The organism is Amycolatopsis sp. NPDC051373 (assembly GCF_040689465.1).
Classification (GTDB): domain Bacteria; phylum Actinomycetota; class Actinomycetes; order Mycobacteriales; family Pseudonocardiaceae; genus Amycolatopsis.
The window spans coordinates 113,940-169,008 of record NZ_JBFBAE010000006.1 but is presented as its reverse complement, the minus strand read 5'-3'; the positions used below and the strand labels follow the sequence as shown (position 1 = coordinate 169,008).

General features: G+C 68.4%; 55 protein-coding genes and 4 pseudogenes (2 of these 59 only partly in view). 37 read left to right on the top strand and 22 right to left on the bottom strand.

Annotation, left to right across the window (positions count from 1 at the left end):
• The 5 genes from AB0383_RS13240 to sdhC form a co-directional block, all read right to left on the bottom strand.
• Positions 1-357: the 5' end (the start) of a hypothetical protein gene (locus tag AB0383_RS13240; RefSeq protein WP_364181693.1), read on the bottom strand. The gene continues 525 nt to the left of window position 1, outside the view; the window shows 357 of its 882 coding nt (coding positions 1-357); it begins with the start codon at positions 355-357; its stop codon lies beyond the left edge, outside the window.
• Positions 358-574: 217 nt separating this feature from the next.
• Positions 575-1,345: a succinate dehydrogenase iron-sulfur subunit gene (locus tag AB0383_RS13235; RefSeq protein WP_364181691.1), complete on the bottom strand. Its 771-nt coding sequence runs from the start codon at positions 1,343-1,345 to the stop codon at positions 575-577.
• A complete protein-coding gene (gene sdhA / locus AB0383_RS13230) occupies positions 1,345-3,099 on the bottom strand; it encodes a succinate dehydrogenase flavoprotein subunit (RefSeq protein WP_364181688.1) in 1,755 nt (584 codons plus the stop codon). The genes AB0383_RS13235 and sdhA overlap by 1 nt, the downstream gene beginning before the upstream one ends.
• A 50-nt stretch (positions 3,100-3,149) precedes the next feature.
• Positions 3,150-3,566 carry a succinate dehydrogenase hydrophobic membrane anchor subunit gene (locus AB0383_RS13225; RefSeq protein WP_220246220.1) on the bottom strand — a complete coding sequence of 139 codons (417 nt, stop codon included), beginning with the start codon at positions 3,564-3,566 and terminating at the stop codon, positions 3,150-3,152.
• A gap of 2 nt (positions 3,567-3,568) precedes the next feature.
• Complete coding sequence (gene sdhC, locus AB0383_RS13220; RefSeq protein WP_364181685.1) at positions 3,569-4,012, bottom strand: succinate dehydrogenase, cytochrome b556 subunit; 444 nt, start codon at positions 4,010-4,012, stop codon at positions 3,569-3,571.
• Between the two features lie 879 nt (positions 4,013-4,891).
• Between sdhC and AB0383_RS13215 the strand changes: the two genes are divergently transcribed.
• The 8 genes and pseudogenes from AB0383_RS13215 (at position 4,892) to AB0383_RS13180 (ending at position 12,482) form a co-directional block, all read left to right on the top strand.
• Positions 4,892-6,037: a BMP family ABC transporter substrate-binding protein gene (locus AB0383_RS13215; RefSeq protein WP_366187147.1), complete on the top strand. Its 1,146-nt coding sequence runs from the start codon at positions 4,892-4,894 to the stop codon at positions 6,035-6,037.
• 78 nt (positions 6,038-6,115) lie between these two features.
• A complete protein-coding gene (locus AB0383_RS13210) occupies positions 6,116-7,681 on the top strand; it encodes an ABC transporter ATP-binding protein (RefSeq protein ID WP_364181682.1) in 1,566 nt (521 codons plus the stop codon).
• Complete coding sequence (locus AB0383_RS13205; protein ID WP_364181679.1) at positions 7,681-8,778, top strand: ABC transporter permease; 1,098 nt, start codon at positions 7,681-7,683, stop codon at positions 8,776-8,778. Before AB0383_RS13210 ends, AB0383_RS13205 begins: the two co-directional genes overlap by 1 nt.
• Positions 8,779-8,798: 20 nt before the next feature.
• The gene (locus tag AB0383_RS13200) at positions 8,799-10,058 is read left to right on the top strand and encodes an ABC transporter permease (protein ID WP_366187375.1); all 1,260 of its coding nucleotides are present in this window, start codon (positions 8,799-8,801) and stop codon (positions 10,056-10,058) included.
• Positions 10,058-10,447 (top strand): cytidine deaminase, encoded by a 390-nt coding sequence (locus AB0383_RS13195; RefSeq protein ID WP_366187144.1) that lies wholly within the window; start codon positions 10,058-10,060, stop codon positions 10,445-10,447. The genes AB0383_RS13200 and AB0383_RS13195 overlap by 1 nt, the downstream gene beginning before the upstream one ends.
• Positions 10,444-11,721, top strand: coding sequence for a thymidine phosphorylase (locus AB0383_RS13190; protein WP_366187142.1), 1,278 nt, complete (start codon positions 10,444-10,446; stop codon positions 11,719-11,721). The genes AB0383_RS13195 and AB0383_RS13190 overlap by 4 nt, the downstream gene beginning before the upstream one ends.
• A gap of 199 nt (positions 11,722-11,920) precedes the next feature.
• Positions 11,921-12,096 (top strand): annotated as a pseudogene (locus AB0383_RS13185) (IS256 family transposase); the annotation flags it as partial.
• Positions 12,093-12,482, top strand: coding sequence for a hypothetical protein (locus AB0383_RS13180; RefSeq protein WP_366187140.1), 390 nt, complete (start codon positions 12,093-12,095; stop codon positions 12,480-12,482). The pseudogene AB0383_RS13185 and the gene AB0383_RS13180, both read left to right, overlap by 4 nt.
• A 73-nt stretch (positions 12,483-12,555) precedes the next feature.
• Here the strand turns inward: AB0383_RS13180 and AB0383_RS13175 are convergent, their stop codons facing one another.
• On the bottom strand, positions 12,556-13,650 hold the full coding sequence (locus tag AB0383_RS13175) for a PA containing protein (protein ID WP_366187138.1): 1,095 nt from the start codon (positions 13,648-13,650) through the stop codon (positions 12,556-12,558).
• 211 nt (positions 13,651-13,861) lie between these two features.
• Between AB0383_RS13175 and AB0383_RS13170 the strand changes: the two genes are divergently transcribed.
• Complete coding sequence (locus AB0383_RS13170) at positions 13,862-14,953, top strand: adenosine deaminase (RefSeq protein ID WP_364181666.1); 1,092 nt, start codon at positions 13,862-13,864, stop codon at positions 14,951-14,953.
• 111 nt (positions 14,954-15,064) lie between these two features.
• A complete protein-coding gene (locus AB0383_RS13165; protein WP_364181663.1) occupies positions 15,065-16,279 on the top strand; it encodes an MFS transporter in 1,215 nt (404 codons plus the stop codon).
• 323 nt (positions 16,280-16,602) lie between these two features.
• Here the strand turns inward: AB0383_RS13165 and AB0383_RS13160 are convergent, their stop codons facing one another.
• The gene (locus AB0383_RS13160) at positions 16,603-17,850 is read right to left on the bottom strand and encodes a primosomal protein (protein WP_364181661.1); all 1,248 of its coding nucleotides are present in this window, start codon (positions 17,848-17,850) and stop codon (positions 16,603-16,605) included.
• Between the two features lie 154 nt (positions 17,851-18,004).
• Here AB0383_RS13160 and AB0383_RS13155 point away from each other — a divergent pair, with 154 nt between their 5' ends.
• Together AB0383_RS13155 and AB0383_RS13150 are read left to right on the top strand one after the other, a co-directional pair.
• Positions 18,005-20,509 (top strand): DUF3516 domain-containing protein, encoded by a 2,505-nt coding sequence (locus AB0383_RS13155; protein ID WP_366187135.1) that lies wholly within the window; start codon positions 18,005-18,007, stop codon positions 20,507-20,509.
• Positions 20,510-20,603: 94 nt separating this feature from the next.
• Positions 20,604-20,735, top strand: a complete 132-nt coding sequence (locus AB0383_RS13150; protein WP_366187133.1) for a hypothetical protein — start codon at positions 20,604-20,606, stop codon at positions 20,733-20,735.
• Positions 20,736-20,748: 13 nt separating this feature from the next.
• On the opposite strand, the gene AB0383_RS13145 is transcribed toward AB0383_RS13150, so the two are convergent.
• Positions 20,749-21,375: a hypothetical protein gene (locus AB0383_RS13145; RefSeq protein ID WP_366187131.1), complete on the bottom strand. Its 627-nt coding sequence runs from the start codon at positions 21,373-21,375 to the stop codon at positions 20,749-20,751.
• Positions 21,376-21,564: 189 nt separating this feature from the next.
• Between AB0383_RS13145 and AB0383_RS13140 the strand changes: the two genes are divergently transcribed.
• A complete protein-coding gene (locus AB0383_RS13140) occupies positions 21,565-22,179 on the top strand; it encodes a LysE family translocator (protein ID WP_364181650.1) in 615 nt (204 codons plus the stop codon).
• Positions 22,180-22,396: 217 nt separating this feature from the next.
• Here AB0383_RS13140 and AB0383_RS13135 read toward each other — a convergent pair whose 3' ends face one another.
• Entirely contained in the window at positions 22,397-23,380 is a 984-nt protein-coding gene (locus tag AB0383_RS13135; protein WP_366187128.1) for a sugar-binding domain-containing protein, read from the bottom strand.
• Positions 23,381-23,511: 131 nt separating this feature from the next.
• On the opposite strand from AB0383_RS13135, the gene AB0383_RS13130 reads away from it, so the two are divergent.
• The 5 genes from AB0383_RS13130 (at position 23,512) to AB0383_RS13110 (ending at position 28,815) form a co-directional block, all read left to right on the top strand.
• A complete protein-coding gene (locus AB0383_RS13130) occupies positions 23,512-24,516 on the top strand; it encodes a zinc-dependent alcohol dehydrogenase family protein (RefSeq protein WP_364181644.1) in 1,005 nt (334 codons plus the stop codon).
• Positions 24,509-25,849 carry a sugar ABC transporter substrate-binding protein gene (locus AB0383_RS13125; RefSeq protein ID WP_366187126.1) on the top strand — a complete coding sequence of 447 codons (1,341 nt, stop codon included), beginning with the start codon at positions 24,509-24,511 and terminating at the stop codon, positions 25,847-25,849. The genes AB0383_RS13130 and AB0383_RS13125 overlap by 8 nt, the downstream gene beginning before the upstream one ends.
• A complete protein-coding gene (locus AB0383_RS13120; protein ID WP_364181639.1) occupies positions 25,846-26,781 on the top strand; it encodes a sugar ABC transporter permease in 936 nt (311 codons plus the stop codon). Before AB0383_RS13125 ends, AB0383_RS13120 begins: the two co-directional genes overlap by 4 nt.
• Entirely contained in the window at positions 26,778-27,632 is an 855-nt protein-coding gene (locus AB0383_RS13115) for a carbohydrate ABC transporter permease (RefSeq protein ID WP_366187123.1), read from the top strand. Before AB0383_RS13120 ends, AB0383_RS13115 begins: the two co-directional genes overlap by 4 nt.
• Before the next feature lie 412 nt (positions 27,633-28,044).
• Positions 28,045-28,815, top strand: a complete 771-nt coding sequence (locus tag AB0383_RS13110) for a class I SAM-dependent methyltransferase (RefSeq protein ID WP_366187121.1) — start codon at positions 28,045-28,047, stop codon at positions 28,813-28,815.
• A gap of 1 nt (position 28,816) precedes the next feature.
• On the opposite strand, the gene AB0383_RS13105 is transcribed toward AB0383_RS13110, so the two are convergent.
• Genes AB0383_RS13105 through AB0383_RS13090 form a run of 4 tightly spaced genes read right to left on the bottom strand, consistent with a single transcriptional unit; the run spans position 28,817 to position 32,686 of the window.
• Positions 28,817-29,011: a ferredoxin gene (locus AB0383_RS13105; protein WP_326568260.1), complete on the bottom strand. Its 195-nt coding sequence runs from the start codon at positions 29,009-29,011 to the stop codon at positions 28,817-28,819.
• A 40-nt stretch (positions 29,012-29,051) separates the two neighbouring features.
• Positions 29,052-30,257, bottom strand: coding sequence for a cytochrome P450 (locus AB0383_RS13100; protein WP_366187119.1), 1,206 nt, complete (start codon positions 30,255-30,257; stop codon positions 29,052-29,054).
• A gap of 10 nt (positions 30,258-30,267) precedes the next feature.
• Positions 30,268-31,464 (bottom strand): cytochrome P450, encoded by a 1,197-nt coding sequence (locus AB0383_RS13095; protein ID WP_366187117.1) that lies wholly within the window; start codon positions 31,462-31,464, stop codon positions 30,268-30,270.
• A 10-nt stretch (positions 31,465-31,474) separates the two neighbouring features.
• Positions 31,475-32,686: a cytochrome P450 gene (locus AB0383_RS13090; protein WP_366187115.1), complete on the bottom strand. Its 1,212-nt coding sequence runs from the start codon at positions 32,684-32,686 to the stop codon at positions 31,475-31,477.
• A gap of 200 nt (positions 32,687-32,886) precedes the next feature.
• On the opposite strand from AB0383_RS13090, the gene AB0383_RS13085 reads away from it, so the two are divergent.
• Both AB0383_RS13085 and AB0383_RS13080 read left to right on the top strand, forming a co-directional pair.
• Positions 32,887-33,519 carry a helix-turn-helix domain-containing protein gene (locus AB0383_RS13085; RefSeq protein WP_364181621.1) on the top strand — a complete coding sequence of 211 codons (633 nt, stop codon included), beginning with the start codon at positions 32,887-32,889 and terminating at the stop codon, positions 33,517-33,519.
• 239 nt (positions 33,520-33,758) lie between these two features.
• Positions 33,759-34,319, top strand: a complete 561-nt coding sequence (locus AB0383_RS13080; protein ID WP_364181619.1) for a DUF4232 domain-containing protein — start codon at positions 33,759-33,761, stop codon at positions 34,317-34,319.
• A 72-nt stretch (positions 34,320-34,391) separates the two neighbouring features.
• Here AB0383_RS13080 and AB0383_RS13075 read toward each other — a convergent pair whose 3' ends face one another.
• The 6 genes and pseudogenes from AB0383_RS13075 to AB0383_RS13050 form a co-directional block, all read right to left on the bottom strand.
• A complete protein-coding gene (locus tag AB0383_RS13075) occupies positions 34,392-35,276 on the bottom strand; it encodes an aldehyde dehydrogenase family protein (RefSeq protein ID WP_366187112.1) in 885 nt (294 codons plus the stop codon).
• Positions 35,269-36,702, bottom strand: a complete 1,434-nt coding sequence (locus AB0383_RS13070) for an aldehyde dehydrogenase family protein (RefSeq protein WP_220246249.1) — start codon at positions 36,700-36,702, stop codon at positions 35,269-35,271. Before AB0383_RS13070 ends, AB0383_RS13075 begins: the two co-directional genes overlap by 8 nt.
• 2 nt (positions 36,703-36,704) lie before the next feature.
• Entirely contained in the window at positions 36,705-37,679 is a 975-nt protein-coding gene (gene deoC, locus AB0383_RS13065; RefSeq protein ID WP_360597305.1) for a deoxyribose-phosphate aldolase, read from the bottom strand.
• Between the two features lie 57 nt (positions 37,680-37,736).
• Positions 37,737-38,156, bottom strand: coding sequence for an Imm1 family immunity protein (locus tag AB0383_RS13060; protein WP_366187109.1), 420 nt, complete (start codon positions 38,154-38,156; stop codon positions 37,737-37,739).
• Positions 38,144-38,709 (bottom strand): annotated as a pseudogene (locus tag AB0383_RS13055) (DddA-like double-stranded DNA deaminase toxin). Before AB0383_RS13055 ends, AB0383_RS13060 begins: the two are co-directional and overlap by 13 nt.
• 185 nt (positions 38,710-38,894) lie before the next feature.
• On the bottom strand, positions 38,895-39,530 hold the full coding sequence (locus AB0383_RS13050; protein WP_364181854.1) for a DUF1707 domain-containing protein: 636 nt from the start codon (positions 39,528-39,530) through the stop codon (positions 38,895-38,897).
• A 106-nt stretch (positions 39,531-39,636) separates the two neighbouring features.
• Between AB0383_RS13050 and AB0383_RS13045 the strand changes: the two genes are divergently transcribed.
• Positions 39,637-40,083 (top strand): protein tyrosine phosphatase, encoded by a 447-nt coding sequence (locus tag AB0383_RS13045; RefSeq protein WP_366187107.1) that lies wholly within the window; start codon positions 39,637-39,639, stop codon positions 40,081-40,083.
• Here the strand turns inward: AB0383_RS13045 and AB0383_RS13040 are convergent.
• On the bottom strand, positions 40,067-40,306 hold the full coding sequence (locus AB0383_RS13040) for a DUF397 domain-containing protein (RefSeq protein ID WP_366187102.1): 240 nt from the start codon (positions 40,304-40,306) through the stop codon (positions 40,067-40,069). The genes AB0383_RS13045 and AB0383_RS13040 overlap by 17 nt on opposite strands.
• Positions 40,303-41,172 carry a helix-turn-helix transcriptional regulator gene (locus AB0383_RS13035; RefSeq protein ID WP_364181606.1) on the bottom strand — a complete coding sequence of 290 codons (870 nt, stop codon included), beginning with the start codon at positions 41,170-41,172 and terminating at the stop codon, positions 40,303-40,305. The genes AB0383_RS13040 and AB0383_RS13035 overlap by 4 nt, the downstream gene beginning before the upstream one ends.
• Positions 41,173-41,290: 118 nt before the next feature.
• Between AB0383_RS13035 and AB0383_RS13030 the strand changes: the two genes are divergently transcribed.
• The 5 genes and pseudogenes from AB0383_RS13030 to AB0383_RS13010 all read left to right on the top strand — a co-directional run bounded on the left by AB0383_RS13030 (position 41,291) and on the right by AB0383_RS13010 (position 44,040).
• The gene (locus AB0383_RS13030; protein WP_220246255.1) at positions 41,291-41,491 is read left to right on the top strand and encodes a hypothetical protein; all 201 of its coding nucleotides are present in this window, start codon (positions 41,291-41,293) and stop codon (positions 41,489-41,491) included.
• A 17-nt stretch (positions 41,492-41,508) separates the two neighbouring features.
• Positions 41,509-42,132 carry a uracil phosphoribosyltransferase gene (gene upp, locus AB0383_RS13025; RefSeq protein ID WP_220246256.1) on the top strand — a complete coding sequence of 208 codons (624 nt, stop codon included), beginning with the start codon at positions 41,509-41,511 and terminating at the stop codon, positions 42,130-42,132.
• Between the two features lie 100 nt (positions 42,133-42,232).
• Positions 42,233-42,788, top strand: a pseudogene (locus AB0383_RS13020) (RNA polymerase sigma factor).
• On the top strand, positions 42,785-43,861 hold the full coding sequence (locus tag AB0383_RS13015; protein WP_366187099.1) for a hypothetical protein: 1,077 nt from the start codon (positions 42,785-42,787) through the stop codon (positions 43,859-43,861). Before AB0383_RS13020 ends, AB0383_RS13015 begins: the two are co-directional and overlap by 4 nt.
• Positions 43,858-44,040, top strand: a complete 183-nt coding sequence (locus AB0383_RS13010; protein ID WP_366187097.1) for a hypothetical protein — start codon at positions 43,858-43,860, stop codon at positions 44,038-44,040. Before AB0383_RS13015 ends, AB0383_RS13010 begins: the two co-directional genes overlap by 4 nt.
• Positions 44,041-44,071: 31 nt before the next feature.
• Here AB0383_RS13010 and AB0383_RS13005 read toward each other — a convergent pair whose 3' ends face one another.
• Positions 44,072-44,677 (bottom strand): TetR/AcrR family transcriptional regulator, encoded by a 606-nt coding sequence (locus AB0383_RS13005; protein WP_364181598.1) that lies wholly within the window; start codon positions 44,675-44,677, stop codon positions 44,072-44,074.
• 203 nt (positions 44,678-44,880) lie between these two features.
• On the opposite strand from AB0383_RS13005, the gene AB0383_RS13000 reads away from it, so the two are divergent.
• From AB0383_RS13000 to AB0383_RS12950, 11 genes and pseudogenes are all read left to right on the top strand, one after another.
• Positions 44,881-45,282, top strand: a complete 402-nt coding sequence (locus AB0383_RS13000; protein WP_220246259.1) for a MerR family transcriptional regulator — start codon at positions 44,881-44,883, stop codon at positions 45,280-45,282.
• Positions 45,279-46,259, top strand: coding sequence for an aldo/keto reductase (locus AB0383_RS12995; protein ID WP_366187094.1), 981 nt, complete (start codon positions 45,279-45,281; stop codon positions 46,257-46,259). Before AB0383_RS13000 ends, AB0383_RS12995 begins: the two co-directional genes overlap by 4 nt.
• A 66-nt stretch (positions 46,260-46,325) precedes the next feature.
• Entirely contained in the window at positions 46,326-47,327 is a 1,002-nt protein-coding gene (locus AB0383_RS12990) for an aldo/keto reductase (protein ID WP_366187092.1), read from the top strand.
• A 163-nt stretch (positions 47,328-47,490) separates the two neighbouring features.
• Positions 47,491-49,044 carry an NAD(P)-binding domain-containing protein gene (locus AB0383_RS12985; RefSeq protein ID WP_364181591.1) on the top strand — a complete coding sequence of 518 codons (1,554 nt, stop codon included), beginning with the start codon at positions 47,491-47,493 and terminating at the stop codon, positions 49,042-49,044.
• Between the two features lie 3 nt (positions 49,045-49,047).
• Positions 49,048-50,091 carry an alpha-hydroxy acid oxidase gene (locus AB0383_RS12980; RefSeq protein WP_366187089.1) on the top strand — a complete coding sequence of 348 codons (1,044 nt, stop codon included), beginning with the start codon at positions 49,048-49,050 and terminating at the stop codon, positions 50,089-50,091.
• A complete protein-coding gene (locus AB0383_RS12975; protein WP_366187087.1) occupies positions 50,088-51,482 on the top strand; it encodes a cytochrome P450 in 1,395 nt (464 codons plus the stop codon). The genes AB0383_RS12980 and AB0383_RS12975 overlap by 4 nt, the downstream gene beginning before the upstream one ends.
• Positions 51,482-52,762: a cation:proton antiporter gene (locus AB0383_RS12970; RefSeq protein WP_366187085.1), complete on the top strand. Its 1,281-nt coding sequence runs from the start codon at positions 51,482-51,484 to the stop codon at positions 52,760-52,762. Before AB0383_RS12975 ends, AB0383_RS12970 begins: the two co-directional genes overlap by 1 nt.
• Positions 52,763-52,849: 87 nt before the next feature.
• Positions 52,850-53,497, top strand: a complete 648-nt coding sequence (locus AB0383_RS12965) for a response regulator transcription factor (RefSeq protein ID WP_364181582.1) — start codon at positions 52,850-52,852, stop codon at positions 53,495-53,497.
• Positions 53,498-53,499: 2 nt separating this feature from the next.
• Complete coding sequence (locus AB0383_RS12960) at positions 53,500-54,678, top strand: HAMP domain-containing sensor histidine kinase (RefSeq protein ID WP_364181579.1); 1,179 nt, start codon at positions 53,500-53,502, stop codon at positions 54,676-54,678.
• A gap of 93 nt (positions 54,679-54,771) precedes the next feature.
• Complete coding sequence (locus AB0383_RS12955; RefSeq protein WP_366187082.1) at positions 54,772-54,930, top strand: hypothetical protein; 159 nt, start codon at positions 54,772-54,774, stop codon at positions 54,928-54,930.
• A 3-nt stretch (positions 54,931-54,933) separates the two neighbouring features.
• Positions 54,934-55,069, top strand: a pseudogene (locus AB0383_RS12950) (amidase family protein) (it continues 1,118 nt past the right edge of the window).

Sequence of the window (55,069 nt, the reverse complement as noted above, 5' to 3'; positions counted from 1 at the left end):
CACGAGCACGCGCCGGCAGAACGCGTCGCCGTTGTCCTCAATGGTCACTTCCTGCATCCACTCCTGCACGGCGATCGGCTTGCGCGTGCGCCCGGCGAGCGCGTCGGCGTACCGGTGCAGCAGCTCCTCGCTGTGCTGCGCCTGGGTACGGAGCTTGTGGGTGCCGGCGAAGGAGATCGCGCTGGCGATCACGAACAACCCGCCCGCGATGCTGGCGAACGTCGTGCGCAACCACTCCATGCCGAGCACCTCGCCGAGCAGGCCGACGCTGCCGAGCATGGCGACCGTCGCCGCGAACACCCGCAAGTAGCCCTGTCGGAACACGAGTTCCTCGACATCGGCGATGAACCGTGCCAAGTGTTGGGAAAGCACCTTACGTAGTTCCGCACCAGCACTCATCTGTTCGTTCCCCGTCGCACGACCGTCCGAGTCATCGGTAACTCGACAGGCTAGTCCAATCACGCACAGTCGCCCTAGCTCCGTTCAGGGGAGTTTTGTCCGTGTCGGCTGCGAATCGGCAACGAAAAGGCCCCCATCCGGCGAACCGGACGGGGGCCTCTCCGCAACGAAATTCTCAGACGCGCTTGAACAAAAGTGCGCGCTTCACTTCCTGAATCGCCTTCGTCACCTGGATCCCACGCGGGCAAGCGTCCGTGCAGTTGAACGTCGTCCGGCAGCGCCACACGCCCTCGGAGTCGTTCAGGATGTCCAGCCGCTCCTCCGCCGCGTCGTCGCGGGAGTCGAAGATGAAGCGGTGCGCGTTGACGATCGCGGCGGGGCCGAAGTACGAGCCGTCGTTCCAGTAGACCGGGCAGGACGACGTGCAGCAGGCGCAGAGGATGCACTTGGTGGTGTCGTCGAAGCGGTCGCGGTCGGCCTGGGACTGGATGCGCTCGCGGGAGGGCTCGTGGCCGTAGTTGATGAGATACGGCTTGACCGACCGGTAGGCCTCGAAGAACGGGTCCATGTCGACGTAGAGGTCCTTCAACGTCGTCAGGCCCTTGATCGGGGCGATGGTGATGACGGTCTTCTTGCCGTCCTTCTCCAGCAGGTCCTTCATGAGCACCTTGCAGGCCAAACGGTTGATGCCGTTGATCTGCATGGCGTCCGAGCCGCACACGCCGTGTGCGCACGACCGGCGGAACGAGAACGTGCCGTCGATGTAGTCCTTGACGTAGAACAGCAGGTTCAGCAGCCGGTCGGTGCGCTGCGCCGGGACGTCGTAGGACTCCCAGTGCGGCTCGGAGTCGACCTCGGGGTTGAAGCGCAGGATCTTCAGCGTGACCGTGACCGGCGTGTGGTCCTGCGCAGCCGCGGGTGCTTCTTCGGTGGTTGCCGCAGTCATCAGTACTTCCGCTCCATCGGCTCGTAACGCGTGAAGGTCACCGGCTTGTAGTCGAGGCGGATGTCCGACGACAGCCCCTCGCCCTGCTTGTAGGCCATGGTGTGGCGCATGAAGTTCGTGTCGTCGCGGTTGGGGTAGTCCTCGCGGGCGTGGCCGCCGCGCGACTCCTTGCGCGCGAGGGCGCCCACGATCAGGACCTCGGCCAGCTCGAGCAGGAAGCCCAGCTCAACGGCCTCGAGCAGGTCGGTGTTGTACCGCTTGCCCTTGTCCGACACGGTGATCCGCGTGTACCGCTCCTTCAGCGCCTGGATGTCGGTCAGCGCCTGCTTGAGCGTGTCCTCGGTGCGGTACACCGAGGCGTGCGAGTCCATCGTCTGCTGCATTTCCTTGCGGATGTCGGCGACGCGCTCGTCACCGTGCTCCGACAGCAGGCCCGACAGCTGCTCCTCGACCAGCTTGGTCGGCAGCTCCGGAAGCTCGACGTGCTCGTGCGCCAGCGCGTACTCCGCGGCCGCGATGCCGGCGCGGCGGCCGAACACGTTGATGTCCAGCAGCGAGTTGGTGCCCAGGCGGTTCGAGCCGTGAACCGACACGCACGCGACCTCGCCGGCCGCGTACAGGCCCGGGATCACGTTCTCGTTGTCGCGCAGCGCTTCGCCGTGGATGTTGGTCGGGATGCCACCCATCACGTAGTGGCAGGTCGGGAACACCGGCACCGGCTCCTTCACCGGGTCGACGCCCAGGTAGGTGCGCGAGAACTCGGTGATGTCCGGCAGCTTGGTCTCGAGGACCTCCACCGGCAGGTGTGTCACGTCGAGGACGACGTAGTCCTTGTTCGGGCCCATGCCGCGGCCCTGCAGCACCTCCTGGACCATCGAGCGCGCGACGATGTCACGCGGCGCGAGGTCCTTGATGGTGGGGGCGTAGCGCTCCATGAACCGCTCGCCCTCGGAGTTGCGCAGGATCCCGCCCTCGCCGCGGACGGCTTCGGAGATCAGGATGCCCAGGCCAGCGAGGCCGGTCGGGTGGAACTGGAAGAACTCCATGTCCTCCAGCGGCAGGCCCTTGCGGAAGATGATGCCGAGGCCGTCGCCGGTGAGGGTGTGCGCGTTCGACGTCGTCTTGAAGATCTTGCCCGCGCCGCCGGTGGCGAACACGATGGACTTGGCCTGGAATACGTGCAGCTCGCCGGTGGCCAGTTCGTAGGCCACGACGCCCGACGCGATCGGGTTGCCGTTCTCGTCCTCGCTGGTCACCAGGTCGAGCACGTAGAACTCGTTGAAGAACTCCGTGCCGTACTTGACGCAGTTTTGGTACAGCGTCTGCAGGATCATGTGGCCGGTGCGGTCCGCGGCGTAGCAGGCGCGGCGCACGGCCGCCTTGCCGTGGTCACGGGTGTGGCCGCCGAAGCGGCGCTGGTCGATCTTGCCCTCGGGCGTGCGGTTGAACGGCAGGCCCATCTTCTCGAGGTCGAGGACCGCGTCGATGGCCTCCTTGGCCATGATCTCCGCGGCGTCCTGGTCGACGAGGTAGTCACCGCCCTTGACGGTGTCGAAGGTGTGCCACTCCCAGTTGTCCTCTTCGACGTTCGCCAGCGCGGCGCACATACCGCCCTGGGCGGCGCCGGTGTGGGACCGCGTGGGGTACAGCTTCGTGAGGACCGCGGTGCGGGCGCGCTGGCCGGCCTCGATGGCCGCGCGCATGCCGGCGCCGCCGGCGCCGACGATCACCACGTCGTACTTGTGGAACTGCATAGGGATTGCTCCGCTTATCAGGAATCGAGCACTGTGTGTGGTGGGTGCGCCTAGCTGGCGGGCATCTCGGGGTCGAACGTGAAGATCACCAGTGTGCCGACGGCCAGGATCAGGACCATCGAGACGTACAGCAGGATCTTCAGCCAGAACCGCGTGGAGTCCTTGCGGGCGTAGTCGTCGATGATCGTGCGCAGGCCGTTGCCGCCGTGGATCTCGGCGAGCCACAGCATCGCGAGGTCCCAGAACTGCCAGAACGGCGAAGCCCAGCGGCCGGCGACGAAGCCCCAGTTGATGCGGTGCACACCGCCGTCGAGGATGTTCATGATCAGCAGGTGGCCCAGCACCAGGATGATCAGCGCGAGGCCCGAGATGCGCATGAACAGCCAGCTGTAGAGCTCGAAGTTGCTGCGGCGGGCCGCCGGGCGCTTCGGGGTGCGCGGCGATTCGATGACGAGCGAGTCGGCCATGGTCAGTTACCCCCGAAGAGCGTCTCGACCGTGCGCTTCAGCATGAAGAACGCACCGGGAATCATCACGACGACCCACACGACACCGATCACCCACAGCATCGTCTTCTGGAACTTCGGGCCCTTGGACCAGAAGTCGACCAGCATGACGCGGACGCCGTTGAGGGCGTGGAAGAGGACCGCGCCGACCAGACCGACCTCGAGCAGGTTCACGAGCGGCGTCTTGTACGTCTCGATCACCTGGTCGTAGGTGTTCGGCGACACGCGGACGAGCGCGGTGTCGAGCACGTGCACGAACAGGAAGAAGAATGTCAGCACGCCGGTGATGCGGTGCAGCACCCAGGACCACATGCCGGGGTCGCCCCGGTAGAAGGTCCCCTGCCGGCGTGAGGCACCCGCCCGATCGCTCGCTCCTGCCTCGGTGGCAGTGCTCGCCGTGGTGGACATCGGTGAACGGCCTCCAACGTCATCTGTTGTGCCCGGCTGACCGGTGAGGTCCGCACCCGCTTCCGCGTCGGTCCACTGGGGACAACGCCGGCAGCGGTGCCGAGATCTAGGGCCATCGAGCGTGGATGAAAGGGATGCTAGACCCGCCATCTGGACCCGGCTCACCTCCGGGTTCGTCTCTGTGATGGACCAGACACCCGGAGCGTCCCGCACCACTCGGACGTGTGGCGCCGGCCACGCGGCGCGGGCGGTCCAGGGCGAATCCGACCTGGAGCTCCCGGCCCGGTCGATTCGATTCAGCAGGCCGGTACCGCTTGCGGCGGCGAGTGAAAAACCAGCCGGGCCCGAACGGTTTTCGTGATGTCCGCAACGCCCGTTCGGCCGGGCCCTCCACCGGGGTGGACGAAGATCGTCGGGACGGGTTCCGGAGTGCTGTTCCACAACCGCCCCGCTCCTCGACCGAGGGACGGAGCGGGGCGGCGCAAATGGTCTGGATCTCGTGCATTGCGATCCCGGACGAGTAGGTCCCGACGTCGCTGCCGGTTCAGAGATATCCACGCCTGCCGACCCTGTCCTTGAGTTGGCAGGCCGACCATGTGAGTGATCGGTCCATGGCAGCCGTCTGTCGGGCCCAGGAGGCCCTCGGATGACTCCTGGTGAGTACCCGCCTGATCCGGTTGATCACCGTAAGTACACGATCGGTCGCGAATCAGACCGCTGAGTAAACGTTTGTGTTACGTAGCGTGCCTTTCCTATGGCGGTTGTCTGGCAGTTGGGTACGGTCTGGCGGTTGAACTCGGCACCGAAGGAGACACCGGGGCCGGGTCGCTTCCACTTAGTCCGCTGGATCAGCGGGGAGGGAGACACACGTTGCGTCGCATGCGTGGAACCGCGCTGGCCGCCGCGACCATGGCCGGGGTCCTCACCTTGGCAGGGTGCGCGAAGGACACCGGCGGGGGCAGCAGCAACAACACCGCCGCGGCCGGCAGCTCGGGCTCGAGCTGCGTCACCGCGCCGAAGCCGCCCGCGGCTCCGGCAGCAGCCACGACCAGCAGCTCGTCCGGCGAAAAGGTGGACGGCAGCAAGCTCAAGGTCGGCCTGGCGTTCGACATCGGCGGCCGGGGTGACGCCTCCTTCAACGACGCGGCCGCGGCCGGCGTCGACAAGGCGAAGTCCGAGCTCGGCATCACGACCGTCAGCGAGAGCACGGCCAGCCCGAGCGAGAGCGAGTCGGCCAAGCAGCAGCGGCTCGAGCAGATGGCGTCGCAGGGCCTGAACCCGATCATCGCGGTCGGTTTCGCCTACGCGCCGTCGGTCGCCGCAGTCGCGCCGAAGCACCCGAACACCCGGTTCGCGATCGTCGACGACGACACCATCAAGCTCCCCAACGTGACGCCGCTGGTGTTCGCCGAGGAGCAGGGCTCGTTCCTGGCCGGCGTCGCCGCCGTCTACAAGAGCAAGAACTGCCACATCGGCTTCGTCGGTGGCGTGAACACGCCGCTGATCCAGAAGTTCGAGGCCGGCTACCTGCAGGGTGCGCGGGCCGTGTCGAACAAGGTCAAGATCGAGGACGAGTACCTGACGCCGGCCGGTGACTTCTCCGGTTTCCAGGACCCGGCCAAGGGCAACGTCAAGGCCGCCGCCGAGATCAACAACGGCGCGGACGTGATCTACCACGCCGCCGGTGCCTCCGGTAAGGGTGTGTTCGACGCCGCCAAGACGTCGGGCAAGGCGTTGGCCATCGGTGTCGACTCCGACCAGTACAACCAGGCCACGGTCGCCGCGGACAAGGACATCATCCTCACCTCGATGATGAAGCGGGTGGACGTCGCGGTGTTCGACTTCCTGCAGGCCAACGCGAAGGGCGACCTGAGCGTGCTGCCGCAACGCTTCGATCTGAAGGTCGACGGCGTCGGCTACGCCACCTCCGGCGGCAAGGTCGACGACATCAAGGACGTGCTGGACGGGTACAAGGCCCAGATCATCTCGGGCGCCATCCAGGTTTCGGACAAGCCGACCAAGTAGGACCCGCCACGTGCCAGGGCTCGGAAGGATCTTCCTTCCGAGCCCTCACGCGTTTCGACAGAACTGGATGCCCCAGCGATGAGCACTGCCGAGGCCGAAGCCGTCCCCGACCGGGGCACGACGGCCGTCCAGCTGACCGGGATCACCAAGCGCTTCCCGGGTGTGGTCGCCAACTCCGACGTCAACCTCTCCGTGGCCGCGGGCGAGGTGCACGCCCTCTGCGGCGAGAACGGCGCGGGCAAGTCGACTCTGATGAAGATCCTCTACGGGATGCAGCAGCCCGACGAGGGAACCATCGCCATCAACGGCACCGAGGTGAAGCTGCGCAACCCGCAGGACGCCATCCAGGCCGGGATCGGCATGGTGCACCAGCACTTCATGCTCGCCGACAACTTCACCGTCTCCGAGAACGTGTTTCTCGGAGCCGAGGCCCTGCACGGCATCGGCGGTGCGGCGCGCGCCCGGCTCAAGAAGCTCTCGGAGCAGACGGGCCTGCGCGCCAAGCCGGACGCGTTGCTGGAGGAGCTCGGCGTGGCCGACCGCCAGCGCGTCGAGATCGTGAAAGTCCTCTACCGCGGCGCGAAGATCATCATTCTCGACGAGCCCACCGCGGTGCTCGTGCCGCAGGAGGTCGACGCGCTGTTCAGCACGGTCCGCGAGATGCAGGCCGACGGCTACACCTTCCTCTTCATCTCCCACAAGCTCGACGAGGTGCGGGCCATCGCCGACACCGTGACGGTGATCCGGCGCGGCACCACCGTCGGCACGGCCGACCCGAAGACCATCACCAGCCGTCAGCTGGCGGAGATGATGGTCGGTTCGGAGCTGCCCAGCCCCGAGACACGCGAGTCGACGGTGACCGACCGCGACGTGCTGCGGTTGAAGGACTTGAGCCTCACGGCCGAGAACTCCGAGCTGAAGCTGCTGGACGACATCGCGTTCACGGTGCACGCGGGTGAGGTGCTCGGCATCGCGGGCGTCGAGGGCAACGGCCAGACCGAGCTCGTCGAGACCATCATGGGCATGCGCAAGGCCAGCGGCGGGCACATCGAGCTCGCCGAGGCCGACGGCAAGACCCACGACCTGGTGAAGCTGGGCACGCTCGCGCGGCGAGAGGCCGGCATCGGCTACATCGCCGAAGACCGCACGCGCCACAGCCTGCTGCTCACGCAACCGTTGTGGGCCAACCGGATCCTCGGCTACCAGACGCGCAAACCCGTCTCGAGTGGACAGTTGCTCGACATCGCCGGCGCGCGCCGCGACACCGAGCGCATCGTGCGCGAGTACGACGTGCGCACGCCGGGCATCGACGTGCCGGCCGCCGCGCTCTCGGGCGGCAACCAGCAGAAGCTGATCGTCGGACGCGAGCTGTCGGGCAACCCCGTGCTGCTCATCGCTTCGCACCCGACGCGCGGGGTCGACGTCGGTGCGCAGGCCATGATCTGGGAGCAGATCCGGCAGGCGCGCGCCGACGGCCTGGCGGTGCTGCTGATCTCCGCCGACCTCGACGAGCTGATCGGGCTCTCCGACACGATCCGCGTGATGCTGCGCGGGCGCCTGGTGAGCGAGGCGAACCCCGCCACGGTGACCCCGCAGGAACTCGGTTCCGCCATGACCGGTGCCGAAGAAGGTGAAGAAGCGTAATGACTTCGTGGCGCACGCGGCTGCTGCCGCCCCTGCTCGCGATCGTGTTCGCCGTGCTGCTCACGGCGATCGCGCTCGTCATCTCCGGCGCCAACCCGCTGGAGGCGTACGGGACCATGGTGGGGCAGCTCTTCAAGGGCTCCACCGCCGTGGACACGGTGAACCTCGCGACGGTGTACTACCTGTCCGGGCTCGCGGTGGCCATCGGCTTCCAGATGAACCTGTTCAACATCGGTGTCGAGGGCCAGTACCGGTTCGCGGCCGTGGTCGCCGCGATCATCGGCGGCGCGCTGCAGCTGCCGCCGGTCCTCCACACCATCGTGATCCTGATCGTCGCGGTCGCGTCGGGCGCGCTGTACGCGCTGGTCCCCGCCGTGCTGAAGGTGACCCGCGGCGTCAGCGAGGTCATCTCGACGATCATGCTGAACTCGATCGTCGCCGGCATCATCGCGTTCCTCGTCAACGCCGACCAGTTCGGCGTGCAGTCGGGCAACAACATCGGCACGCGCACGATCGCGCCGTCGGGCCGGATCCCGGGCATCCCCCTCGGCTCGGGCGTGCTGTTCGGGTTCTTCTTCATCGCCATCGTGATCGGCATCGCCTACTGGTTCATGCTCAACCGCACGCGGTTCGGTTTCGAGCTCAAGGCGAGTGGTGAGTCGTCGACGGCGGCGGCGGCCGGTGGCGTGAGCGCGAAGCGGATGACGCTGATCGCGATGCTGCTCTCGGGCGCGGTGGCGGGTCTCGTCGCCATGCCGGAGCTGCTCGGCCGCGACTACAGCTACGGCATCACGGCCACGCAGATGTACGGCTTCACCGGCATCGCCGTGGCGCTGCTGGGCCGCAACCACCCCGGCGGCATCGCGTTCGGCGCGCTGCTGTGGGCGTTCCTCGACACCTCGGCGGTGTCGCTGGAGCAGATCAACGTGTCCAAGGAGATCGCGACGATCATGCAGGGCATCATCGTGCTGTCGGTCGTCGTCGCGTACGAGATCGTGCGCCGCGCCGACCTCGCGGCCGAACAACGCAGGGTGGGCCGGGCGCTCGCCCGCAACGGGCGCAAAGGTGCCTCCGTCGCGGAAGGCGGTGCGGTGTGAGCCAGGTGACGGAGTTCCCCATGCCGGAGCCGGCCTCCGGGATGCCGGAGCCGGTGGTGGAACGGCGGCGCCGGATCCCGGGCTGGCTGCGCGGCGTGATCTGGGCCGTCGTGGCGATCGGCGTGATGTCCACGGCGTCGTACTCGACGGGCGTTTCGGCGTTGACGTCGAGCAACACGACGTCGACGGCGCTGCGGCTCGCGCTGCCGATCCTGCTGTGTGCGCTCGGCGGCCTGTGGTCGGAGCGCGCGGGCGTGGTCAACATCGGCCTCGAGGGCATGATGATCCTCGGCACGTTCGGCGCGGCCTGGGGCGCGTACTACGGCGGCGTGTGGGTCGGCCTGATCTCGGCCATCGCGTTCGGCGCCCTCGGCGGCCTGCTGCAGGCGGTCGCGACGGTGACCTTCAACGTCAACCACATCGTCTCCGGTGTGGCGATCAACTTGTTGGGGTTGGGCGTCGCGAAATACCTGGCGAACCTGATCTTCGAGCCGATTTCGGGCAACCCACGGCAGTCGCCGCCGGTGCCGAAGTTCGACACGTACTCGGCGACCGGCCTGTCCGATTGGCTGGGCACGCTGGAGAACGGGCAGCGTGTGGTGATCTCCGACGTCGCCGGCGTGCTGCGCGGACTGATCACCGGCATCGCGCCGCTGACGATGATCGCGATCGTGCTGGTGCCGGTGAGTTACTGGATCCTCTGGCACACGCGCTTCGGCCTTCGCCTGCGTTCGTGCGGTGAGAACCCGGTGGCCGCGGAGTCGCTGGGTGTCAACGTGTACCGCTACAAGTACCTCGGCGTGCTGATCTCCGGCGGTTTCGCCGGCATGGGTGGCGCTTCCCTGGTGCTGCTCAAGGGCGGCGCGGACTACCTCGAGAACCAGACCAACGGCCGCGGGTACATCGGCCTGGCGGCGATGATCTTCGGCAACTGGCGGCCGGGCGGCCTGCTCGGCGGTGCGGCGCTGTTCGGGTACGCGGACGGCCTGCAGCTCGCCGGCGGTGGCGAGGCGGTGCTCGCGCTGCTGTACGGCGCGGTGATCCTGCTGGCGATCATCGTGGTGGTGCAGCTGATCCGGAAGCGCTGGCTGGCGGCCGCGCTCGGCGTGATCGCCGCCGGGGCGCTGTATGCGATCTACTGGACCAACGACACGCTGCCGAGCGACCTGATCCCGTACACGGCGCACTTCGTGACGCTGATCGTGCTCGCGGTGGCGTCGCAACGGCTTCGTCCACCGAAGGCTGATGGTGCGCCTTATCGGCGAGGGGAGGGGGACTGATGACCTCGTTCGATTGGGAAGCCCTGCGCGCGGCGGCGGTCACAGCTGCTGCTTCGGCGTACGCGCCCTACTCCGGCCTGCACGTCGGCGTCGCGGGCATCGTCGACGACGGCCGGATTGTGACGGGCTGCAACGTCGAGAACGCCTCGTACGGCTTGGGTCTGTGCGCAGAATGCACGATGGCAGGCCAGCTGCGCTTGTCGGGCGGCGGCCGGCTGGTGGCCGTCGCCTGCCGCAGCGGCGCCGGTGAGCTGCTCATGCCGTGCGGGCGGTGCCGGCAGATCCTGTTCGAGCTGGGCGGGTCGTCGTGTTTGGTCGACACTCCACGCGGGGTCCTGCCGATGTCCGACGTCCTGCCCGACGCCTTCGGGCCCGAGGACCTCCCGTGACTTTCGCGGCCGTGGACATCATCCGCGCGAAACGCGACGGTCTCGTTCTTTCGGATGCGCAGATCGACTGGGTCGTGGACGCCTACACCCACGGCGTGGTCGCCGAGGAACAGATGGCCGCCCTGGCGATGGCCATCTTCCTGCGCGGGATGACCTCGGCCGAGATCTCCCGCTGGACCGCGGCGATGATCGCTTCGGGCTCACGCCTGACGCTGTCCGTTTCCCGGCCGACCGTGGACAAACACTCGACGGGCGGCGTCGGCGACAAGATCACCCTGCCACTGGCGCCCCTCGTCGCGGCCTGCGGCGCCGCCGTGCCCCAGCTCTCCGGCCGCGGCCTCGGCCACACCGGCGGCACGCTCGACAAACTGGAGTCCATCCCGGGTTGGCGGGCGGCGCTGTCGCTTTCCGAGATCACCGACCAGCTGTCTTCGGTGGGCGCGGTCGTCTGCGCGGCCACCGAGGGCTTGGCGCCGGCGGACAAGAAGCTGTACGCGCTGCGGGACGTCACTTCGACGGTCGAGTCCGTGCCGCTGATCGCTTCGTCGATCATGTCGAAGAAGATCGCCGAGGGGGCATCGGGCCTGGTCCTGGACGTGAAGGCGGGTACGGGCGCCTTCATGAAGGACGTTGCTTCGGCTCGCGCCCTGGCTTCCACGCTGGTCTCGATCGGCGCTGATCACGGTGTTCCCACGACGGCGCTGATCACGGACATGAACGTGCCGCTGGGCCGCGCGGTGGGCAACGCCGTGGAGGTCGCCGAGGCGGTCGCCGTCCTGCAGGGCGGTGGGCCTTCGGACGTGGTCTCGCTGACCGTGGCGCTGGCTCGCGAGATGCTCGCGCTGGCCGGACTGTCCTCAGTGGATCCGGCGGCGGTGCTCGCTTCGGGCGAGGCGTACGAGACGTGGTGCCGGATGATCGCTGCTCAGGGCGGTGATCCTTCGGCTCCGCTGCCTCAGCCTTCTTGTGTGCACGTGGTTCCCGCGCCTTCTTCGGGGGTGCTGGCTTCGCTGGACGCTTACGCCGTTGGTGTGGCTGCTTGGCGCCTGGGTGCCGGGCGGGCTCGGAAGGAAGACCCGGTGCAGGACGCGGCTGGGGTGTTGTGTCTCGCGAAGCCTGGTGATCAGGTGGTGGCGGGGGAGCCGCTGCTGGAGCTGCACACCGATACGCCTTCAGCGGTGGCCGGCGCTCTGGAGGCGTTGGACGGCGCGTTCACGGTGTCGTCGGCTGCTCCGGTGCCGGGGCCGATAGTTTTGGAGACGATCCGGTCCTGACGCCTTGGGAGCGGTGGGTTTTTGCTGGTCGCCTGGGTTTTCGGCGATTGCTTGGGCTTGCGGTCTTGGATGGATGTGGGACGCCCCCTTGGGAGGGTGGGGGCTTGCCTCCTGGCCGGAGGGGTTTGGCCCGCTGGAAAGCAGACGCGGGGACGCGGCTGTCGCGCGCCGTCGGTGGCGGTGTGCCACCGCGTCGAGCACGCCAGGACCAGGCTCCCGCGAGGCAGGGTTGGCATGGCGTTCACACTGATCGAGTCCGTCCAGGGCTGTCGTCGGGCAGTGAATGCACCACAGCTCGTCTTTCTTGCCTGCGCGGGTGCCCAGTTCGACAACGGCCGGCTCGTCGCACGGCGGGGAGAGGCGGTGCCCACGTGAGCACTCCAGCCGACCCGACCGGCAGCACACGTCAGTGGCCCGCGGACACGTTGACCGCGCTGCGACTCGGCCAGCGACTGGTCGCCGAGCTGCCGGTCTCCCAACCCGGTCGGCGGGCGTTCGTCGACATCACCCCGCGCATGACCACGGCGGACACCGAAGCCCGCAACCGAGGTTGGAAACGAGCCGACCACGCCCGCACCTTCACACTCCAGCACTGGGACTACGCCGCTGACCGTCTCGACGGCTTCGACTACGACGTCGGAGCGATCCTGGTCAAGGCCTCGACCGTCGCCGGTGAGCTGGATTTGACCGCCACCCTCGCAGCGTGGCACTTGCATCCCGACCAGTTCGGCTATCCCTGGCGAACCGACGACCCGCAGTAGCCAACGTCGGCAAAGTGGTCCAGACGAAAAAAGCCCCCGCCGAAGCGGGGGCTTTCTTCAAGAGGACTGAACCTCACTCACCAGCAGAATCTTCGGGCTCAGACCCGTTCTTCGCCTTCGGGTCCACCGCCTTCGGGGACCGCCCGTTGCGCGAGCTGCGTCGCGGCTGACGCGGCGCCGGAGCCGGCGGGGCGATCTGCTGCACGGCCGGCCCGCCACCGAGCATCAGCTCGGCGAAGGTGGCCATGGCCTCGTCCAGCTGGCCACCGATCCGTCGCACGGACTCGTCGTTCGAGCGGCGCACCAGGGAGTCGACGGAGTCAGTGTCGGGCTGCTTGGCGAGCGTGCCCTCGACCTTGGAAAGGCCGGACTTGATGGAGCCGTCCAGGTCGCCCAGCTGGGAGACGAAGCCGTCTTCGACCTTGTCCAGGCGGTTGCCCAGGTCGTCGAGGCGCTGGGTGACCGTGTCGAGGCGGTTGACCAGACCTTCGAGGCGCTCGGAGGCGTCGACCATTTCGCCGGTCTCCGTGATGGCGGTGCGCAGCGCGTCGGCGGTGCTGTCGAAGCGCTCGCGAGTGGCGCGGTCGAGCTCGTCGACGCGGGTGCGCAGCTCGTGGTCGGCCGTCTCGATGCGTTCGCGCAGGGTGGCCTCCGCGAGCTCGATGCGCTCGCGCACCGGGGCCTGCGTGGTCTGCGGGATCGAGTCGAGCTTGGCGTCCTGCTTGTCCAGGTGGCCGCCCAGCTCGTCGAGCCGGCGGTGAATGTTCTGCAGCTTGTCCTCGAGCCCGTCCATCCGGCCCGCGACGCCCTCGAAGCGCGCGGCGACGCCGTCGAGCCGGCCGTCGAGCTGCGCGAACGGCTTGGCCAGCTTGTCGACGATGCTCTCGACCGCGTGGGTGATCGCGGCGATCGCGTTGTCCTGGGCCTCCAGCCGCGTCATGGCCTCGTCGAGGCGCTCCGCGATCACGCCGACCTCGGTGCGGTCGGGCATCTCGGACAGCCGCTTGCGAACGGCGCCCAGCGAGTCGACCGGGGCGAGCCGGGCGTAGATGTCGTCCAGCGCGTCGAAGATCTGCTGCTGTTCGCTCTCGCGCACTTCGGCCGCGCGCACCAGCATGTTGCGCATCCGGTCGAAGGACGGAGCGGCAATGTGGTTGTCAGTGGTCACTGCTGTGTCCTTCGTCGGCGGGGAAATGGAAGGGACGTGGCACGAAGCTTATCCAGTGAAAAATTGCTGTGCGTATGGGCCCTGCTTAGACGGGATAACGGTGGCGTTACCCGGATGGCCGATTCCTTCCTTGATCGTCAAAGCTGAGGGTTGCCTCGACGCTGAGAGTTACCGCCATGTAGGGGAATGACAACGAGACTACCGTTGGTGCATGTCAGACGTAACCCCGCTCGACGCAGCGACCCTGCTCCGAGCCCCCAAGGTCCTGCTGCACGACCACCTGGACGGCGGCCTTCGCCCGGCCACCGTCGTCGAGCTCGCCGAAGCGACGGGCTACGACGCTCTGCCGACCACCGACGTCGCGGCCCTCGGCCGCTGGTTCCGCGAAGCCGCCGACTCCGGCTCGCTCGTGTCCTACCTGGAGACGTTCGCCCACACCTGCGGCGTGATGCAGACCGAGGAAGCGCTGGTCAGGGTTGCGGCCGAGGCTGTGGAAGACCTCGCGGCCGACGGCGTGGTCTACGCCGAGCTGCGCTACGCGCCCGAACTGTTCGTCGAACGCGGCCTGTCACTCGATGCGGTGGTCGAGGCGGTCCAGACCGGTCTCGACGAGGGAACACAGCGCGTGGCCGCCGCGGGCGGTGCGATCAAGGTCCGCACGTTGCTCTGCGCGATGCGTCAGCACGCCCGCGCCCTCGAGATCGCCGAGCTGGCGGTGCGCCACCGCGACGGCGGCGTGGCGGGCTTCGACATCGCCGGCCCCGAGGACGGCTTTCCGCCGACCCGAAATCTCGACGCATTTGAATATCTGCGTCAGAACAACGCGCATTTCACGATTCACGCGGGCGAGGCATTCGGCTTGCCGTCCATTTGGGAGGCCATCCAGTATTGCGGCGCCGAACGGCTCGGCCACGGTGTCCGGATAGTCGAGGACATCAAGACCGATTCGGACGGAACGGTCCACCTTGGACGGTTGGCGAGCTACGTTCGGGACCGCCGCATACCCCTGGAGATCTGCCCGACGTCGAACGTGCAGACGGGCACCGTCGCGTCGTTCGCCGAGCACCCGATCGCCCAGCTCGCCCGGCTGCACTTCCGGGTCACGGTGAACACCGACAACCGGCTGATGAGCGGATGCACGATGACCAGTGAATTCACCGCTCTGGCGACCACGTTCGGGTTCGGTCTTGATGATCTTCGCTGGTTCACGATCAATGCCATGAAATCCGCGTTCCTCGATTTCGACGCCCGGTTGTCGCTGATCAACGACGTGATCAAGCCCGGGTACGCCGCTCTGGCCTGACTCCCGACGCTTCCGGACGTGACCGCTTCCTTGGCGGTTGCGTTCGCTAGCATGCCCAACTAAAGTTCAGAATGTAGGAACTAATTCTCAATATATGAGACGGCGGTAAAGATGTCGCAGGTCGCGGCCGGTGAGTCGATACGCGAAAAGCCCAGTTCTCGACGGTGGCTCATTCTCGCGCTCGGCCTCGCCGCGCAGACCGCGAGCTGTTCCTTCCTCTACGGGCTGCCCTTTTTGATCCCTGCGATGCGCGCCGCCGACGACCTGACGCTCGCCGAGGCCGGCACCGTCGTCGCCGCGCCGAGCATCGGCCTGCTGCTCACCCTGATCGTGTGGGGCGCGGCTGCGGACCGTTACGGAGAGCGCCTGATCATGGCCCTCGGACTGGGCGGTTCGGGGTTACTCCTGGTGTACGCCGCACTGTGGCATCACCCGGTCGGGCTGCTCTTCGGCGTGTTCCTTGTTGCCGGAGCGTGCACGGCTTCGGTCAACGCGGCGAGCGGCCGCGTCGTGATGGGCTGGTTCTCGAAGTCCGAACGCGGCATGGCGATGGGCATCCGGCAGACGGCGCAGCCGCTGGGTGTCGGCGTGGCCGCGCTGGGCCTGCCGCCGCTGGCCGCGCGCTGGGGGTTCCAGGCCGCGATGCTGCTGCCGGCCGTGCTCGGGATCGTGGTCGCGCTGCTGGTCGCGCTGTTCGTGGCCGACCCGCCGCGGCCGCCGCGCCCCGCTGCCGGCGCTTCGAAGCCGCCTTCGCCATACCGCAAGCCGTGGCTGTGGCGTGTGCACGGCGCGAGCGCGCTGCTGGTCGTGCCTCAGTTCACGGTGTCGGCGTTCGCGCCGGTCTACCTCGTGTCGCAGCAGCACTGGAGCCCGTCGGGCGCCGGCGTGTTCCTCGCGGTGGCCCAGGTGCTCGGCGCGGCGGGCCGGCTGGGATCGGGCTACTGGTCCGACCGCGTCGGCAGCCGCCTTCGCCCGATGCGCCAGCTCGCGGTGGCCGGCGTGGTCGTAATGCTGCTCGTGGCCCTCGGCGACGTGACGTGGCTGTGGCTCGTGCTGATCGCCCTCGTCCTCGCCGCGATCATCACGGTCGCCGACAACGGCCTCGGCTTCACCGCCTCCGCCGAGCTCGCCGGCGTCGCCTGGTCCGGCCGCGCGATGGCCACCCAGAACACCGCGCAGAACATCGCCGGGGCCCTCACGCCGCCCCTGCTCGGCCTCGTCATCGGTGACAGCCGCTACGCGCTGGCGTTCTGCCTCGTCGCGATCTTCCCCGCGCTGGCCATCGCCGTGGTCCCGGTCCGCGCGGAAGCTGAGATGGCCCACTGACCGGGACGCGGTCCGAAGTCGAGAGCACTCTCGACTTCGGGGCGACAACGCCGAGCGAAGGGACCGCTGATGCCCACACCGCAACGCACCCGTGGCTTGACGCCCTCGCTGTCCTTCGGCGGACCGATGAGCGGGACGAGCCCGGCACACCTTGTGGTTGGGGACCGCTGGTTGCCCACACAGTGGCCGGGTTGTGGACAGCTCAGCCCGCCCTCGCCCCTCAGGAGGCCGGGATTGTCTGCCGGGGTCTGCCCGAGGCCCACAACGAAGAAGGCCACCCACCGGGAATCCCCAGCGGATGGCCTTCCTCAAACCAAAGAGGTTCAGACCACCGTCAGGCGGTTCTCGAACGACTCCACCAGCTTGCGCCACGCGCTCTGCTCGGTGTCGAACGGCGCGCTCGGCTCCAGGCGCGTCGGGTCGGGGCGCAGGACGAACGAGACCAGCCAGCCGAGGCTTTCGTTCTGCGACAGCGCCGTCTCGACGGAGTCGTCCTCGGCCCAGTCGGCGGCGTCGGTGATGAGCTCGACCGCCAGCTCCAGCTGGTTGGGGTCGATGGACTCGACGCCCTCGGCGATGTCGTCGTCGAGGCCGGTGAGCACGTAGGTGTTCTCGGCGTCGATGTCGATCTCGAGGTCGTCCGCCGCCGCCTTCGTGAGCACGTCGTCCCAAGTGGACACGTCGGCGAGGTCGGTGTCGGCCACGTCCTTGCCGTCCTTGAGGGCGGCGAGCAGGGCCTTCTCGGAGGAGAAGACGTCGATCTCGCCCTCGCTGCCGAGGAAGATCGGCTTGTCGTCGAGGTAGCAGCGCAGCGTGTAGTACTCGGCGCCGGCCGTGACGATCTTGATCGGGTCGATGCCGACCTCACCCCAGAAGCCGACCGGCTCGTCGTCCTCCTCCTCGTCGGAGTCGGGCGCGTCCACGGCTTCGAGGTCCTCCGGCTGCGCGACCTCGGCCTCGGCCGACTCCTCGTGGAACGCCGCCAGCTCCTCGGCGGTCTGCTCCAGCACGGCGGCGTCGACCTCGGGCACGGTCACGAGGTTGTCGATCGCGTCGAGCACGATGTCCCACTTCTCGGACACGGCCTTCGACAGGTCGTTCCACAGGGCCTCGCCCTCGCGGCCGGTGAACGGCAGCCGGCCCTGCTCCAAGAGCGAGAAGCCCTCATACGCGTCGAGGACCTCGTGCACCTCTTCGAGCTCGCAGACGTCGGCGAGCGAGCGGACGATGCCGACGATCTCCGCGAGCTCCGCGATCGTCCACGAGTCGGGCTCCTCGGCGACCAGCTCGGGCACGCCGACGAGGTCGTAGGAGTGGTCGTCGTCCGGGATCAGCTCGGGCACGTTGAGTGCCGGCACCGCGTCCCACGCCGGGTGGTCGAGCAGGTCGTGCTGGTCGGACGTGCGCACGAAGGCGGCCAGGTGAGCGGCGTCCGGGAAGGCGTACAGGTCGTCCTCGTCGCCGAGGAACGCTTCCCACTCCTCGCCGTCCTCCCGCCACCGCGGAGCCCACAGGGTGACGACGTCGCCCTGCGGCAGCCCGAGCTCGATCGGGATGATGTCCTGTGCCATGCCTGAACCCTCCGGAGTAACGCCCGTGTACGCGCGCGTGCCCGGAAGTATCCCCCGGTCGGTGCGCGGTACCGCGAAGCCTACGGGTTGAGGCAAGCACCCGCGATCGCCCCTGCGGAACCGGCGGCCCGGGGATGGCACGATGGGCAGCGCGATGACACTCACAGACCTCCTGCCAGCGGATCCCGACGCCGACTCCCTGTTCGAAGCCTTCTCCACCTGGACGGCCGAGCGGGGTATCCAGCTGTACCCGGCCCAGGAGGAGGCGCTGATCGAGGTCGTCTCGGGCGCCAACGTGATCCTCTCGACGCCCACCGGCTCCGGGAAGAGCCTCGTGGCCGTCGGCGCCCACTTCACGGCGCTCGCCCACGGCCGCCGCAGCTACTACACCGCGCCGATCAAGGCGCTGGTCTCGGAGAAGTTCTTCCAGCTCATCGAGATCTTCGGCGCCGACAAGGTCGGCATGATGACCGGCGACTCCAGCGTGAACGCGGACGCGCCGATCATCTGCTGCACCGCGGAAATCTTGGCGAACATCGCGTTGCGCTTCGGTGCCGACGCGCCCGTGGGCCAGGTGATCGCCGACGAGTTCCACTTCTACTCCGAGCCCGACCGCGGCTGGGCGTGGCAGGTCCCGATCATCGAGCTGACGGGCGCGCAGTTCGTGCTCATGTCGGCCACTTTGGGTGACGTCACGTTCTTCCAGAAGGACCTCACCCGCCGCACCGGCCGCTCGACGGCGGTCGTCACGTCGGCGGAGCGGCCGGTGCCGCTGACCTTCCGCTACGCGCTCACGCCGATCCACGAGACCATGTCCGAGCTGCTCCACGGCGGCCAGGCGCCCGTCTACGTCGTGCATTTTTCCCAGGCCGCGGCCATCGAGCGGGCGCAGACGTTGATGAGCATCAACGTGACGACGAAGGCCGAAAAGGACGCGATCGCCGACCTCATCGGCGACTTCCGCTTCTCCGCGGGCTTCGGCAAGACGCTCTCGCGGCTCGTGCGCCACGGGATCGGCGTGCACCACGCGGGCATGCTGCCGAAGTACCGGCGCCTGGTCGAGACGCTCGCGCAGTCCGGGCTGCTCAAGGTGATCTGCGGGACGGACACGCTCGGCGTCGGCATCAACGTGCCCATCCGCACGGTCGTGTTCTCCGCCCTGACCAAGTACGACGGCGTGCGCCAGCGCCACCTGAAGGCGCGCGAGTTCCACCAGATCGCCGGCCGCGCGGGTCGCGCCGGGTACGACACCGACGGGTACGTGGTCGTCGAGGCGCCCGACCACGTCGTGGAGAACGCGAAGGCTCTGGAGAAGGCGGGCGACGACCCCAAGAAGAGGAAGAAGATCGTCCGGAAGAAGGCGCCGGAGGGGTTCGTCAACTGGACGGAGAGCACGTTCGACCGCCTGATCGCGGCCGACCCCGAGCCGTTGACCTCGAGTTTCCAGGTCAGCCACTCGATGCTGCTGAACGTGATCTCCCGGCCGGGCAACGCGTTCGACCACATGCGCCACCTGCTGGAGGACAACCACTCCGACCGCCCGGCGCAGCGCAAGCTGATCCTGCGGGCGATCGCCATTTACCGGGCGTTGCTGGCCGCGGGTGTCGTCGAGCGTCTGTCCACCCCGGACGCTGATGGCCGGATCGTGCGGCTGACGGTGGATCTGCAGTTCGACTTCGCTTTGAACCAGCCGTTGTCGCCGTTCGCATTGGCGGCGGTGGAGTTGCTGGATGTGGAATCGCCTTCGTACGCGCTCGATGTCGTGACCATTGTGGAATCCACTGTGGACGACCCGCGGCCCGTGCTGTCGCAGCAGCAGTTCAAGGCCCGCGGCGAGGCCGTGCAGGCGATGAAGGCCGAGGGTATCGAGTACGACGAGCGTATGGAGCTGCTCGAGGCGGTGACGTACCCGAAGCCGTTGGAGGAGCTGCTTTCCGCGGCGTACTCCAGCTACCGCCAGGGTCACCCGTGGGTCGCGGACTACGAGCTGTCCCCGAAGTCCGTGGTGCGCGACATGTACGAGCGCGCGATGAACTTCGTGGAGTACATCGGCTTCTACCAGTTGGCGCGCTCCGAGGGCCTGGTGCTGCGGTACCTGGCGGACACGTACGACGCTCTGCGCCACACCGTCCCGGACGAGGCGAAGACCGAGGCGCTGCAGGACCTCATCGAATGGCTGGGCGAGCTCGTCCGCCAGGTCGACTCCAGCCTGCTCGACGAGTGGGAAGCGTTGCGGCATCCGTCTGCGGACGGTTCTCCTTTGGAGCGCCCGCCCTCCGAACCACCCGCGGTCACCCGCAACGAACGCGCCTTCCGCGTCCTGGTGCGCAACGAGCTCTTCCGCCGCGTCGAACTCGCCGCCCGCCGCAACTACTACGCCCTTGGCGAGCTCGACGCCGCCGCCGGCTGGGACGCGGACGCCTGGGAAGACGCCATCGAGGACTACTTCGACGAGCACGATTCCCTGGGCATCGGCCCCGACGCCCGCGGGCCCGCGTTGCTGCTCATCGAGAAGGAACCCGACGTGTGGCGCGTCCGTCAGATCTTCGACGACCCCGCAGGTGACCACGACTGGGGCATCAGCGCAGAGGCCGACCTGCGCGCCTCGGACGAGATCGGCTCGGCCGTCGTGCGCATCACGGACGTCAACCAACTCTGACGACGCGCGTCCGTTTGAGTGAGGTTTGTCCAAGTGGCCGTGGGGCTCCGCGGCGCGCCCTAGCGTTGGGCGGGCCGAGTAGGAGGAGGGAACCATGGTGGAGGACAAGAACGACAGCGGTGGTGACGTCGAGGCCAAGCCGGCCGGCGGCGGGGATGTGGAGGCGAAGCCGGCGAGTGGCGGCGACGTCGAGGCCAAGCCCGCGAGCGGCGGAGACGTCGAGTGAAAGAGCGGCAGCGTCAGGCCACGGCCAGGCGCTGCCGCCGCCCGCTGAGCAGGACGATGAGCATCACCAGGGACAGCGCGGGCAACGGGTAGCCCAGCACCAGACCCACGGTGGTGTCGAGAACCGGCGCGACGATCGCCGCCACGAACACCCACGTGGGCGCCGTCGCGGGTTTCGCGGCGGGGGACCAGGGCGTGCGGGACCACGGCTTCGCCACGGAAATCCACGCCTGCACGGCCAATCCACCCGCCATGAGCCCCGCGCCGGCAGCTTGTTGCCACGTCGGGGTGGCCGTCGCGGCGGCGTTCTCGAGGGCGGGTGACAGCAGGAAGATCCCGGCGTACAGCTGCACCAGCGTGAGCCCGAACTTCACGAGCACCCACCAATGCCGGAAGAACCCCCAGGCCGTCGCCCCCGCGAGCACCAATCCGGTGAACGCGGCGGCGTTCGCCATGGGTGCCAGCAACGCCGTGTCCAGGTGCCGCGCCATGTTCATCGCGGCGGCGCGCGTGGCCGCGTCGCCCTGGAGCGCCACGAGCGTCAGCGTCATGAGCCCGAACGCCTGGCTCATCCACGCGATCGACGACACCGCGTGCAGCCACACCACCGCCTGCCGCCACCGCGGCGAAACCCGAGTCACGGCAGTAACAATCGCCTGGACACCGCTGCGGGCACATCCGGTGAACACCCTGAGATCACCCCGAGACGAACGCCCGGGCGAAGACATCGCCGGCCCGAACGTGCCAATGCCTGAAGACTTCGTCACAAACCCCGCCCCGGCCGGACAAACGCGGGTTACCGTCGCCCTCACACCTGAGAGAGGCGAGCCATGGTCGATTGGGCCGGATTCATCCCCGCCGCGGTCCTGGTGTCGCTCATCCCGGGCGCCAACCAGCTGCTGGGCCTGCGCAACGCCGCCCGCTACGGCATCGGCTACGCCATGGCCGGCATCGGCGGCAGGTTCGCGGCGTTCGTGGTTTTGATCGCCCTCGTCGCGGCCGGGCTGGGGACGCTGCTGGCCGCGTCCGCCGAGCTGCTCACGATCCTCAAGTGGATCGGCGTCGCCTACCTGCTGTGGCTCGGCATCAGCAGCATCCTCAAGGCCCGCCGCGAGATGAGCCAGACGCAGGATCCGCCGAAGAGCAAGAACCTGCGAGCCGTAGTGGTCAACGAGTTCGCTGTCGCCATCAGCAACCCCAAGGCGCTGCTGCTCTTCGCCGCCCTCCTGCCGCAGTTCACCACGACCGGCACGCCTCAAGCGCTCGCCGAGCTGGGCGCCGCCTACCTCGGGGTGGAGCTCGTCGTCGGTCTCGCCTACGTGCTGGTGGGCCGCGCCATCGGCGTCGCCGGCGTCAAGGCCAAGACCCAGCAGAAGGTCGACGCCGGCTCGGGCATCTGCTTCGTCATCCTCGCCGGCGTGCTCGCGGTCGACAGCTCACTCTGACAGAGGCCGCTTCTTCGCCAGCTCCAGCAACGGCACCGCGGCCGCCGCGTCCGTGATGAGCGTCGGCCCGACGTGATGCCACCGCACTTCACGACAGTCGGGAGCGACTCGCCTTCGCCGACCTCGACGCCCGAGCGGCGTGCTCGCGTTGGCCGCTCAAACTTGCAGCGCGCCCGAGGGCCGCGGCGAGCCGGGCCACATCCTCGCGGTCGACAGCTCACTCTGACAGAGGTCGCTTCTCCGCCAGCTCCAGCAACGGCACCGCGGCTGCCGCGTCCGTGATGAGCGTCGACACCATGCCGGACCTCAGCACGGCGTCCACCGCGGCCGCCTTCGGTTCGCTGTAGCCGATCGCGATCACCTCGGGCACTGCGAGCAGCTCCTCCGTGCTGATCGCCAGGACGTGGTGCGCCAGACCCGTCGACAGAGCGTTTCCCGAAGCGTCGAACAGGCGAGCCGCGACCTCGGCCGTCGCCCCGCGGGCGGCGATGGCGGCGCGCTCGGCTTCGTCCAGGGCGTCGTACACGGTGGACTCGCCGGGTGACCAGGCGCCGATGCTCACCACGGCCTTCGTCAGCTTGCCGAACTGCCCGAAAGTCTCCGCGATGCCAGGCTGGTGGCGCAGGATCTCCGTGGTCCGCCGGTCCGGCAGCACGAGCGGGCCGAAGAGCGGATAAGCGTCGCCGCCGGAGACCGAGGTCACGCGGCTCACGGTTTCAACGGAGCGCCCGCGCATGTCCATGCCGGCCTGCACGCCGCACAACTGCACGATCGGGCAGCGCGGAAGTGTTCTGATGGCCTCGGTCATCGCGTTGACCGACCGGGCCCACGACAGCCCGATGACGTCCGTCGGGCGGGCGATCTCCTCGAGGAGGTGCGCGGCGAGCGTCCCGACCTTCTTGCGCACCACCTCGCGTGGCTCCTTCGCCGCCGCTCGTTCGAGCACCAAAGCGCGGCGAAGCCCGTACGCACGCCTGACCTCGTCGGACAGCTCCACGTCGAGCGGCGCGGGCAGCTCGAACTCCACCCTGACCAGGCCCGTTTCGCGGGCGGTGTCGAGCAGGCGCGCGACCTTGAACCGGCTCACACCGAACTCCTCGGCGATCTCCAGCTTCGAGCGGCCCTGCACGTAGAAGCGGCGGGCCATGGTGGCCAGCTCCAAGCTCTCGGTCAGCAGCGGCCGAGCCTTCTTCCTGCTCATATGAGCACCATAGCGCAGAATTCAACCCAAAAGGTTGACGAAACCCCTAGAAAACACCTGTAATGCTTCCACCAATTAGCTGCGCCACACGTTAATACCGCTCAAAAGAGCGCCCAGGAAGGGGATGAGGCATGCGTGCCGCGATCGTGGACCGGCCCGGGGAAATCCGGGTCGGCGACGTTCCCGATCCGAAGCCCGGAGAGCGCCAGGTCGTCGTGAAGGTCGGCGCCTGCGGGATCTGCGGGACCGACCTGCACATCGCCGACGGGCACTTCCCGCCGACGCCGTACCCCATCGTTCCCGGCCACGAGTTCGCCGGCGAGATCGTCGAGCTCGGCGCCGACGTGCCGCGTGAGTGGAAGATCGGCGACCGCGTGGCCGTCGACCCGTCGCTGTACTGCGGCTACTGCACGCCGTGCCGTTCCGGCCACGGCAACCTCTGCGCCAACTGGAACGCCACCGGCGACACCGTCAACGGCGCGTTCGCCGAGTACGTCGCCGTCCCGGCCGACACCTGCCACAAGATGCCCGACTCCATGACGTGGGAGCAGGGCGCGCTCGTCGAACCCGTCTCGTGCGCCGTGCACGGTGTGCGCCGCATCGGCGTCGAGGCCGGCGAACGGTTCCTCGTGGTCGGCGCCGGCACGATGGGCCTGATCATGCAGCAGCTGCTCCAGCGCGCGGGCGCCGAAGTCACGGTCGTCGACCGCAACGCGAGCCGCCTGCCGCGCGCCACCGACCTCGGCGCCACCGCCGTGGCCGAGGACGTGTCCGCTTTGGACGATGAGCTCTACGACGCCGCCGTCGACTGCACCGGCGCCGCCCCCGCCATCGAGTCGGCTTTCGACGCGTTGCGCCGCGGCGGCCGTCTGCTCGTGTTCGGCGTCGCGCCCGCCGAGGCCCGCGTGGCGCTCTCGCCCTTCCGCATCTACAACGACGAGATCACCATCGTCGGTTCCATGGCCGTGCTCAACAGCTACGCGAGCGCGCTCGACCTCGTCGCCAAGGGCTTCATCGACACTGAAGCCCTGATCACCGACACCGTGGGGCTGGAGCAGTACCCCGACGCGCTGGCCAAGATGCGCGGCGGCTCCGGCCTCAAGATCCAGGTGCTCCCCGGAGGTGGCCGTGCGTAAGCTCCTGTGGCTCCTTGCCGCGACAGCGTTGTTCGTCACGGGATGCGCCGGAGCTGGATCGTTCGGCAACGGTGGGCGGACGCTCGTCATCGCGATCGTCTCGAACCCCCAGATGAAGGACGCCATCTCGCTCTCGAGTGAGTTCGAGAAGGCGAATCCGGGCGTGCACCTCAAGTTCGTCTCCCTGCCGGAGAACGAGGCGCGCGCGAAGATCACCGCGTCCACCGCAACGCAGGGCGGCGAGTTCGACGTGGTGATGATCAGCAACTACGAGGCCCCACAGTGGGCTGCCAACGGCTGGCTCGAGAACCTCGAACCGCACATGAAGGCCACCCCGGGCTACGACGAGAACGACTTCATCCCCAGCATCCGGCAGTCGCTGTCGTATGAGAACCAGATGTACGCGGTGCCGTTCTACGGGGAATCGTCCTTTGTGGTCTACCGCAAGGACCTTTTCCAGAAGGCCGGAATCACGATGCCGGCACACCCCACGTGGCAGCAGATCGCGGACTACGCGGCGAAGCTCGACGACAAGAACGCCGGCATCGCGGGCATCTGCCTGCGCGGCAAGCCGGGCTGGGGCGAGAGCCTCGCACCGTTCACCACGGTCGCCAACACCTTCGGCGCGCAGTGGTTCGACAAGGACTGGAACGCCAAGCTCACCAGCCCGGAGTTCACGCAGGCGGCCAACTTCTACGTGAACCTCGTGCGCGACCACGGTGAGGTCGGCGCCTCCAGCGCCGGGTTCTCCGAGTGCGGCACGCGCTACGCCCAGGGCCAGGCCGCGATGTGGTACGACGCCACGTCGATGACCGGCACCACCGAAGACCCCACCAGCAGCAAGGTCGTCGGCAAGAACGGCTACGCGCCGGCCCCGGTCGAGAAGACGCAGGCCAGCGGCTGGCTCTACACGTGGGCGCTCGGGATCCCGAAGGTCGCCAAGGACTCTGGCGACGCCTGGAAGTTCATGGCGTGGATGACCGACAAGGCGTACGCGAAGAAGGTCGGCGAGACCTACGGCTGGAACCGCGTGCCGCCGGGCACGCGCCAGTCGACGTACGAGATCCCGCAGTACCGCGACGCGGCCAAGGCGTATGCCCAGCCGACACTCGACGGCATCGCCGACGCCAACCAGCAGAAGGCGATGGTGAGCCCGGTGCCCTACCCGGGCATCCAGTTCGTCGGGATCCCGGAGTTCCAGGACCTCGGCACGCGCGTGAGCCAGCAGCTCTCCGCCGCGATCGCGGGCCAGACGTCGGTGGCTGATGCGTTGGCGCAATCCCAGAAGTACGCGGCCACAGTCGGCGAGTCCTATCAGGCGGTGCAGCCATGAGTACGATTTCGGTCCCCGCCGGCACCGCGCCGGCCACCACCCGTACGACAACCACCAAGAAAGCCACGAACAAAGCCGGGAAGCGGCGGTTGCCGTTGCTGCCCGCGTTGATCTTCGTGATCGCGGTGACGCAGATTCCGTTCCTGCTCACCATCTACTACTCGTTCCAGTCGTGGAATCTGGTGCGGCCGGGTTCGTTCCACTTCGTCGGCTTCCAGAACTACGCCGACGTTTTCACCGATTCGACGTTCCTCGGCGCGCTGCTCAACACCGTGGTGCTCACCGTGGTGTGCGTGTTCCTGTCGCTGCTGATCGGGCTGGGCCTGGCGATCCTGCTGGACCGCAAGTTCGTCGGCCGCGGTTTTGTGCGCACGCTGCTGATCACGCCGTTCCTGATCCTGCCGGCCGCCGGCGCGCTGCTGTGGAAGACCACGATGTTCGACCCGACGTACGGCCTGCTGCACTTCGTGTTCGGCACCGACGTCGACTGGCTTTCGCAGTTCCCGCTCGCCGCGGTGATGGCGCAGATCATCTGGCAGTGGACGCCGTTCATGATGCTGCTGACGCTCGCCGGCCTGCAGAGCCAGCCGAAGGACGTGCTGGAGGCCGCGTCGGTCGACGGCGCGGGCCGCTGGCGCACGTTCGTGTCGATCACGCTGCCGCACTTGTCGCGGTTTCTGCAACTGGCGACGCTGCTGGGCGCGATCTACATCGTGAACAGCTTCGACGCGATCTTCCTCATGACGCAGGGCGGTCCGGGCACGGCCAGCACCAACCTGCCGTTCTACATCTACCAGCGCGCGTTCGAGGGCTTCGACATCGGCCAGTCGTCGGCGATGGGTGTGGTGGTAGTGATCATCACGATGATCGTGGCGACGTTCGCCCTGCGCCTGATGTTCCGCGCGTTCTCCGTGGACGGAGGGACGAAATGACCACGGCTGTTTCCGGGGTTTCGGGGGTTTCCGGGCGCAAGCGCCGCTACGGGGCGGGTTCGCTCACGGTCGTCACGTGGATCGTCGCGATCCTGTTCGTGTTCCCGCTGCTGTGGATGATCCTCACGGCGTTCAAACAGGAATCCGACGCCTACACGGACCCGCCGAAGCTCTTCTTCAGCCCGACGCTCGACCAGATCTCGGGGGTTCTCAAGGGCGGCTTCCTGCCGTACCTGGCGAACTCGGCGTTCGTGACCGTGGTGTCCACGCTGTTGGTGCTGCTGCTCGGCATCCCGGCGGCGTACGCCCTTTCGCTGGCGCCCGTGAAGAAGACGAAGAACGCGCTGAGCTTCTTCCTGTCCACGAAGATGCTGCCGATCGTCGCGGCCATCATCCCGCTGTACGTGATCTCCCAGAACACCAACCTGCTCGACACGGTGTGGGCGCTGATCATCCTGTACACGTCGATGAACCTGCCGCTCGCGATCTGGATGATGCGCTCGTTCTTCCTCGAGGTCCCCGGCGAGATGATCGAGGCGGCCCACATCGACGGGGCCAACCTCCCGACGCTGCTGCGCAAGATCATCATGCCGGTCGTCGCCCCGGGCATCGCCGCGACGGCTTTGATCTGCGTGATTTTCTCGTGGACGGAGTTTTTCTACGCGGTGAACCTGACGGCCGCCCGTGCTGGGACGGTGCCGGTGTTTTTGGTCGGGTTTATCACGAGTGAAGGTTTTTATTGGGCGCAGCTGTCTGCTGCTGCGCTGTTGGCTTCGCTGCCGGTGATGATCGTGGGGTGGTTCGCGCAGAACCACCTGGTGCGGGGTTTGTCGATGGGCGCGGTGAAGTAGGTTCTGTTTTTCGGGTGGCCATCCTCGTTGGTTCGGCGGTGGCCATCCCCCCGTTTGGTGGGGGTGGCCCCTTTTTTGTCGAGGCTCGGCTGGATGGGTGGGTGCGGACCGGACGGGTGTTTGCGGGCCGGAGCGGCGGCAGAAATGCGCTCAGCGCGAGCTATCCACGAGCTAAGAGCCAGACGTCGCTGGTCGGCGAGGGTGTTGCCGAAGGAGCGCGTGGCCCCGAGTTCAGTCGAAGGTTGCCCACAGGGCCGCCGAGTTGTGGACTACTCAGGGCGTTTCCGGCTTGGGCACGGGTTTGCCAGGGGGTGGCCGGTAAACTGGACATGGGACGCCCCCTCGGGAGGGTGGGGTTATGCCCGGCGGGAGACTGCCGGACGGAACGTGCCTGCTGACGGGAGTATGCGTGATGGGGGCAACGGAGCCGCATGAGCTGAGGGCGACCGCCGAGTCGTTCGGTGTTGATGCCGCGCGTTATGACCGTGCGCGGCCCAGGTATCCCGAGGAGCTGATCGACCGCCTGGCCATCGCCGGGTCGGAGGTGCTCGACGTCGGTACGGGGACCGGAATCGTCGCGCGGCAGCTCCAGGAAAGGGGCAAGGCGGTGCTCGGCGTGGAGCCCGACGAGCGGATGGCCGAGTTCGCGCGAAGGCAGAACGTCGACGTCGAAGTGGCCTCCTTCGAGACCTGGGACGCGAAGGGCCGCACCTTCGACGCCGTCGTCTCCGGGCAAGCCTGGCATTGGGTCGATCCCGTCGAGGGCGCCAAGAAGGCGGCCGAAGTGCTGAAGCCCGGGGGAGTGCTCGTCCTGTTCTGGCACCTGTTCGTGCCACCGCGGGACATCGCACGGGCGTTCGGCGAGGCCTTCACCCAAGCCGTCCCGGAATCACCGATCAAGTTCGACGCGACCAAAGCGCCGACGCCCGACGCGTACCGGCCGTTGATCGAAAAAACCTTCAGCAGCGGCTGGAATGAACCACAAAAGCACGAATACCACTGGCGGCAGAACTACAGCCGCGACGAATACCTGGACCTGCTCCCCACCCAGGGCGTCCTCACTCGCGTCTCCGAACAACAGCGAAACGCGGTACTGACCGCCGTGGGCGCCGTCATCGACGCCCGCGGCGGTCAGTTCACCTGCGACTACACGACGGTGCTCTTCACCGCCGCGAAGAGCTGACTCAGTCCTGCAACGAGAGCGCCTGGCTCGGGCAGACATTCACGGCCTCGCGAGCCTTCTCCACGAGCTCACCCTCGGGCGTCTCGTTGAGCACGATCACCGTGCCGTCGTCCTCGCTCTGGTCGAACAGGGCGGGCTCGGTGAGCACGCACTGGCCGGCGCCGACGCACTTGCCGGTGTCCGCGATGATCTTCATGACTTCCTCTTCCTGGCTCGTGGTGGGAGCAGACTGATCTCTACCAGGTCACCGGCAGCCGGTACAGCCCGTAGATCGACGCGTCTTCCTTGAACGGCAGGTAGTCCACGTCGACGGCCAGCCGCAGCGAAGGGATGCGCCGGAACAGCGTGTCGAAGACGATCTGCAGCTCGGCGCGCGCGAGGTTCTGGCCCAGGCACTGGTGCGGCCCGAAACCGAACGCGACGTGGTGGCGCGCCCCGCGCGTGATGTCCAGCTTCGAAGGCTCGTCGAACACGGCCGGATCCCAGTTGGCGGTGTACCCGAGCGCGAGCACCCCTTCCCCCGCCCGGATGGTGACGCCGTCGAGCTCCACGTCCTCCACCGCGACGCGCGCGGTGGCCGTGTCGACGATCGTGAAGTAGCGCAGCAGCTCCTCGACCGCGTCGAGCGTCTTGCCCGGGTCGGCCTTGATCGTCTCCAGCTGCGAGGGGTTCTGCAGCAAGCCGACGGTGCCGAGCGAGATCATGTTCGCCGTGGTCTCGTGGCCCGCGACGAGCAGCAGGAACGACAGGCCCAGCACCGCGCCGTGCTCGTAGTTGCCTTCCTCGCGCAACTTCACGATCTGCCGGCCCAGCAGGTCGTCGCCCGGGTCGGCTTCCTTCGTGGTGATCAGCTGGCCGAGGTAACCGCGCACGCGCTCGAACGCCGCGCGCCGCTCTTCGAAGCTCACCGTGCGCTTGAGCAGCTTCGCGGTGTTCTCCTGGAAGAAGTCGTGCTCGGAGTACGGCACGCCGAGCAGCTCGCAGATCACGAGCGACGGGACCGGCAGCGACAGTTTCTCGACCAGGTCGACAGGCCCTTCGGACGCGAGGATCTCGTCGATCAATCCGTCGACGATCTCCTGGATCCGCGGCCGCATCGCGTTCACGCGCTTCACCGTGAACTCGCCCAGCACCGACTTGCGCGCGGGGCCGTGCTCCGGCGCGTCCATCGTGATCATCGTGCGCTCGGCGTTGGTCTGGCGGAAGACGTTGCCGCCCTTGACCAGGATCGGGAAGTTCGGGTTGAAGCGGTCGGAGGAGAAGCGGCGGTCGTTGAGCACCGTCCGCACGTCCTCGTGCCGCGAGACCACCCAGGCTTCCTTGCCATCGGGGATCTTCACGCGCGTGATCGGCTGTTCCTCGCGGATCTGCGTGTACTCCTCGGGCGGTGCGAACGGGCACTTTCGCGCCACCGGCAGTTCGAGTTCCTCGGCCGTGGTCATCGCTCCTCCTTCACCGGGTCACGGGCAGTTCGTAGAGGCCGTAGATGAGCGCGTCGTCCTTGAACGGCAGCTCGTCGACGTCGACGGCCAGCTGCAGAGAAGGGATCCGGCGGAACAGCGTGTCGAACACGATCTGCAGCTCCGTCCGCGCGAGATTCTGGCCCAGGCACTGGTGTGGCCCGAACCCGAACGCCACGTGGTGGCGAGCCCCGCGCTCGATGTCGAACGCCGACGAATCCTCGAACGCCTCGGGGTCCCAGTTCGCCGCATACGTCATCACCACCACGCCGTCGCCGGCGGGAATGGTGACGCCGCCGATCTCGACGTCCTCCTTCGCCATACGCGTGGTGTTGTCGACGATGGAGAAGTAGCGCAGCAGCTCCTCGACGGCGGTCAGCGTCTTGGCCGGGTCGGCTTTGATCAGCGCGAGCTGCTCCGGGTTCCGCAGGAACGCGACGGTGCCGAGCGAGATCATGTTCGCCGTGGTCTCGTGCCCGGCCGCGAGCAGCAGGAACGCGAGGCTGACGAGCTTCGCTCGGTCGTACGTGCCGTCTTCGCGCCGCTTCGCGATCTGCCGGCTGATGAGGTCGTCACCAGGGTCGGCTTCCTTCTTCGCGATGAGCTCGCCCATGTACGCCTGCACGCGCTCGAACGCGGCGCGCCGGTCTTCCGCGGTGGTCGCGCGGTTGATCAGCTGTTTGGTGTTCTCCTGGAAGAAGTCGTGGTCTTCGTAGGGGACACCGAGCATTTCGCAGATCACGAGCGAGGGGACCGGCAGCGCGAGCTTCTCCACCAGGTCGACGGGCCCGTCGGCTTCGAGGATGTCGTCGATCAGGCCGTCGACGATCTCCTGGATCCGCGGCTTCAGCTCCGCGACACGCTTGACGGTGAACTCCCCGAGCACCGCCTTGCGTTCCGGGCCGTGCTGCGGCGCGTCCATCGCCAGCATCGTGCGCTCGGCCTCGGTGCGGCGGATGACGTTGCCGCCCGGGACGAGCGTCGGGAAGTCGGGGTGGAGGCGGTCGGCGGAGAACCGCGGGTCGTTGAGCACGGCCCGCACGTCCTCGTGCCGCGAGACCGTCCAGGCTTGCTTGCCGTCCGGGATCTTCACCCGGTGCACGGGTGCCTCTTCGCGCGTGGCCGTGTACTCCTCCGGCGGCGCGAACGGGCACTTCCGGGCGACCGGGAGTTCCTCCATCGCGGTCATGCTTCCTCCCTCACCAGGTGACGGGCAGACAGTGGAGACCGAAGATCGCGGAATCGTGCTTGAACGGCAGCTGGTCGACCGGGGCGGCCAACTTCAGGGTCGGGATGCGGCGGAAGAGCGTGTCGAACACGATCTGCAGCTCCATGCGCGCGAGGTTCTGGCCGAGGCACTGGTGCGCGCCGAAGCCGAACGCCACGTGCTTGCGCCCGCCGCGGGTGATGTCGAGCTTTTCGGGCTCGGGGAAGGCGTCGCCGTCGAAGTTGGCGGCGTAGCTCAGGCCCAGCACGCCCTCGCCGGCCTTGATCGTGACGCCCGCGAGCTCCACGTCCTCGACCGCGACGCGCGTGGTAGCGAACTCGGCGATGGTGAAGTAGCGCAGCAGCTCCTCCACGGCGTCGAGCGTCTTGCCGGGGTCGGCCTTGATCGCTTCGAGCTGGTCGGGGTTCTCCAGCAGCGCGACGGTGCCGAGCGAGATCATGTTCGCCGTGGTCTCGTGACCGGCGATGAGCAGCAGGAACGCGAGCGACGTGAGGTCGTCGCGGTCGTACTCGCCCTCTTCGCGTTTCTTCGCGATCTGGCGGCCGAGCAGGTCGTCGGCGGGCGTCTCTTCCTTGGCCGCGACCAGCTTGTCGAGGTACTCCTCCAGGGCGAGAACGGATTCCAGCCGCTCGTCGGAGGTGACCTCGCGGTTGAGGATGCGCGAGCTGTGCTTCTGGAAGAAGTCGTGGTCGGCGTAGGGGACGCCGAGCTGCTCGCAGATCACGAGCGAGGGCACTGGCAGCGACAGCGCCGAAACCAGGTCGGCGGGCTGGTCGCCGGCCAGCATCGCGTCGATGTGTTCGTCGACGATCTCCTGGATGCGCGGCTGCAGCGCCTTCATCCGCTTCACGGTGAACTCACCGACGACCTCGCGGCGTGCGGGGCCGTGCTCCGGCGCGTCCATGTTGATCAGCGACGGGTTCAGCTTGCGTTCGCGCCGCGGGGCTCCATCGCGGAACAGTACCGGGAAGCCGGGGTTGAAGCGGTTGGAGCTGAACCTGGGGTCGTTCAGCATCGCGCGCACGTCCTCGTGCTTCGACAGCACCCAGGCGCGCTGCCCGGAGTCGAGCTCGACGAGCTTCGCCCGCTCGTCCTCGAAACGCTTGTACTCCGGCGGCGGCGCGAACGGGCAGGTGCGCGCCATCGGGAAGCTGGCGAGCTCGGGTTCGGCAACTTCTGTCATGGTGGGATCCCCTTTTGGTGGTTTTGAACCTTTACGCAATGTATGTGGAGGATTACATTCCGGTTCATTGCCCACGGTACCGAAGCGGAGGATCTTCGTCCACTAGCAATGGGGTGACGGGTTGTGGTCGCAATGCGCGGAGCGCTGTCCATGCGAGAATTTGCGCGCGTAACGAGTTTCCGGCGAGCGGAAGGTGGGCCATGAGTGCGGATCCCCAGGTCCCCTTGCGCGCGGACGCGCGGCGCAACCGCGACCAGATCATCGCCGCGGCGCGCACGATCTTCGCGGAGTTCGGGCCCGAGGTGCCGATGGAGGAGATCGCCCGCGCGGCCGGCGTCGGCGTCGGCACGCTGTACCGGCGCTTCCCCGATCGCGAAGCGCTGATCCGGGCGGTCGCCGTCGACAACTTCTCGCGGGTGCTCGACGACGCGCGTGAGGCGGCCGAGCAGGAGCCGACGTCTTGGCAGGCGCTGGTGCGGCTGCTGCACCAGTCGGTTGAGCTGCACCTTTCCGTGCAGCTGGCGATGTTGTCGAAGAAGGCGCACGAGATCCTGAAGGAAGACCCGGCGATCGCGACGCTGCGCGAAGAGCTGCTGATCGAGCTGGAAGCGATGGTGCGGGGCGCGCAGAACGAGGGGACGTTGCGCACGGACGTCGCCGAGGGCGACGTGGCCATGCTGTTCGCGCTGCTGCTGCGTCAGCTGGAGTCTCGTTCGCCGGAAGTCGCCAAGATGTCCACCGCACGCAGCATCGCGATCATGATCGACGGGCTGCAGGCCCGGCCGGGGACGCCGTTGCCGGGTCGGCCGCTGGGCCGGCACGACATCAACTGAATCGCGCTGACCGGCTGAACGGCACTGGTCAACTGAACCGCGCCCGCGCGCGGGTTCACTCTTTGTGACGCTTCGGTGCGGCTGGGGTTGCGTTTCTGCGGCTGATCCCACAGCCGGACATCCCGCTTGTGGCGTGGACGTCTTTCCTGGTGAGAGCGACCGAGGGGAATGAATCACCAAAACGGTCGTTCTGCCGGGCGGAAAGGCTGCCCGGGCTTCGAACAAGGGGAGAGCCCGAAATGACCACACGCAAGACCATCAGCCGCGTTGTCGCCGCCGTCGCCGTGGCCGGGATCGCCGCCGGGGCAACGGCTCTGGCCGCCGGGACCGCGAGTGCGGCGCCTGCTTCGTCTGCTTCGTCGGTGCAGGCGTGCACGTCGAACCAGTTCACCTCGAAGCTCGTCTACGGCGGCGCGGGCGCGGGCAACCGCTACGGCGCCCTGCAGTTCACCGCCAACCCGGGCGAGCGCTGCTACCTGCCCGGCAACCTCGAGGTGGACCTTGTCGGCGCGCACAACGTGCTGATCAACAACCAGGCCCCGGCCGATGCGCCCGCCGTGGCGCTCGTCGACGGTTCCTCGGCCTACGTGCCGCTGCACTGGACCGGCATCGAGCCCTACGCCCAGCAGCAGACGCCCAACGGGCTCAACGTCGTGGCGCCGTCCGACTCCAACCAGCACGGTGACTACATCAACCCGAACATCACCGTGGACTGGACCCTCGGCGAGGTCGACGCCGACTCGGTCAGCCACACCATCGACGTCGGCGCGGTGACGCAGGGGCTCGCGCCGACTGCGTGACGGCTCTTCTTTCAGGGGCGGGCGGCACACCAGGGGGTGCCGCCCGCCCCTTTTCCGTTGGTCAGTCCGGAATCAGACGCCCAGCGGGTGCCAGACGGTCTTCGCCTCCAGGTACCGGCGCAGGCGCGAAAGGTCCGGAGTCGGCGTCCAGTCGGGTTCGGAGTCGGGGACCGTGAGCACACGCTTGACGGTGCCCGCGGCCTCGCGCGCCAGCGTGATGCGGTCTTCCGGTGTGGCGCCCGTCGGGTCGAGGGCGTTGACGTCACCGTGCGAGGCCAGCCACGGGCCGAGCTCGGCCGCGCGGCCGGTCAGCACGTTGGCGACGCCGCCGGGCAGGTCGGACGTCGCCAGGACCTCCGACAGCGTGATCGCCGGCAGCGGCCGTTCGGCACTCGAGACGACGACGGCCGTGGAACCGCCGGCCAGCACCGGCGCCAGCACGCTCACCAGGCCGAGCAGCGACGACTCCTGCGGCGCGAGCACGCCGACCACGCCCGTCGGCTCGGGCACGGTGAACGAGAAGTACGGCCCCGCAACGGGGTTCGCCGCGCCGAGCACCGACGCGATCTTGTCCGTCCACCCGGCGTACCAGACCCAGCGGTCGATGGCGGCGTCCACAAGGGACTCCGCCTGGCTCGGCGAGACGCCTTCCGACGCGGCGACCTCGCTCACGAACTGCTCGCGCCGGCCCTCCAGCATCTCGGCGACGCGGTAGAGCACCTGGCCGCGGTTGTAGGCCGTGGCGCCCGACCAGCCGGGGAAGGCTTTGCGCGCCGCCACGACGGCATCACGCACGTCCTTGCGCGACGCGTGCGCCGCGTTGGCCAGGAACTTCCCCTGCGGATCGGTGACGGGATAGACCCGGCCCGACTCCGAACGGGGGAAGGCCCCGCCGATGTAGAGCTTGTACGTCTTCGCGACGGATATGCGCGACTCAGACTGCTTTGAATCAGACACTGAGGTAGGCCTCCAGCCCCGTGCGGCCACCCTCGCGGCCGAACCCGGACTCCTGGTAGCCGCCGAACGGCGCGGCGGGGTCGAAGCGGTTGAACGTGTTGGCCCAGACGACGCCGGCCCGGAGCTTGTTCGCCATCCAGAGGATGCGCGAGCCCTTCTCGGTCCAGATGCCGGCCGACAGCCCATACGGCGTGTTGTTGGCCTTCGCGACGGCCTCGTCCGGCGTGCGGAACGTGAGCACCGACAACACTGGCCCGAAGATCTCCTCGCGCGCGATCCGCATCGACTGGTGCACGTCGGAGAACACCGTGGGAGCGAAGAAGAATCCGCGGTCGGGCACCGGGCACGGGCTGGTCCAGCGCTGCGCGCCCTCAGCGTCGCCCGATTCCACGAGCCCGCGGATCTTCGCCAGCTGCTCGGCGGAGTTGATGGCGCCGATGTCGGTGTTCTTGTCGAGCGGGTCGCCCATCCGCAGCGTCGAGACGCGGTAGCGCAGCTTTTCCATGACCTCCTCGGCCACGGATTCCTGCACCAGCAGCCGAGAACCCGCGCAGCAGACGTGGCCCTGGTTGAAGAAGATCCCATTGACGATCCCCTCCACGGCCTGGTCCAGCGGCGCGTCGTCGAACACGACGTTGGCCGCCTTGCCGCCCAGCTCCAGCGTGAGCTTCTTGCGCGTGCCCGCCACCGTGCGCTGGATCAGCTTGCCGACCTCGGTGGAGCCGGTGAACGCGATCTTGTCGACGTCACCGTGTTCGACGATGGCCGCACCGATGTCCCCGGCGCCCGGCAGGATGTTCACGACGCCCGGCGGCAGTTCCGCCTGCTGGCAGATCTCGGCGAACACCAGCGCCGTGAGCGGCGTGGTCTCCGCCGGCTTGAGGACGACGGTGTTGCCGGTGGCCAGCGCGGGCGCGATCTTCCACGCCAGCATCAGCAGCGGGAAGTTCCACGGGATCACCTGACCCGCGACGCCGAGCGGCTTCGGGTTCGGGCCATAGCCGGCGTATTCCAGCTTGTCGGCCCATCCGGCGTGGTAGAAGAAATGCGCGGCGGCCGTCGGGACATCGGAGTCGCGCGATTCCTTGATGGGCTTGCCGTTGTCGAGCGACTCCAGCACGGCCAGCTCGCGCGAGCGCTCCTGGATCAGGCGAGCGATGCGGAAGAGGTACTTCGCGCGTTCGCTGCCCGGCATCTTCGACCAGACGGTGTCGTAGGCTTTGCGCGCCGCGCGCACCGCGGTGTCCACATCGGACACCGACGCCGTGCCGACCTCGGCGAGGATTTCCTCGGTGGCCGGGTTCACCGTCTTGAGCGGCTCGCCCGAACCGTCGACGAACTCGCCGCCGATGAACGGCCGGTAGTGGTCCTTGAGGTTCGCGATGTCGCGCGACTCGGGCGCGGGGGCGTATTCGAAGATGCCCATGGTCAGTCCACCGTCACGTAGTCGGGGCCGCTGTAGTGGCCGTCCACCTGGGTGCGCCGCTGCAGCAGCAGGTCGTTGAGCAGGCTGGACGCGCCGAAGCGGAACAGGTCCGGGGTCAGCCACTGCTCGCCGGCCACCTCGTGCACGGCGACGAGGTACTTGATCGCGTCCTTCGCCGTGCGGATGCCGCCCGCGGGCTTCACGCCGCGCAGCTCGCCGGTCTGCTCGTGCCAGTCGTGCACCGCCTGCAGCATCACGTGGGTTACCGGCAGCGTCGCGGCGGGGGAGACCTTGCCGGTGGACGTCTTGATGAAGTCACCACCCGCCAGCAGCGCGAGCCACGACGCGCGGCGGACGTTGTCGTACGTCGCCAGCTCGCCGGTTTCCAGGATCACCTTCAGATGCGCTTCCCCGCACGCCGCCTTGATCGCGCGGATCTCGTCGAAGACGTCCATGTAGCGGCCCTCGAGGAACGCGCCGCGGTCGATCACCATGTCGACCTCGTCGGCGCCGTACTCCACGGCCAGCCTCGTGTCGGCCAGCTTGACCTCACGGCTGGTGCGCCCGGACGGGAACCCGGTCGCGACGCTCGCCACGTGCACGGCACTGCCCTTGAGCGCGTCGACCGCGGCCTCGACCATGTCGGGGTACACGCACACGGCGGCCACGCGCGGGCAGTCCTGCCGCTCCGGGTCCGGGCGCAGGGCCTTCGCCGCCAGCCCGCGGACCTTGCCGCGTGTGTCGGCGCCTTCCAGCGTGGTCAGGTCGACCATCGAGATGGCGGTGTCGATCGCCCAGCGCTTGGCGTCTTTCTTGATGCTGCGTGTGCCCAAGGCCGCCGCTCGCTGCTCGACCCCGACCTGGTCGACGCCGGGCAGCCCGTGCAGGAACCGCCGCAGGCTCGCTTCGTCGCGAGTCACGTCCGCCAGCGGCGCCGGGGTGTCCGGTGCCGCGTTCGGGCTGGTGGTTGTGGTCATGCCTGTGAGTGTAGGTCGGCCACGTCCTGTGCCGGGTCACTCACGGAAATCTGTGGATTACTCGACGGTGGTCTGCACGACACTGGGCTGTTTCCCGTTCGCGAGGAACTCGTGCAGTCCGCGGCGCACAGTGGCGATGGGCACTTCGGCGTCGGCCGGGACCTCGGAAAGGTTGCCCTGGTAGACGTACTCGACAAACTCGTCGGGGCTGCCGCTGCCACTGGTACTCCCACCCGGCTCGTCGTGGTAGATGATGAAGCCGACCGCCTCGCCGAGGCCCACCTCGAGCACGGGGTAGCCGGTGCGGCCCTTGATGCCGACCTGGATCATCTGGCCGAGCCGGTTGTCCCGCGTTTCGTTGAGCACGCGGTCGAGCAATTGGTCGAGCGCGGCGGCGGTGCTCACGACGATGGCCGGGTCGCCTTCGGCGAAATCGTTCTCCGGCTCTTGGTCGTACCAGATCTCTAGCTCGACCACTTCTTTCCTCCCCTGAACGTCTTGCGGTAGTTCGGTCCGTGCACGGTGATCGAGTATCCCGTCGGCAGGATGACGGGGAGCAGGCGGTCGCACCCGAGCAGCCCGACGCACGGTCGATTGTTGATCACGAGGTCGAGGTGCCGCATTCCCTGCTCCACCATCCGCACCGCGATTTCATTTCCACGTGTTCGGTGATTGTGGGCCGTCTGGCCGATGAGAGACCCGCCGCTTGCAGCTGGCGCCAGGCTTCCTCGGCATCGTCATCTCTTCCGCTGGCGATCTGCCGGATGACACCCGACTCGTCGATCCAAGTGCCGTGCGTTTTCTTGCCGTCGGGGTTCGGCTTGGGCACAGGGGTGGGGAGACCGGCACGCAATTCCTCGATCTTGCCTGGTGGTAGTCCTTCAGTCGCTGTCGAGGACCCTTTTCCGGAAGCCTCCGGTCGCTCGGACGTCGGCCGTGGCGATTCCGCCTCTCCGATCTTGGCCAGGTAGTCGGTGAGCCGTCGGGCGGTCGAAGCCAGAGTCTGGTTCACACGATCCAGCGATCGCATCGCTTCGGCGAGAAGGCCTACTGCATCGCCGGCGTCCTGGTCGTCGGTGCCTATGACTGCGTCGCGAAGAGCCGCATGAGCGTCCTCGAGCGCTCGTCCGGCGTGGTCGAGGGAGGCGCCTCGGAGTGCGCTGATCGTGGCGGCGACTGCGCGGACAACCTCCTCCACGGACATCGGAACGCGGCTCAGGACTCGATTTGCCGGTTGTCCTTCTTCGCCTTCTTGCGGTACACGACCACGCCGCCCCAAAAGGCGAGGCCGTTGATGGTCAGGGTGGGAGCCGTGGGGGGCGCGGGTGGGGCGCCGGATTTGTCTTCGAGGACGAAGCCGCCCATGAGGCCGAGGCCGGTGACGTCGACGTTGATGTCGTCGGGGACCGTGATCTCGATGCCGCCCATGATGGCGACGGCGGTGATGGTCGACTGTTTGTCGGCGAAGCGGGCGCTGCGGAGGTCGATTTCCGCGCCGCCCCAGAAGGCGACGCTGGTGTGCTGGGGCGGGAGCACCCAGCTGCCCTTGCGGACGGCGCCGGAGAGGACGCCGATCGAGACGTTCGAGCCCGGGTGGCCGCCGATGCGGTTGTCGGGGAGGCCGAGGGCACGGCTGGTGGCCGGCTGCAGGGCCGAAGAGGGCGCTGCGGGCGTGGTCGGCGACGCGCCGATCGGCAGGTCGCGGGTCACGGGCTTCAGCTCGCCGATGGTCTTCGCCGCGTAGACGGTGGAGAGCCGCTCTTCGAGCTCGGTGATCGTGATGCGGCCCTCGGACAGGGCTTGGTGCAGAACCTGCGCGACCTGCTCGCGGTCGGCGTCGGAGGCCCGCATCTGGTCGGGGCTCGGAAGGGCTGCGTCGTCACTCACCCGGGGCAGCCTAGCCCGGTCGGGGTCGCTCGGGGTCCATCCAACGACGGATAAGGGCCAAGATGGGGCGATGGCATCTGCTCTGGTGGGGACCCTCGCACTGCCCGACGGCGCCGTGCTGCGCGGACGGGGCCTCGGCCGGCCGAAGCCGGAAGGCCCGGAGCCGACGTATGGCCTGTACCTCGGGTCGGGCCGGCTGCGGCGCAAGTACGACGGTGGGCTCACCTGGGACCACGACTGGATTCGCTGGCCGGACTTCCTGCTGCCGCTGAACTGGGCTGATGCGCGGGGCAAGATCCTGGCGCTGCACGCCCGCGCGCTGGCGGGGGAATCGGTGGAGGTGGCTTGCTACGGAGGGGTCGGCCGCACCGGGACGGTCCTCGCTTGTCTTGCCACGCTCTCCGGCCTCGGGGCCGACGAAGCCGTGACATGGGTACGCGAGAACCACCACCACCGGGCCGTCGAAACGGCCTGGCAGCGGCAGTGGGTTCGCTGGTTCGCTAGCGCGCGGAGCTGAGGAAGGCGACCCAGGCGCCCGGCGAGACGGTCAGGTGACCACCTGCGCGATCCTTGGTGTCCCGGATCCCGATCTCGACCGGTGAGGTGGCAACTTCGACGCAGTTGGACTGGTCGGTGGTGTAGGAGCTCTGCCGCCAGGCTGCGAACTCGACGCAGTTGGACTGGTTGGTGGTGTAGGAGCTCTTGCGCCACTCGGCCTGAGCGAAGTCGGGGGCGATCATGTTTCATACTCCTCACGTTGAGACGTCTCGCCGATCATATCGGCAATCAGCCGTGCCGAGTCGCCAGTTGACAGCGCTACCGAGCGAACATCACGCCAAGCTGACTTGATCGTGTCGACGAAGTCGTCTTCTTCGAGGAAGCTGTTGGTTCCGCGGGTCTCGACATGCGCGAGTGTTGGTTCGTTGAAGAACTCGAGCAGGACAAACGGCCCTTGTAATCCGGCATGCGCCCTGGTCGCGAAGGGGACAATTTGGAATGTGACGTTCGACCTGCGACCGACGAGCAGGAGGTGGTGGAGCTGGGCGCGCATGGTTTCTTGGTCGCCGATCGGCCGATGAAGGGCCATCTCATCGACCAGAAGATGCACAATGGGCGCGTTGCTCCGGCTGAGAATCAACTGGCGCTTGGCCCGCGCGGCAACAAGGCTTTCGAGCTCTGCTTCTGTGAGCTTCGGGTCGCCGCCGTGAAGTAGGGCGCGGGCGTACTCTGGAATCTGCGCGATGCCAGGGATCAGCAGGGTCTCGTAGTTCTTGATGACCGAAGCCTGCTCCTCGAACCGGATCAGGTCCTTCCACGTTGGTGGCAACTTCCCGTTCACTTCATGCCAGTTGCGCTCCTCGCCACCCCTCACGAGCGCCATGAGCTCTTGCCGCAGATCCGACGGAGCCTGCAGGAAACCCAGGATCGCCGCGACGTCGTCGGGGTACAGGCCACGGTCGCCCGTTTCCATGCGGGAGATCTTGCTCTCCGAGAAGTCCACGCCCTCGGCCACCTGTTTGCAGGTCATTTTGCGCAGCACCCGAAGCCGGCGCAGTTCGCCGGAAACTCTCCGCTGGCGAACGGAAACCCCTTTGTTCTTCGTCATGGGCACACTTTGTCCTCTTGCCACGGTGGCACGAAAGATCGCTCACCTGAAGGAAGGTTGCGTGCGGTTCTGGCATCGGGAGAACGTTTGGCTCGTGTTCTCGCGGAGGAGGAAACCCATGCGCCAGTCTTGGAAGATCAGTGGATCGTACGCCAACTGGAGGATGATTGTCTGCATCGAGCCGCCGGATGATGCGAACGTGGCGGATGTGCCGGCGTGGCCGTTCGACAAGCTGGCTCCTGTCGTCGGGCATTTCTTCGAGGCGGTGAACTACTACGAGATGAGCCGAGACGCGGACGACACCCGGCAGCTGAGTTAGACGGTAAGTTAGGCGGCATGGATGTGCACGTCGTCGATCACCCGCTGGCCAAGGCCCGCCTGTCCACGATGCGTGACGCGCGGACGGACAGCGCGGCGTTCCGGGCCGCGCTGCACGAGCTGACCGTGATGCTCGTGTACGAAGCCACCCGCGACGTGCCGGTGCGCACCGAGCGGATCCACACGCCCGTCGCGCGCACGGAGGCCTACCGGCTGGCCAGCCCGCCGCTGCTGGTCCCCGTGCTGCGCGCCGGCCTGGGCATGGCCGACGAGGCGCACAAGATGATCCCCGACGCGCAGATGGGGTTCGTCGGGCTCGCGCGCGACGAGGAGACCCTCAAGCCGACGCCCTACCTGGAATCGCTGCCGGAGTCGCTGGCCGACCGGCCCGTGATGGTGCTCGACCCGATGCTCGCGACGGGCGGGTCCATGGAATACACCATCCGGCTGCTCACCGACCGGGGTGCCACGGACGTCACGGCCATCTGCGCCCTGGCCGCCCCCGAAGGTCTGGCGCACCTGGAGAAGACGGGGCTGCCGGTGCGCGTGGTCACCGCGAGCATCGACGAGCGGCTCAACGACTCCGGCTTCATCGTCCCCGGGCTCGGCGACGCGGGAGACCGCCAGTACGGCGCGGTCTGAACCAAGCCGTCTGAATCAAGCCCTCTGAACCAAGCCGTCTGAACCACCAGAACAGCACCCACAACACTTCCGAGGTTCCCGGCCACTTCCCGGTGTGACCATCCAAGGGGCAACCGTGGACGCCGAGCTCTTCGGGCGCGCGGCAGGCGGGGACGAGAGGGCGTTCGGCGAGCTGTTCGAACGCCACGCGCAGGCGGTGTGGAACCACGCCTACCGGCCTGACCGGGTCGTGGGCGGTGGCCGAGGACCTGACGTCGAACACGTTCCTGATCGCTTGGCGCAAGCGGGCCGAGCTGAAGCTGATCAGGGACAGCGCGCTGCCGTGGCTGTACACCGTCGCGGGCAATCTCGCCCGCACGGAGCGCCGTGGAGCCCACCGGCGGCTGCGGCTGCTGAGCCGGATCCCGGAACCGCAGGTGGTTTGGGATCACGCCGAAGCCGTCGCGGCCCAGCTCGACGGCGAGGAACGCCTGAAGGCGATCCTTGACGCCGTCTCCCGGTTGCCCAAGGCACAGCGCCAGATCGTGGAGCTGTGCCTGCTGGGCGACGTCCCGACCGCCGACGCGGCGGCGCTGCTCGAAGTAGCGGAGGTCACCGTCCGCTCGCACCTGTCCCGGGCGCGAGCCCATTTGCGTGCCCTTCTGGAGGACGAATGATCGACAACCTCCCCCCGCGCCGCGAACTGCCGCCCGAGGTGCGCGACCGCATGCGGCTGCGTGTGCGAGCCGGGCTCGCCGACGCGAGCCGGGCCCCGCGCCGCCGTCCGATGTGGCTGGCGGCGGCGGCCGTCGTGGTGCTCGCGGCCGGTGCGGTGTTCGCGACGGGCGTATTGCGCGACGGCGCGAACGGGCCGGTCACGCCCGCCGCGCCGAACAAGGGGCGTAGCGCCGGGCAGGCGGTGCTCGATCGTTGCTGGAACGCGGCGAAGCCCTACAGCTCCGCCATCACCGATCCGCGGGGCTGGAACATCGAGTTCATCGCCGTCCACGGCGCCGCCACCGTGATCGCCGCGACGATCGGGGACAAGCCGGTGTTCTGCGAGGCGACGGCGACGTCGGTGACCGTCTCGGACCCGGGGGCGAAGCCCGTGCCGGTGCCCGGCACGAACACGAAGGTGCTCCTGCGCACGGCCGACGGCCTGGTCGCGGGGCTGGCGGACCCGTCATGGCAGAGCGTGCAGGCGGTTGCGCCGGGGTCGAACCTGCTGCTCGGCGGCCCTCCTGTTTCGACGGTTTCGTCGAAGTCCCGCCAGTTCGCGGTGTTCACCGACGCTGGGCCGGCCGTGCCGGTCGCCCTCGGACCGGTGCTGCCCCTCAGGCCGGTGGACGAGTCCGCTCTCGTGCCGGTCGTCCCGGCGCCGTTGGTGACGACGGTCGATCTCCCGGCGCCGGAGGAGCGGACGTCGGAAGCGGGCAAGTTCCTCGGTGAGTGCCTGGCCGGTTCCCAACTGCAGGTGGCCGACCGCGACGCCTACGTGGCAGGCGCCTACCTCAGCTGGAACAACCGCGAGTTCGTTGTCGCGCGGCTGGGGCAGCACGTGATCACCTGCTCGGCGCGCCCCTATCCGGGGAGGGTGGGGGACACCTACTACGCGGTCGACCCGACCGGCGGGCAGGGTGAGCTGAAGCCGGTCTCTGGGTTCGGCGCGCTCAGCTCGGTGCTGGCGCCGGTGAAGGAAACGGGTGAGCCTGAGCGACAGGTGTTCGCCGGCGGTGTGCCGCCGACGTGACGCGGGTTTCGGTCACCTACCCGGGCCGGCAGCCACAGGACGCGGTGCTGTCGCACGGCACCTTCGCGCTTTGGCACACCGACGCCGACAACTACCCGGATACGGACCCGGGGTCGAAGGTGAAGGCCTACGACGCCGCGGGAAACGTGGTGATCGAGGCGTCGCTCAAGCTGAGCTGACGGCGGCGGCGATCCTCGCCCCTTGTGGCGCTCACGCCGGGTTCGGTCCCTTGAGCCAGCCGGAAGCGTTGGCGCGCAAGGCTTCCTCGTACGCACCGCTCACGCTGAACTCCGGTGGCAGGTTCCCCGACAGCTCCAGCGACACCAGCCCGTGCACGAGTCCCCACGAGCTGACGATGATCACCTCGGGCGCGACGTCCGCGAACTGCCCCGACGCGATCCCGCGCCGGATGGTGTCCTCGAGCGGCTCGAGGGTCGTGCGGGCGAGGCGGTCGGCCTCGGCGTTGGGCTCGAAGCCGGGTACGGAGCGCGTGAACATGATCGCGTACAGGTGCGGATCGGCCTGCGCGCTGGCGCGGTAGGCGACGCCGAGGCGCACCAGATCCGCGACGGCGTCGCCGGTCCGCGCCACAGCGTTCAGCCGCTCGCCGAAGCGTCGGAATCCCTCGACGTACAGCGCGTTGACCAGGTCCGGCTTGCTGCCGAACAGCGAGTACACGGCCGTGGTCGACGTCCCGGCGTCGGCGGCCAGCTTGCGCAGGGACAGTGCCTTCGGGCCGTCGGCGGAGATCAGCTCGCCGGCCCGGTCCAGCAGCTTCAGCCGGAGGGCTTCGTCGTGCGTACGGGGACGGGGCATGCGCTCAGGGTAACGCAACGGTGTTACGGTACGCGACCGTCAGTCGGGTGATGTGGTCGGTCCAGGGTGTCGAGGGATGGGCGTGAGTTCGCGGGCCGGCGCGCATTTCACCGGGGTTGCCCGGCTGACCTGCGCAATCCGGGCATCACCCCACCCGGTCGGGATTTGACCTGGAGCGCACTCCAGGTCGTACTGTCGAGCGTATGAGCTACTCGATAGCGGAAGCCGCACGACGTAGCGGCCTGTCGATCGACACCCTTCGGTACTACGAGCGGATCAAGCTCCTGGACCCGCCGGCCCGCGACGCGGCGGGGCGACGCGCGTATTCGGACGACGATCTGAACTGGCTCGGGTTCCTCACCAAGCTGCGGCTCACCGGCATGCCCATCAAGAGCATGCGCGAGTACGCGTCACTGCGGCGCCACGGCGTCGCGAGCGCCGGGCGCCGCAAGGCGATCCTCGTGGAGCAGCGCCAGTCGGTAGCCGACCGGATCGCCGAGCTCCAGGGGTGCCTGGACATTCTGGATTACAAGATCAGCAACTACGACCAGGTGGAACGCAAGGTCCTCGGCCACGTGTCCGCCATGGAGGAGATCTCCGCGTGATCGCTACGAGGAAACTCGGTGAGCTGGAAGTAAGCGCCCAGGGACTGGGCTGCATGGGAATGAGCCAGGCCTACGGCGTGCGCGACGACGACAGCGAGTCGATCGCCACCGTGCACCGCGCGCTGGAGCTGGGTGTGACGCTGCTGGACACGGCCAACGTGTACGGGGCGGGCGAGAACGAGAAGCTGGTCGGCCGCGCGATCGCGGACCGGCGCGACCAGGTGGTGCTGGCCACCAAGTTCGGCATCGTGTGGAAGGACGGCGGCATGAGCGCGCGCGGCGACGCCGCGTACGTGAAGCAGTGCTGCGACGAGTCGCTGCAGCGCCTGGGCGTCGACCACATCGATCTCTACTACCAGCACCGCGTGGACCCGGACACGCCCGTCGAGGAGACGTGGGGCGCGCTGGCTGAGCTCGTGGCTGCCGGAAAGATCCGCTACGCCGGGATTTCCGAGGCGAACGCCGACACGATCCGGCGCGCCCACGCGGTGCACCCGGTCACGGCGCTGCAGAGCGAATGGTCGCTGTGGACGCGGGGCATCGAGGACGAGATCCTCGCGACCTGCCGGGAGCTGGGCATCGGCGTGGTGCCGTTCTCGCCGCTGGGCCGCGGTTTCCTGACCGGAGCCGTGACGTCGGTGAAGGACCTGCCCGAGGACGACATGCGCCGCGGGATGCCGCGCTTCGCCGACGGCAACTTCGAGCGGAACATGGCCATTGTGGACGCTTTGCGCGCGCTGGCCGAGGCGAAGGGCGTGACCGCCGGGCAGCTCGCGCTCGCGTGGGTGCAGGCGCAAGGCGCCGACGTGGTACCGATTCCGGGCACGAAGCGGCGCAAGTACCTCGAAGAGAACGTCGCCGCGGCGCAACTGGAACTGTCCGAAGAGGACATCGCGGCGATCGAGCAGGCGGCTCCGGCCGACGCCGTGGCCGGGGCTCGTTACCCCGAGCGGCTCGCGCGCGCGGCCGGCAAGTAGAACCCCTTTCGTGAAGGGCCCCAGGGACTTCCGGGGCCCTTCACAGACCGAACGCCAGGAGAAAACATGGCTGGATCGACGCTGCCCGCCCGCCGCCTCGGCACGCTCGAAGTGAGCGCGCAGGGCCTCGGCTGCATGGGGATGAGCGAGTTCTACGGCGAGGGTGACGACACCGAGTCGATCGCCACCATCCACCGCGCGCTGGAGCTGGGGGTGACCCTGCTCGACACTGCGGACATGTACGGCATGGGGGCCAACGAAGAGCTCGTCGGCCGCGCGATCGCCGACCGGCGCGAGAAGGTCGTGCTCGCCACGAAGTTCGGCTTCGTGCGCGACCGCGAGGACCCGAGCAAGCGCGGGGTGCGCGGCGACGCGGCGTACGTGCGCGAGGCGGTGGAGAACTCGTTGCGGCGCTTGGGCATCGACCACATCGACCTCTACTACCAGCACCGCGTGGACCCGAGCGTGCCCATCGAGGAGACGGTCGGGGCCATGGCCGAGCTCGTGCGGCAGGGCAAGGTGCGCCACCTGGGCCTGTCCGAGGCCGGCGCCGAGACGATCCGCCGCGCCCACGCCGTGCACCCGATCTCGGCCGTGCAGACGGAGTGGTCGCTGTGGTCGCGTGACATCGAGGACGCCGTGGTGCCGACGTGCCGCGAGCTCGGCATCGGCCTGGTGCCGTACTCGCCGCTGGGCCGTGGGTTCCTGACCGGCAAGTTCACCTCCGCCGCCGACTTCGGTGAGGACGACTTCCGCCGCCAGACGCAGCCGCGCTTCGCCGAGGGGAACCTCGAGAAGAACCTCGCGATGGTCGAGGCGCTGCGTGCGCTGGCCGAGCGGAAGGGCGTGACCGCGGGGCAGCTCGCGCTCGCCTGGGTGCAGGCCCAAGGCGACGACGTGGTGCCGATCCCCGGGACGAAGCGGCGCAAGTACCTCGAAGAGAACGTCGGCGCCGTGGCGCTCGAACTGTCCGAAGAGGACATCCGGGCGATCGAGACCGCCGTGCCCGCCGCCGAAGTGGCCGGCCCGCGTTACTCCGAGACGGCGATGAAGCTCCTGTCACGCTGAGCCACCTGACCGTGAAGGGCACCTTGAGGGACGCTGATTCCCGCAAGGGGCCCTTCACGGATTTTCACCCACCCACTGATCGGGATCTCTGAGCCTTTTCTGAGATCTCCGGTTCAGGCTGTCGGCCGTCAGACGATGAAGATCGAGCCTGGAGGCCGGTGTGGTGGACGACGTTCTGGACTATCTGGTGGTCGGCGCGGGGCCCGCGGGCCTGCAGCTCGGCCGGCAGCTCGAACAGGCGGGTCACCGCTATCTCTTGCTCGAAGCCGGCCCCACGCCGGCCACGTTCTTCACGAGGTTCCCGCGTCACCGCACGCTGATCTCGATCAACAAGAAGCACACCGGCTGGACCGACCCGGAGCTCAACCTGCGCGTCGACTGGAATTCACTCCTCGACGACGGCCCGGACCCCCTGCTGTTCACCGACTACAGCGCCGAGCTGTTCCCTCCCGCCGAGGCGTTCGTGCGCTACAACGCCGACTACGCGGCGAAGCACAAAGTCGCCATCCGCTACGACACCCGGGTGACGCGGATCAGCCGTGACGAGGAAAGCGCTCTCTTCACGATCACCGACGGCGACGGGAACATCTACACCACCAAGCGCCTGATCATGGCGACCGGTGTGACCAAGCCGTACATCCCCGACGTTCCGGGCATGGAGCTCGTGGACCAGTACGCCGACTTCGACACCGACCCCGCGCAGTTCACCAACAAGCGCGTGCTCATCCTCGGCAAGGCCAACTCGGCCTTCGAGACCGCCGACAGCATCAACGCGTACGCGGCCGTGCTGCACGTCGCAGGTCCGCGGCCGGTGAAGCTCGCCTGGCGCACGCACTTCGTCGGCCACCTGCGTGCGTTCAACGCCGGCGTGCTCGACATGTACCAGCTCAAGCTGCAGCACGCGATCCTCGACGGCGACGTGCGGGAGATCCGCAAGGACGAAGACGGCTACCACGTGAAGTTCGCCTTCGCCCGCGCCGACGAGGTCGTGAAGGAGATCCGCTACGACCGCGTGATCGCCGCCACCGGCTTCCGCTTCGACGCCTCGATGTTCGACGAGGACTGCCGCCCCGAGCTCACGATCAACGACCGCTTCCCGGCTCAGACGTCGTCGTGGGAGTCGGTGAACGTGCCCGGCCTGTACTTCGCCGGCACGATCACACAGGCTCGCGACTTCAAGAAGGCCACCAGCGGGTTCATCCACGGCTTCCGGTACGGCGTGCGTGCGCTGTCGAAGGTGCTCGACGAGCGCTACCACGACAACGAGTGGCCGCAGACCGTGCTCAAGGCCGAGACCGGCGAGCTGGTCGACGCCGTGCTCAAGCGGATCAATCGCACGTCCGGGCTGTTCCAGCAGTTCGGTTTCCTCGCCGACATCCTCCTCGTCGAGGGTGACCAGGCGCGCTACCTCGAAGAGATGCCGGTGGCCCGCTTCGCCGACACTCCGCTCAACGACGCCGAAAACGCGTTTCTCATCACGCTCGACTACGGCCCGGACCACGACAAGGTCGACCCGTTCGACTTCACCGTTAAGCGCGCGAGCCAGGACGTCGCCAACGACAACGGCGAGGGCCACTACCTGCACCCGATCGTCCGCCACTACCGGCGCGGCGAGCTCGTGGCCACCCACCACGTGACGGAGAACCTCGAGAACGAGTGGGACCGCCCCGTGCACGTGGACGCGCTCACGAAGTTCTTCACCGACCAGCTGGCCTGATCCGTGCGCACGATCGCGGAACTCGAGGCCGCGGCGCGCGAGCGGCTCGACCCGGCGCACTACGACTTCTACGCGGGTGCTGCCGGCGACGAGCTGACGCTGCGGGCCAACGAAGAAGCGTTCTCGCGGCGCGTGCTCGTGCCCCGCGTGCTGCGGGGCGCGGCCAAGCGCGACCTCGCGACGGAGCTGGTCGGCTCGCCGCTCTCGATGCCGGTGCTGGTGTCGCCGACGGCGTTCCACCGGCTCGCGCACCCCGACGGCGAACTGGCGACGGCGAAGGCGGTCGCGAAAGCCGGCACGGTGCTGGTGGTGAGCATGGCCGCGACCACGGCCGTGGAGGACATCGCCGACGCCGCGCGCCAGGCCGCGGCCGACCCGGCGCTGTGGTTCCAGTTCTACCTGCAGCCGGACCTGGAGTTCACGGAGTCCGTGGTGCGCCGGGCCGAACGCGCGGGCGTGCGGGCGTTCGTGGTCACGGTCGACTCGCCGGTGTTCGGCCAGCGCGAACGCGACCACCGCAACGGCTTCCACGACCTGCCGCCCGGGCTGGTCGTGGAGAACCTGCGTGACGGCTTCGGCCGCGTGCGCGACATCGAGATGTCGGCCGAGTTCACGTGGGAACACGTGGCCTGGCTCAAGCGAACGACGGCGCTTCCCGTGCTGCTCAAGGGAGTGCTGCATCCGGAGGACGCCCGTCTCGCGGTGGAGGCGGGCGTCGATGGGCTCGTGGTGTCGAACCACGGCGGCCGTCAGCTCGACACCGCCGTGTCTACTGTGGACGCCCTGCCTGCGCTGGCCGAGGCCGTGGCGGGGCAGATCCCGCTCGTGCTCGACGGCGGCGTGCGGCGGGGCACCGACGTGGTGAAGGCGCTCGCGCTGGGCGCCACCGCCGTCGGCGTCGGCCGGCCCGTGGTGTGGGGCCTCGCCGCGGCGGGTGAGGAAGGGGTGACGGAAGTGCTGGAACGCCTCCGGGAAGAGACCGACCACACGCTGGCGCTGTGCGGGGCCGCGACGCTCGGCGACCTGACCGCGGACCTCGTCCGATGAGGCGGCTGCTCACGGCCGCGCTGGCGGCCGGGCTCGTCGGTTCGCTGCCGAAGTGGCTGCCCGGCCGCGTGGTCGCGTTGCGGGTGAAGATCTTCGCGCTGGTCAACGGCGACGAAGGCCTGCCGATCCCCGGTCACCGCGTCGGGGTCAAGGACTTCCGCCGCGTGTACGCCGACCCGGCGGCCAACGGGCGCAGCAAGGGCGCGGCGCTGTCGGACCTGTTCTGGTACTGGCTCGCGCCCGGCCCGGAGGTCCACCAGGAGCACCTGGAGGCGGGGCCGCGTTACGACGAGGTCGCCAAGACCACGCGCCACATCCTCGTCAAGACGCGCGCTGAATCCGAAGAGCTCACGCGCCGCGTGACCGAGCACGTGCTCGACGGGCTGGAGGTCGGCGACGGCCGGCTGATCCGGCTGCGCGACGAGATGATGCCGATCTGGGCCGAGCTGTACTACGAGCTCGTGTTCGGCGAGCCGTGCCCGCCCGAGGCGCGCGACCTCATCGTGGGCCACGCCGACGACGTCGTCGCGGCGCTGAAGTGCGTGCGACCCCGCAACATGCGCCGCCGCGCGAAGCTCACGAAGTACCTGCGCCGCCGCCTCGGCGACATCCCGCACGCGCTGCCGACCCGGCTCACGCGCGACGAGCAGGTGTTCTACCTGCAGGGCACGTTCTTCAACACCGCCGTCGTGCAGATGTCGGAGGCGATGGCGCACCTGCTGATGATCATCGCGCAGCACCCGGACGTGCAGCGGCGGCTGGCGGCCGACCCGGACGACGACGAGTACCTCGACCGCGTGATCGACGAGGGACTACGCACCTACCCGCTCTTCGGCATCGCCCACCGCATCACCACCGGCGACATCGAGCTCGACGACACGACGATCGACGCCGGCACCGTGCTCCTGTTCAGCTACCCCGACTTCCACCACGCGGGCTTCGAGCGGCCCGACGAGTTCGACCCGTCGCGCTGGGAGCCGCCCGTCGGTTGCCCGGCGCACGGGGCAGTGCCCGACAAAGCGCCCGACAAAGCGCCCGCCAAGAAGGACGTGAACTTCCTGCCCTTCGGCGTCGCGCAGAACCGCGCGTGCCCGGCCCGCGGGCTCGCGCCGATCACGATGCGCGTGGTGACGCGGGAGTTCCTGCGCCGCTACTCCGTCGCGTCGAGCGCGGCCCACACGCGCTCGATCCCCAACCGCGGCCCGGTGTTCCTCACCCCGCGCGGCTCGGCGCGCTCGACCCGCGGCCCGCTGGCGTACCTCGCCGTGCGCGACCGCTGGGAAGACGTGTGGCGCAGCCTCGCCCAGCTCGTGTTCGGCACCTACATGGTGCTCGACGCGCGGCACAAACGCTTGTGCGTGAACTACTTCGCGAACCACGGAGGCGAATGATGACCGCGTCAGAGGCGGCTCCCGCGTTTTTCCTCGCGGCGGTGGTGATCCTGGTGGTGGTGCGGCTCGTGACCTTGCTCGCCGTGAAGCTCGGGCAGCCGCCCGTCGTCGGCGAGATGGTGTCGGGGGTGCTCCTCGGGCCGTCGCTGCTCGGGCTCCTGCTGCCGGGCGTCCAGTCGTACCTGTTCCCCGACACCGTGCGCACGCTCGTGTACCTGGGCGGGCAGATCGGGCTCGTGCTCTACATGTTCGGCGCCGGCTACGAGTTCCGCACCAAGACAGTGCGGGAGTCGTCGAAGCTGGTGGCCGCCGTGTCGAGCGCCGGCACGGGGATTCCGCTCGTGCTGGGGATCGGTGTCGCCGTGCTGGGCACGGGCTGGGTCGGCATCCTCAAGCCGGGCGTCTCGCCGGTGGTGTCGGCGGCGTTCGTGGGCGTCGCGATCGCGATCACGGCGTTTCCGATGCTCGCGCGGATCATCACCGAACGCGGCCTCACGAAAACGCGCTTCGGCTCGCTCGCGCTCGCGTGCGGCGCGGTCGACGACGTCCTCGCGTGGATCCTGCTGGCGGTGGTCGTCGGCATGCACGCGGGGTCGGTCGGGCCGATCGCGCTGGCGCTCGGCGGCGGCGTGGTGTTCGCGCTGTTCGTGTGGATCGTGGCGCGGCGGGTGTTCGCGAAGATGTTCACCAGCCCACGGATGTCGGTGGACCAGCGGCTGCTCGTCACCGCCATGATCCTGTTCGCCGCCGCGTGGTTCACCGACACCATCGGGCTGTACGCGGTGTTCGGTGCCTTCATCACCGGCATCGCGTTCCCGCGCGGTGAAGCGGCGGATGCCGTGGTCTCGAAGCTGCTGCCGGTGGGCAACATCGTGTTCCTGCCGCTGTTCTTCACCTACTCCGGCCTGAACACGCGGTTCGCGCTGCTGGCCGACCCGAACCTGCTGCTGTTCGCGCTGCTGTGCGTGGTGGTGGCGATCGTCGGGAAGCTCGGGGCGTCTTGGGGCGCGGCGCGGCTGGCCGGGGAGCCGCAGCCGGTCGCGTTGCGGATCGGTGTGCTCGTGAACGCGCGGGGGCTGATGCAGCTGATCGCGCTGAACGTGGGGCTGCAGGCGGGGATCGTGTCACCGGCGCTGTTCACGGTGCTGGTACTCGTGGCGCTGGTGACCACGATCATGACCGCGCCGGTGCTGAGCTGGCTCGACCGGCGGGACCGGAAGAAGTACTCGGCCGATCAGCTGCCGGAGTTCCTCCTTTCGGCCCAACCAGCTGGTAAATGATCGATTCCCTACGAAAGTTGAGGGTTCAATCGGCGCGCTGACTGCGAGTATGAACACGTGCACGAAGAGGCAGGAAGCGCAGCCCGAGTGCTCCTCGTGGAGGACGATCGTGAACTGGCCGGAATGCTGTCCGAGCTGCTCGCCGACGAGGGCTACGAGGTCGAGCTCGCCCACGACGGCCAGCGCGGCCTGCACCGCGGCCTCACCGGCCACCACGACGTGATCATCCTCGACCGGCGGCTGCCGGTGATGGACGGGCTGGAGGTGCTCGCCGGGCTGCGGCGCCGGGCCGTAACGGCGCGCGTGCTGGTGCTCTCGGCGCTGGGCGAGCTGGCCGACCGCGTCCACGGTCTCGACGCGGGCGCCGACGACTACCTGGTGAAACCGTTCGAGACCGACGAGCTGCTGGCCCGGCTGCGCGCGTTGTGCCGGCGGGACCTCGACGGCGCCGAGTGCCTGCCGCTCGGCACCGCGGCGCTCGACCTGCTGCGTCACGAGGTCGTGCTGCCCCGCGGCGAGCGCGTGACGTTGTCGGGGCGCGAGTTCGAGCTGCTGCGCACGCTCGCGCAGCGGCCGAAGGCCATCCACCCGCGGGAGGCGCTGCGCACCCACGTGTTCGCCGACTCGACGGGGGAATCCATTGTGGACACCTACGTGTACTACCTGAGGCGCAAGCTGGGGCGCGAGGTGGTGAAGACCGTCCACGGCCTGGGTTACCAGATCGGGGCCATGTGACGGTGGTCGTCGATCCCGACACGCGGGCGCTGCGGCGCGCGCGGCGGACGATCGCGAGCCAGATCGCGGTGGTGATCACGCTGGTCGTGCTCGCCGCCGGAGCCATCGCGTACTGGGTGTTGGTGCACGGCCAGGGCGAAGAGGTCGACCGGCAGATCGACTACACGCTGGCCCAGGGCCTGTCGGCGACGCCGCCGGGCTGCGTGTTCCTGGTGACGCCGGCCGGGCACGTGCCCGCCGCGTTGCCGTTCGTGCCGCCGCCCGCGCCGGCGGTGCCGCCCGGTGGATCCGTGACCACGGAACAGGACCTGGCCGGCTCGACATTCACGGTCCGCGCGGTCGACCACGGCGGCCAGGTGTGGCAGGTCTTCGTCGACCAGCGCTACCAGGCCGCCGACCGGCAGCAGCTGCTGATGGGCCTGGTGATCGCGGAACTGGTGGTGCTGCTGGTTTCCGTCTTCAGCGGCTACGTCCTGGCCGCCCGCGCGATCCGGCCCCTGGGCGAGGCGTTGCGGCGCCAGCGCACCTTCGTCGCCGACGCGTCGCACGAGCTGCGCGCGCCGCTCACCCGGCTGCACACGCGCGCGCAGCTGCTGGCGCGGCGGGCCCGGGTGACGCCGGTGCCGTCGGACGACCTCGACCTGCTGGTGTCCGGCACGCGCGAGCTGGGTGAGGTCGTGGAAGACCTGCTGCTGTCGACGCAGGCGTGCAACGAGCGGCCGTTGCTGGAGCCGGTGGAGCTCGGCCTGCTGGCCGAGCAGGCGGTGGAGGCAGAAACCGTGCGCGCGGGGGACCGGCGCGTGCGGATCGAGGTGCGCCGTTCGCCGGGGCTGCTCGACGTGGTGCCGGGCGTGCCCGCGGCGTTGCGGCGAGTGCTGTCGGCGTTGCTGGACAACGCGATCGGCCACACCCCGCCCGGCGGGTCGATCGAGGTGACGCTGGAGAACCCGGACGACCGGCACGTCGAGATCCGCGTCGCCGACACCGGCGTCGGCTTCGCGCAACGGGATGCGGAGCGGCTGTTCGAGCGGTTCGCGCACGGCGGCCAGGGTGAGGGCCGCCGGTTCGGGCTCGGTTTGGCGCTGGTGCACGAAGTCGTGACGGGTCACGGCGGAACCATCGCGGCGGCCGGGGTTCCGGGCGTCGGGGCGACGTTCACGCTGAGGTTCACGCGGGCCTGAGCGCACGTCTCAACATGAGACAGTGCGCAGCTGCGCAGTGGTCTAGGACGGGGTGGAACGCCACCCCGTCCAGACCACCCAGGAGCACCGGCGATGACGAACTCCGACGAGCTGTGCTGGATCCCGGCCTCCGAGCTGGCCGGGAAGATCCGCCGGGGCGAGGTGACGCCGACCGACGTCGCCGAGCAGGTGGTGGCGAAGATCGAAGCGGTCGACCCCGAGGTGAACGCGTTCGTCACCTTCGATCGCTAGCAGGTGCTGCGCGACGCGGCGGAGCTCACTGAGGCGCAGCGGCGCGGTGACGAGCTCGGGCCACTGCACGGGGTGCCGTACTCGATCAAGGACCTCACGGCTGTGGCGGGGTTGCCGCTGACGTTCGGGCTGGCGCCGT

What these genes read in the sequence shown, in the direction of transcription:
- AB0383_RS13235 (WP_364181691.1), bottom strand. Translation starts at nt 1,345, where the DNA reads ATGACTGCGGCAACCACCGAAGAAGCACCCGCGGCTGCGCAGGACCAC.
- sdhA (WP_364181688.1), bottom strand. Translation starts at nt 3,099, where the DNA reads ATGCAGTTCCACAAGTACGACGTGGTGATCGTCGGCGCCGGCGGCGCC.
- AB0383_RS13225 (WP_220246220.1), bottom strand. Translation starts at nt 3,566, where the DNA reads ATGGCCGACTCGCTCGTCATCGAATCGCCGCGCACCCCGAAGCGCCCG.
- sdhC (WP_364181685.1), bottom strand. Translation starts at nt 4,012, where the DNA reads ATGTCCACCACGGCGAGCACTGCCACCGAGGCAGGAGCGAGCGATCGG.
- AB0383_RS13215 (WP_366187147.1), top strand. Translation starts at nt 4,892, where the DNA reads ATGCGTGGAACCGCGCTGGCCGCCGCGACCATGGCCGGGGTCCTCACC.
- AB0383_RS13210 (WP_364181682.1), top strand. Translation starts at nt 6,116, where the DNA reads ATGAGCACTGCCGAGGCCGAAGCCGTCCCCGACCGGGGCACGACGGCC.
- AB0383_RS13205 (WP_364181679.1), top strand. Translation starts at nt 7,681, where the DNA reads ATGACTTCGTGGCGCACGCGGCTGCTGCCGCCCCTGCTCGCGATCGTG.
- AB0383_RS13200 (WP_366187375.1), top strand. Translation starts at nt 8,799, where the DNA reads ATGCCGGAGCCGGCCTCCGGGATGCCGGAGCCGGTGGTGGAACGGCGG.
- AB0383_RS13195 (WP_366187144.1), top strand. Translation starts at nt 10,058, where the DNA reads ATGACCTCGTTCGATTGGGAAGCCCTGCGCGCGGCGGCGGTCACAGCT.
- AB0383_RS13170 (WP_364181666.1), top strand. Translation starts at nt 13,862, where the DNA reads ATGTCAGACGTAACCCCGCTCGACGCAGCGACCCTGCTCCGAGCCCCC.
- AB0383_RS13165 (WP_364181663.1), top strand. Translation starts at nt 15,065, where the DNA reads ATGTCGCAGGTCGCGGCCGGTGAGTCGATACGCGAAAAGCCCAGTTCT.
- AB0383_RS13160 (WP_364181661.1), bottom strand. Translation starts at nt 17,850, where the DNA reads ATGGCACAGGACATCATCCCGATCGAGCTCGGGCTGCCGCAGGGCGAC.
- AB0383_RS13155 (WP_366187135.1), top strand. Translation starts at nt 18,005, where the DNA reads ATGACACTCACAGACCTCCTGCCAGCGGATCCCGACGCCGACTCCCTG.
- AB0383_RS13150 (WP_366187133.1), top strand. Translation starts at nt 20,604, where the DNA reads ATGGTGGAGGACAAGAACGACAGCGGTGGTGACGTCGAGGCCAAGCCG.
- AB0383_RS13140 (WP_364181650.1), top strand. Translation starts at nt 21,565, where the DNA reads ATGGTCGATTGGGCCGGATTCATCCCCGCCGCGGTCCTGGTGTCGCTC.
- AB0383_RS13135 (WP_366187128.1), bottom strand. Translation starts at nt 23,380, where the DNA reads ATGAGCAGGAAGAAGGCTCGGCCGCTGCTGACCGAGAGCTTGGAGCTG.
- AB0383_RS13130 (WP_364181644.1), top strand. Translation starts at nt 23,512, where the DNA reads ATGCGTGCCGCGATCGTGGACCGGCCCGGGGAAATCCGGGTCGGCGAC.
- AB0383_RS13120 (WP_364181639.1), top strand. Translation starts at nt 25,846, where the DNA reads ATGAGTACGATTTCGGTCCCCGCCGGCACCGCGCCGGCCACCACCCGT.
- AB0383_RS13115 (WP_366187123.1), top strand. Translation starts at nt 26,778, where the DNA reads ATGACCACGGCTGTTTCCGGGGTTTCGGGGGTTTCCGGGCGCAAGCGC.
- AB0383_RS13110 (WP_366187121.1), top strand. Translation starts at nt 28,045, where the DNA reads ATGGGGGCAACGGAGCCGCATGAGCTGAGGGCGACCGCCGAGTCGTTC.
- AB0383_RS13105 (WP_326568260.1), bottom strand. Translation starts at nt 29,011, where the DNA reads ATGAAGATCATCGCGGACACCGGCAAGTGCGTCGGCGCCGGCCAGTGC.
- AB0383_RS13100 (WP_366187119.1), bottom strand. Translation starts at nt 30,257, where the DNA reads ATGACCACGGCCGAGGAACTCGAACTGCCGGTGGCGCGAAAGTGCCCG.
- AB0383_RS13095 (WP_366187117.1), bottom strand. Translation starts at nt 31,464, where the DNA reads ATGACCGCGATGGAGGAACTCCCGGTCGCCCGGAAGTGCCCGTTCGCG.
- AB0383_RS13090 (WP_366187115.1), bottom strand. Translation starts at nt 32,686, where the DNA reads ATGACAGAAGTTGCCGAACCCGAGCTCGCCAGCTTCCCGATGGCGCGC.
- AB0383_RS13085 (WP_364181621.1), top strand. Translation starts at nt 32,887, where the DNA reads ATGAGTGCGGATCCCCAGGTCCCCTTGCGCGCGGACGCGCGGCGCAAC.
- AB0383_RS13080 (WP_364181619.1), top strand. Translation starts at nt 33,759, where the DNA reads ATGACCACACGCAAGACCATCAGCCGCGTTGTCGCCGCCGTCGCCGTG.
- AB0383_RS13070 (WP_220246249.1), bottom strand. Translation starts at nt 36,702, where the DNA reads ATGGGCATCTTCGAATACGCCCCCGCGCCCGAGTCGCGCGACATCGCG.
- deoC (WP_360597305.1), bottom strand. Translation starts at nt 37,679, where the DNA reads ATGACCACAACCACCAGCCCGAACGCGGCACCGGACACCCCGGCGCCG.
- AB0383_RS13050 (WP_364181854.1), bottom strand. Translation starts at nt 39,530, where the DNA reads ATGCGGGCCTCCGACGCCGACCGCGAGCAGGTCGCGCAGGTTCTGCAC.
- AB0383_RS13045 (WP_366187107.1), top strand. Translation starts at nt 39,637, where the DNA reads ATGGCATCTGCTCTGGTGGGGACCCTCGCACTGCCCGACGGCGCCGTG.
- AB0383_RS13040 (WP_366187102.1), bottom strand. Translation starts at nt 40,306, where the DNA reads ATGATCGCCCCCGACTTCGCTCAGGCCGAGTGGCGCAAGAGCTCCTAC.
- AB0383_RS13035 (WP_364181606.1), bottom strand. Translation starts at nt 41,172, where the DNA reads ATGACGAAGAACAAAGGGGTTTCCGTTCGCCAGCGGAGAGTTTCCGGC.
- AB0383_RS13030 (WP_220246255.1), top strand. Translation starts at nt 41,291, where the DNA reads ATGCGCCAGTCTTGGAAGATCAGTGGATCGTACGCCAACTGGAGGATG.
- upp (WP_220246256.1), top strand. Translation starts at nt 41,509, where the DNA reads ATGGATGTGCACGTCGTCGATCACCCGCTGGCCAAGGCCCGCCTGTCC.
- AB0383_RS13015 (WP_366187099.1), top strand. Translation starts at nt 42,785, where the DNA reads ATGATCGACAACCTCCCCCCGCGCCGCGAACTGCCGCCCGAGGTGCGC.
- AB0383_RS13005 (WP_364181598.1), bottom strand. Translation starts at nt 44,677, where the DNA reads ATGCCCCGTCCCCGTACGCACGACGAAGCCCTCCGGCTGAAGCTGCTG.
- AB0383_RS13000 (WP_220246259.1), top strand. Translation starts at nt 44,881, where the DNA reads ATGAGCTACTCGATAGCGGAAGCCGCACGACGTAGCGGCCTGTCGATC.
- AB0383_RS12990 (WP_366187092.1), top strand. Translation starts at nt 46,326, where the DNA reads ATGGCTGGATCGACGCTGCCCGCCCGCCGCCTCGGCACGCTCGAAGTG.
- AB0383_RS12975 (WP_366187087.1), top strand. Translation starts at nt 50,088, where the DNA reads ATGAGGCGGCTGCTCACGGCCGCGCTGGCGGCCGGGCTCGTCGGTTCG.
- AB0383_RS12970 (WP_366187085.1), top strand. Translation starts at nt 51,482, where the DNA reads ATGACCGCGTCAGAGGCGGCTCCCGCGTTTTTCCTCGCGGCGGTGGTG.
- AB0383_RS12955 (WP_366187082.1), top strand. Translation starts at nt 54,772, where the DNA reads ATGACGAACTCCGACGAGCTGTGCTGGATCCCGGCCTCCGAGCTGGCC.